General features: G+C 61.1%; 45 protein-coding genes, 1 pseudogene and 1 riboswitch (1 of these 47 running past the window's edge). Of the genes and pseudogenes, 34 read left to right on the top strand and 12 right to left on the bottom strand.

The genetic code is table 11. The features are described 5' to 3' along the window. From ASC85_RS06560 to ASC85_RS06550, 3 genes are all read left to right on the top strand, one after another. Positions 1–890, top strand: partial view of a type VI secretion system Vgr family protein gene (locus tag ASC85_RS06560; protein ID WP_057448707.1) — the end only. The gene continues 1,168 nt to the left of window position 1, outside the view; 890 of the gene's 2,058 nt are visible here — the last part of the coding sequence; the start codon falls outside the window, past its left edge; it ends in the stop codon at positions 888–890. Continuing rightward, entirely contained in the window at positions 887–1,618 is a 732-nt protein-coding gene (locus ASC85_RS06555) for a DUF4123 domain-containing protein (protein ID WP_057448706.1), read from the top strand. Before ASC85_RS06560 ends, ASC85_RS06555 begins: the two co-directional genes overlap by 4 nt. Before the next feature lie 81 nt (positions 1,619–1,699). Next, a complete protein-coding gene (locus ASC85_RS06550) occupies positions 1,700–2,539 on the top strand; it encodes a 23S rRNA (adenine(2030)-N(6))-methyltransferase RlmJ (RefSeq protein ID WP_003197086.1) in 840 nt (279 codons plus the stop codon). Positions 2,540–2,757: 218 nt separating this feature from the next. Here ASC85_RS06550 and msrA read toward each other — a convergent pair whose 3' ends face one another. From msrA to aceE, 5 genes are all read right to left on the bottom strand, one after another. Then, a complete protein-coding gene (gene msrA / locus ASC85_RS06545) occupies positions 2,758–3,405 on the bottom strand; it encodes a peptide-methionine (S)-S-oxide reductase MsrA (protein WP_057448765.1) in 648 nt (215 codons plus the stop codon). Positions 3,406–3,523: 118 nt separating this feature from the next. Beyond that, positions 3,524–6,217, bottom strand: coding sequence for a putative bifunctional diguanylate cyclase/phosphodiesterase (locus ASC85_RS06540; protein ID WP_057448705.1), 2,694 nt, complete (start codon positions 6,215–6,217; stop codon positions 3,524–3,526). Between the two features lie 182 nt (positions 6,218–6,399). Next, positions 6,400–7,791 carry an alkaline phosphatase D family protein gene (locus ASC85_RS06535; protein ID WP_057448704.1) on the bottom strand — a complete coding sequence of 464 codons (1,392 nt, stop codon included), beginning with the start codon at positions 7,789–7,791 and terminating at the stop codon, positions 6,400–6,402. 429 nt (positions 7,792–8,220) lie between these two features. After that, on the bottom strand, positions 8,221–9,855 hold the full coding sequence (gene aceF, locus ASC85_RS06530; RefSeq protein WP_057448703.1) for a dihydrolipoyllysine-residue acetyltransferase: 1,635 nt from the start codon (positions 9,853–9,855) through the stop codon (positions 8,221–8,223). Positions 9,856–9,866: 11 nt separating this feature from the next. Then, positions 9,867–12,512: a pyruvate dehydrogenase (acetyl-transferring), homodimeric type gene (aceE, locus tag ASC85_RS06525; RefSeq protein ID WP_057448702.1), complete on the bottom strand. Its 2,646-nt coding sequence runs from the start codon at positions 12,510–12,512 to the stop codon at positions 9,867–9,869. A gap of 382 nt (positions 12,513–12,894) precedes the next feature. On the opposite strand from aceE, the gene glnE reads away from it, so the two are divergent. From glnE to ASC85_RS06450, 15 genes are all read left to right on the top strand, one after another. Continuing rightward, on the top strand, positions 12,895–15,852 hold the full coding sequence (gene glnE, locus ASC85_RS06520; RefSeq protein WP_057448701.1) for a bifunctional [glutamate--ammonia ligase]-adenylyl-L-tyrosine phosphorylase/[glutamate--ammonia-ligase] adenylyltransferase: 2,958 nt from the start codon (positions 12,895–12,897) through the stop codon (positions 15,850–15,852). Positions 15,853–16,034: 182 nt separating this feature from the next. Next, positions 16,035–17,069, top strand: coding sequence for a lipopolysaccharide heptosyltransferase II (gene waaF, locus ASC85_RS06515; protein ID WP_057448700.1), 1,035 nt, complete (start codon positions 16,035–16,037; stop codon positions 17,067–17,069). Between the two features lies 1 nt (position 17,070). Next, the gene (waaC, locus tag ASC85_RS06510; RefSeq protein ID WP_057448699.1) at positions 17,071–18,129 is read left to right on the top strand and encodes a lipopolysaccharide heptosyltransferase I; all 1,059 of its coding nucleotides are present in this window, start codon (positions 17,071–17,073) and stop codon (positions 18,127–18,129) included. After that, positions 18,129–19,253: a glycosyltransferase family 4 protein gene (locus tag ASC85_RS06505; protein ID WP_057448698.1), complete on the top strand. Its 1,125-nt coding sequence runs from the start codon at positions 18,129–18,131 to the stop codon at positions 19,251–19,253. Before waaC ends, ASC85_RS06505 begins: the two co-directional genes overlap by 1 nt. After that, positions 19,250–20,056, top strand: a complete 807-nt coding sequence (gene rfaP, locus ASC85_RS06500) for a lipopolysaccharide core heptose(I) kinase RfaP (protein ID WP_057448697.1) — start codon at positions 19,250–19,252, stop codon at positions 20,054–20,056. The genes ASC85_RS06505 and rfaP overlap by 4 nt, the downstream gene beginning before the upstream one ends. Beyond that, the gene (locus ASC85_RS06495) at positions 20,056–20,790 is read left to right on the top strand and encodes a lipopolysaccharide kinase InaA family protein (protein WP_057448696.1); all 735 of its coding nucleotides are present in this window, start codon (positions 20,056–20,058) and stop codon (positions 20,788–20,790) included. Before rfaP ends, ASC85_RS06495 begins: the two co-directional genes overlap by 1 nt. Further along, positions 20,787–21,539, top strand: coding sequence for a lipopolysaccharide kinase InaA family protein (locus ASC85_RS06490; protein ID WP_057448695.1), 753 nt, complete (start codon positions 20,787–20,789; stop codon positions 21,537–21,539). The genes ASC85_RS06495 and ASC85_RS06490 overlap by 4 nt, the downstream gene beginning before the upstream one ends. Further along, positions 21,539–22,999 (top strand): lipopolysaccharide kinase InaA family protein, encoded by a 1,461-nt coding sequence (locus tag ASC85_RS06485; protein WP_057448694.1) that lies wholly within the window; start codon positions 21,539–21,541, stop codon positions 22,997–22,999. The genes ASC85_RS06490 and ASC85_RS06485 overlap by 1 nt, the downstream gene beginning before the upstream one ends. A 1,287-nt stretch (positions 23,000–24,286) precedes the next feature. Beyond that, the gene (locus ASC85_RS06480) at positions 24,287–26,044 is read left to right on the top strand and encodes a carbamoyltransferase family protein (protein WP_057448693.1); all 1,758 of its coding nucleotides are present in this window, start codon (positions 24,287–24,289) and stop codon (positions 26,042–26,044) included. Then, entirely contained in the window at positions 26,028–27,158 is a 1,131-nt protein-coding gene (locus ASC85_RS06475; RefSeq protein WP_057448692.1) for a glycosyltransferase, read from the top strand. The genes ASC85_RS06480 and ASC85_RS06475 overlap by 17 nt, the downstream gene beginning before the upstream one ends. Beyond that, a complete protein-coding gene (locus ASC85_RS06470) occupies positions 27,159–28,055 on the top strand; it encodes an antimicrobial resistance protein Mig-14 (RefSeq protein WP_057448691.1) in 897 nt (298 codons plus the stop codon). A gap of 8 nt (positions 28,056–28,063) precedes the next feature. Then, complete coding sequence (locus tag ASC85_RS06465) at positions 28,064–29,482, top strand: PIG-L deacetylase family protein (RefSeq protein WP_057448764.1); 1,419 nt, start codon at positions 28,064–28,066, stop codon at positions 29,480–29,482. Positions 29,483–29,542: 60 nt separating this feature from the next. Beyond that, on the top strand, positions 29,543–30,427 hold the full coding sequence (locus ASC85_RS06460) for a DUF6625 family protein (RefSeq protein WP_082534327.1): 885 nt from the start codon (positions 29,543–29,545) through the stop codon (positions 30,425–30,427). Further along, complete coding sequence (locus ASC85_RS06455; protein WP_057448689.1) at positions 30,424–31,578, top strand: glycosyltransferase; 1,155 nt, start codon at positions 30,424–30,426, stop codon at positions 31,576–31,578. Before ASC85_RS06460 ends, ASC85_RS06455 begins: the two co-directional genes overlap by 4 nt. Beyond that, positions 31,575–32,459, top strand: coding sequence for a glycosyltransferase (locus tag ASC85_RS06450; protein WP_057448688.1), 885 nt, complete (start codon positions 31,575–31,577; stop codon positions 32,457–32,459). The genes ASC85_RS06455 and ASC85_RS06450 overlap by 4 nt, the downstream gene beginning before the upstream one ends. Before the next feature lie 89 nt (positions 32,460–32,548). Here ASC85_RS06450 and ASC85_RS06445 read toward each other — a convergent pair whose 3' ends face one another. After that, entirely contained in the window at positions 32,549–34,405 is a 1,857-nt protein-coding gene (locus ASC85_RS06445) for a bifunctional O-antigen ligase/aminoglycoside phosphotransferase family protein (RefSeq protein WP_057448687.1), read from the bottom strand. Positions 34,406–34,559: 154 nt separating this feature from the next. Between ASC85_RS06445 and msbA the strand changes: the two genes are divergently transcribed. The 7 genes from msbA (at position 34,560) to ASC85_RS06410 (ending at position 42,042) form a co-directional block, all read left to right on the top strand. Further along, on the top strand, positions 34,560–36,362 hold the full coding sequence (gene msbA, locus ASC85_RS06440; protein WP_057448686.1) for a lipid A export permease/ATP-binding protein MsbA: 1,803 nt from the start codon (positions 34,560–34,562) through the stop codon (positions 36,360–36,362). 183 nt (positions 36,363–36,545) lie between these two features. Beyond that, complete coding sequence (locus tag ASC85_RS06435; RefSeq protein WP_057448685.1) at positions 36,546–37,250, top strand: sulfotransferase family 2 domain-containing protein; 705 nt, start codon at positions 36,546–36,548, stop codon at positions 37,248–37,250. Continuing rightward, positions 37,243–37,845 carry an adenylyl-sulfate kinase gene (cysC, locus tag ASC85_RS06430; protein WP_057448684.1) on the top strand — a complete coding sequence of 201 codons (603 nt, stop codon included), beginning with the start codon at positions 37,243–37,245 and terminating at the stop codon, positions 37,843–37,845. The genes ASC85_RS06435 and cysC overlap by 8 nt, the downstream gene beginning before the upstream one ends. Before the next feature lie 105 nt (positions 37,846–37,950). After that, positions 37,951–39,372 carry a bifunctional D-glycero-beta-D-manno-heptose-7-phosphate kinase/D-glycero-beta-D-manno-heptose 1-phosphate adenylyltransferase HldE gene (gene hldE / locus ASC85_RS06425; RefSeq protein WP_057448683.1) on the top strand — a complete coding sequence of 474 codons (1,422 nt, stop codon included), beginning with the start codon at positions 37,951–37,953 and terminating at the stop codon, positions 39,370–39,372. Between the two features lie 106 nt (positions 39,373–39,478). Next, complete coding sequence (locus ASC85_RS06420) at positions 39,479–40,453, top strand: glycosyltransferase family protein (RefSeq protein WP_057448682.1); 975 nt, start codon at positions 39,479–39,481, stop codon at positions 40,451–40,453. Positions 40,454–40,458: 5 nt separating this feature from the next. Then, complete coding sequence (locus tag ASC85_RS06415; RefSeq protein ID WP_057448681.1) at positions 40,459–41,163, top strand: hypothetical protein; 705 nt, start codon at positions 40,459–40,461, stop codon at positions 41,161–41,163. Positions 41,164–41,235: 72 nt separating this feature from the next. Next, the gene (locus ASC85_RS06410) at positions 41,236–42,042 is read left to right on the top strand and encodes a hypothetical protein (RefSeq protein WP_057448680.1); all 807 of its coding nucleotides are present in this window, start codon (positions 41,236–41,238) and stop codon (positions 42,040–42,042) included. 2 nt (positions 42,043–42,044) lie between these two features. Here the strand turns inward: ASC85_RS06410 and ASC85_RS06405 are convergent, their stop codons facing one another. The 4 genes from ASC85_RS06405 to ASC85_RS06390 form a co-directional block, all read right to left on the bottom strand. Continuing rightward, a complete protein-coding gene (locus tag ASC85_RS06405; RefSeq protein WP_003197147.1) occupies positions 42,045–43,010 on the bottom strand; it encodes a hypothetical protein in 966 nt (321 codons plus the stop codon). A 34-nt stretch (positions 43,011–43,044) separates the two neighbouring features. Continuing rightward, entirely contained in the window at positions 43,045–43,857 is an 813-nt protein-coding gene (locus ASC85_RS06400; protein WP_057448679.1) for an aldo/keto reductase, read from the bottom strand. Next, positions 43,854–45,029 (bottom strand): NAD(P)/FAD-dependent oxidoreductase, encoded by a 1,176-nt coding sequence (locus tag ASC85_RS06395; RefSeq protein WP_003197151.1) that lies wholly within the window; start codon positions 45,027–45,029, stop codon positions 43,854–43,856. Before ASC85_RS06395 ends, ASC85_RS06400 begins: the two co-directional genes overlap by 4 nt. Positions 45,030–45,220: 191 nt before the next feature. Next, complete coding sequence (locus ASC85_RS06390) at positions 45,221–45,553, bottom strand: DMT family transporter (RefSeq protein ID WP_003197153.1); 333 nt, start codon at positions 45,551–45,553, stop codon at positions 45,221–45,223. Positions 45,554–45,656: 103 nt separating this feature from the next. Here ASC85_RS06390 and ASC85_RS06385 point away from each other — a divergent pair, with 103 nt between their 5' ends. Both ASC85_RS06385 and waaA read left to right on the top strand, forming a co-directional pair. Next, positions 45,657–46,547 (top strand): LysR family transcriptional regulator, encoded by an 891-nt coding sequence (locus tag ASC85_RS06385; RefSeq protein WP_018614128.1) that lies wholly within the window; start codon positions 45,657–45,659, stop codon positions 46,545–46,547. A gap of 23 nt (positions 46,548–46,570) precedes the next feature. After that, a complete protein-coding gene (gene waaA / locus ASC85_RS06380) occupies positions 46,571–47,851 on the top strand; it encodes a lipid IV(A) 3-deoxy-D-manno-octulosonic acid transferase (protein ID WP_057448678.1) in 1,281 nt (426 codons plus the stop codon). Positions 47,852–47,969: 118 nt separating this feature from the next. Here waaA and ASC85_RS06375 read toward each other — a convergent pair whose 3' ends face one another. Then, positions 47,970–49,409 (bottom strand): TolC family outer membrane protein, encoded by a 1,440-nt coding sequence (locus ASC85_RS06375; protein WP_057448677.1) that lies wholly within the window; start codon positions 49,407–49,409, stop codon positions 47,970–47,972. 156 nt (positions 49,410–49,565) lie between these two features. Beyond that, positions 49,566–49,671: riboswitch (TPP riboswitch) on the top strand. Between the two features lie 175 nt (positions 49,672–49,846). Here ASC85_RS06375 and thiC point away from each other — a divergent pair. Both thiC and cytX read left to right on the top strand, forming a co-directional pair. Continuing rightward, complete coding sequence (thiC, locus tag ASC85_RS06370; RefSeq protein WP_057448676.1) at positions 49,847–51,736, top strand: phosphomethylpyrimidine synthase ThiC; 1,890 nt, start codon at positions 49,847–49,849, stop codon at positions 51,734–51,736. A 109-nt stretch (positions 51,737–51,845) separates the two neighbouring features. Continuing rightward, on the top strand, positions 51,846–53,126 hold the full coding sequence (gene cytX / locus ASC85_RS06365; RefSeq protein ID WP_057448675.1) for a putative hydroxymethylpyrimidine transporter CytX: 1,281 nt from the start codon (positions 51,846–51,848) through the stop codon (positions 53,124–53,126). Here cytX and ASC85_RS06360 read toward each other — a convergent pair. Next, entirely contained in the window at positions 53,095–53,841 is a 747-nt protein-coding gene (locus tag ASC85_RS06360) for a DUF3298 domain-containing protein (protein WP_057448674.1), read from the bottom strand. The genes cytX and ASC85_RS06360 overlap by 32 nt on opposite strands. Before the next feature lie 214 nt (positions 53,842–54,055). Between ASC85_RS06360 and ASC85_RS06355 the strand changes: the two genes are divergently transcribed. From ASC85_RS06355 to ASC85_RS32985, 5 genes and pseudogenes are all read left to right on the top strand, one after another. Further along, entirely contained in the window at positions 54,056–54,673 is a 618-nt protein-coding gene (locus ASC85_RS06355; RefSeq protein WP_046065568.1) for an NUDIX domain-containing protein, read from the top strand. Continuing rightward, complete coding sequence (locus ASC85_RS06350) at positions 54,664–55,116, top strand: DUF1249 domain-containing protein (RefSeq protein WP_014336275.1); 453 nt, start codon at positions 54,664–54,666, stop codon at positions 55,114–55,116. Before ASC85_RS06355 ends, ASC85_RS06350 begins: the two co-directional genes overlap by 10 nt. A 99-nt stretch (positions 55,117–55,215) precedes the next feature. Further along, complete coding sequence (cpdA, locus tag ASC85_RS06345) at positions 55,216–56,031, top strand: 3',5'-cyclic-AMP phosphodiesterase (RefSeq protein ID WP_057448673.1); 816 nt, start codon at positions 55,216–55,218, stop codon at positions 56,029–56,031. A gap of 870 nt (positions 56,032–56,901) precedes the next feature. After that, positions 56,902–57,141, top strand: a pseudogene (locus tag ASC85_RS32990) (DUF6124 family protein); the annotation flags it as partial. Between the two features lies 1 nt (position 57,142). Then, positions 57,143–57,343, top strand: a 201-nt coding sequence (locus ASC85_RS32985; RefSeq protein ID WP_236712331.1) for a DUF6124 family protein, incomplete at its 5' end; no start/stop codon positions are given. Positions 57,344–57,671: the final 328 nt, after the last annotated feature.

Raw genomic sequence — 57,671 nt, 5'->3', positions numbered from 1 at the left:
AGGTGCAACTGGTCTGGGATCGCGACGGTCAATGCGATGAGCATTCAAGCTGCTGGCTGCGCGTGGCCTCCGGTTGGGCCCACGATCGCTATGGCGCAGTGATGATTCCCCGGGTCGGGATGGAAGTCCTGGTGGGGTTCATCGATGGCGACGTGGACAAGCCGTTGGTCGTCGGGTGCCTGCCCAACGGCGCCAACCCGGTGCCGCTGGACCTGCCTGCGGACAAGACCCGCAGCGTGTTGCGCAGCCAGAGCAGCCCGGGCGGGGGAGGCTACAACGAATTGCGCATCGAGGATCGCAAGGGCGCCGAGGAGATCTACCTGCGGGCCCAGCGCAACTGGACCCAGCATGTGCTGCATGACCAGCGGGTGCAGGTCGATCACGAGCGCAGCATCGTTGTCGCCGGTACGGCACGGCACGAGCTCAAGGCCGATGAGCAGCGCCTTACCCACGGTCAGCGCCGGGCAGAAGTGCGGCAGGACGATCATCTGCTGGTGAGCGGCGAGCGGCATATTCGTGTCACCAGCCAGGTCCTGAGTGCCAGCCAGCAGTTTCATGTCAGCGCCGGCCAGCAAGTGGTCTTGGACGGGGGCGCGAGCGTGACCCTTCAGGCCGGCGGCCATTGGATCAACATCGGCGCTGGCGGGATTTCCAGCAGTGTACCCATCGAGGTCGGTGGGGCGCCGATGGCGGTCATGAGCGCGGCGTCCAGCTCTCCAGGCAGCGCCGAGAAGCTGGTCGCTGCGGTGGCGCCTGTGCTTTCCATTGCGCAGATCCTCAGCTTCCAAGGCTCGGCGCCGTTCTGCGAGGAGTGTGAGCGTTGCAGAAACGGTGCCTGCGCAGCGCCGCCGGTCTTTCACAAACCTGTCGATCTCCGGGGGCGTGCATGAACAGCGATCAATCTCCTCGCGCCTGGCTTGAGGATTACCCCTTGCAGGCCTCCGAGCAACTTTTCGCCATTTTCAGCAATGCCAGTAGCGCCGGGGCGTTGTCGGCCTGGAGGCGTTCGATGAGCTCGACAGCCAGCCCGATCTGGGCCGATACGCCATATGCCGAGTGGGAAGCGGTCATGCCCTATGTAGGGCTTGTCAGCGCAGACAGTGAGTTGCTTGATTGGATCGCCGCCACCGACGCCCTCGATTGGGGTTGGCTGGCGGTTTCGTGTGTGAGCCAGGAAAACCTTGCCGAACACTTGCGAGGGCTCACACAGGTACTGTTGCCCGATGGCAAGCCGGTCTTCCTGCGTTTTTGGGATGGGCGCTTCATGCGGTCGATCCTGCAATCGACGGAGGTTGAGGCCGGGCAACTCTTGCCGGTCATCAAGCGCTGCCTGATCAACGGGAAATCCCTTGAGGTCGTGGGGAATGCCCAGCGGCCGGCCCAGGCTTTTCCCTGGTGGCAAGTGCCCGTCGCGCTGTTGGACGCAATGGCCGAGGGCCCGACGGACTGTCTGCTGGACAACGTGCTCACTTGGCTGGGTGAGGAGCATCCGTATGTGTTCGAGCGGGTCGACGGCAGCATCCTGCGCTGCAAAATTGCCCACTTTCTTGAGCGATCGGCAGCGGTTGAGGCGAAAATGGCGCCATTGCAGGCGTATTTGCTGCGAGAGCTGGGCTGATGGTGGCCTGTCCGCTGGGCTGCGAACCCCTGACGTCCGACGCGCTTCAAGGTAAACTCGTCGCCCTTCGCAGGAGCCGCCATGAATTATCGTCACGCCTTCCACGCCGGCAATCACGCCGATGTGTTCAAACACCTGACCTTGACCCGCCTCATCGCCTTGATGTCGCGCAAGGAGCAGCCCTTCGCCTACCTTGATACCCACGCGGGCATCGGGCTGTACGACTTGCAGGGTGACCAGGCCAACCGTACCGGTGAGTACCTGGAAGGCATTGCGCGGTTGTGGGGCGAGAGCGATCTGCCGCCGCTGACCGCCGATTACATGAAGGTGCTGCACGAGATGAACCCGGATGGGCAACTGCGCTACTACCCGGGCTCGCCGGAGTTGGCGCGGCGTCTGACCCGTTCGCAGGACCGTGTGCTGCTCAATGAGAAACACCCTGAAGACGGCGTGTTGCTCAAGGACAACATGAAAGGTGACCGTCGCGTGGCGGTCCACCTGGGTGAGGGCTGGCATGTGCCGCGGGCGCTGCTGCCGGTAGCAGAGAAGCGTGCCCTGATGCTGATCGATCCGCCCTTCGAACAGCTGGACGAGATGCAGCGCTGCGCCGCCTCCCTCAAGGAGGCCATTGGCCGGATGCGCCAGACGGTGGCCGCGATCTGGTATCCGGTGAAGGACCAGCGGATGTTGCGCCGCTTCTACCAGGACCTGGCCGGCACGGGCGCGCCGAAGCTGTTGCGGGTGGAACTGCTGGTGCACCCATTGGCGACGCCCAACAGCCTGAACGGCTCCGGCCTGGCGATTGCCAATCCGCCGTGGGGGCTGGAGGAAGAGTTGCGTGAACTGCTGCCGTGGCTGTCGAAGAAGCTGGGGCAGACCCAGGGTGGGTGGCAGATGGATTGGTTGATCGCTGAGAGCTGAGTTTTGCTGGCGCCTGGAAGGGCGCTATCGCGAGCAGGCTCGCTCCCACCGGAGGTGCGGAGTGTTCACGGAACTGCAACTGCCACAGGTCCCTGTGGGAGCCAAGCTTGCTCGCGATGACGGTGGTTCAGCTGCATTGATGTTGAATGTGCCGCCGCATCGCGGGCAAGCCTTGCTCCCACAAGCTCAGCTCCCACACTGGGGCTGGGGTGTAAAAGTCAGATCGGGCAGGTCACGCCCGTACCGCCAATCCCGCAATAGCCTTCAGGGTTTTTCGCCAAGTACTGCTGGTGGTAGGCCTCGGCGAAGTAGAACGTCGGTGCTTCTTCGATTTCGGTCGTGATGGTGCCTTTGCCGGCCTTGGTCAACTCGGCCTGGAATACTTGCTCGCTGTGTTTGGCCGCCGCCAGTTGAGCCGGGTTGGTGGCATAGATCACCGAACGGTACTGGGTGCCGATGTCATTCCCCTGGCGCATGCCCTGGGTCGGGTTGTGCAGTTCCCAGAACATTTTCAGAAGCTGCTCGTAGCTGACTTTTGTCGGTTCATAGACCACCAGTACCACTTCACTGTGGCCGGTCAGGCCCGAACAGACTTCTTCATACGTCGGGTTCGGTGTGAAGCCGCCGGCGTAACCCACCGCTGTACTGACCACGCCTTCGCGCTGCCAGAACTTGCGCTCTGCACCCCAGAAGCAGCCGAGGCCGAAGATCGCGAAATCCACGTCCATGGCAAACGGGCCCAGCAGCGGCGCGTCGAGGACGAAGTGTTTTTCCGGCACGGTCATTGGCGTTTCACGGCCAGGCAGGGCTTGTTCTTGAGTAGGGAGCACGTTTTTGTTCACCAGGATTTCCGAGCGCAAGACCATCATCAGTCCTCTCAGTCAGATTGAGTTGAGCCAAATAGACCGTCAGTGTGCCCAATGCCGATTCGTTAAGAAAGCGACAACCGTGGCGAGGGGATAGACGTAGGGGTGGCTACGGCCGTCAGACGAGCGGCCCGCGGGGGTAGCGCTTGAGCTTTTCGATCAGCTCGGCGCCGGGGATCGGCCGGTCGAACAGGTAGCCCTGACCGACATCACAGCGGTGGCGCCGCAGAAACGCCAGTTGCTGGGCGGTTTCGATGCCTTCGGCCACGACCTTGAGTTTCAGGTTGTGGGCCATGGCGATCACCGCCGAGGTGATTTCCATGTCGTCCTGGTTGTCCGGGATTTCGTGGATGAAGCTGCGATCGATCTTGATGATGTCGATCGGGAATTTCTTCAGGTAGCTCAGGGACGAATAACCGGTACCGAAGTCGTCCATGGCCAGGGTCAGCCCCAGGCGCTTGAGCTGGTCGAGCTGCAAGTGGGTGTCTTCGGTGGCTTCCAGCAACAGGCCTTCGGTCAGCTCCAGTTCCAGCAGCCGGGCCGGCAGTTGTTCCTCCTTGAGGATGCTGGCGATGGAGGCGACCAGGTCCGGGTCGGAAAACTGCTTGGGTGACAGATTGATCGCCACTTGCAGGTTACCCAGGCCGGCTGCGGTCAGCTGTTTGCTCATGCGGCAAGCCTGGCGGGCGATCCATTTGCCGATGGGGATGATCAGCCCGGTTTCTTCGGCCACGCTGATGAACTGGTCCGGACGGATCATGCCCTTTTCCGGATGGTTCCAGCGCAGCAACGCCTCCATGCCCAACAGGCGACCGCTGCGCAGGCACAACTTGGGCTGGTAGAACACGTCCAGTTCGTTCTGGGTCAAGGCGCGGCGCAGGTTGTTTTCGACGAATAGCTTATAGCTGGCCTCGGCATTCAGTGCTTCGGTGAACACCTGGACCTGGTGCTTGCCGTTGGCCTTGGCCTTGTGCAGGGCGAGGCCGGCGTTGCGCATCAGGGTCTGCGGATCGCGGCCGTGCAGCGGCGCGCAGGCCAGGCCGACGGAGCCGGTCACGCTGATCAACTGGTTATCGACGAACATCGGCTTGTCGAGGGTCATCAGCAACTGACTGGCGATCTGCTGCCCGGCTTCCAGGCTCGTGTCGTCCAGCAGGACCGCGAATTCGTTACTGGCAAATCGCGCCAGGCTGCCGCTGGGGCTCAAGCTGTTGCGCAGGCGCCGGGCCAGGCTGATCAGCAGTTTGTCACCGGTCTGGTGGCCGAGGCTGTCGTTGATGCGCTTGAAGTTGTCGATGTCCACCAGCAGCAGGCTGATGGGCGAATCACTGTCCCGGGCGAAGCGTTCATCGAGGTTGCGAATGAACGCCGGACGGTTGCCCAGGTTGGTCAGGTTGTCGGTGTACGCCAGGCGCTCGATGCGCTGCTGAGCCAACTTGGTCTGGGTGATGTCTTCGTAGATGCCGATGTAGTGGGTCAGTTCGCGGTTATCGCCGTAGACCTTGGAAATCGACAACTGGCCCCAGTAGGGCTCCAGGTTCTTGCGCCGACTCTTGAACTCACCCTGCCAACTGTTGCTCTGGGCCAGCGCCGAGGGTGCGTCGAACAGCAGTTCGCTGAGGTTCTCCAGAGCCGGCAGCTCCGAGAGGCGTTGGCCGTGGACTTCCTCGGTGGTGTACTGGGTGATCGCGGTGAAGCTTGGGTTGACGTACTCCACCACACCGTCGCAATTGACCAGCAGGAACGCGTTGGCGCTCTGCTCCACGGCGCGCTGGAACAAGTGCAGGGCGCTGGTGGCGGTGCGTCGGTTGTGGTTGTTGATGACCTGGGCGAACTGGTCCGCCAGCTCGCCGGCAAAGGCGATTTCATCCGACTGCCAGGCGCGGGTGACGCCCACTTGCTCCAGGCACAGCACGCCCACCACCTGGCCGTCGATACGCACGCTGGCGTCGAGAATGGCATTGACGTCACGGGCGCGCAGGCTCTCGGCCATTTCCCGGGTGCGCGGGTCGCGCATCGCATTGTGGGCGTCAATGGCGCGGCAGGTCTGCAGCGCCTCCATGTAGTCGGGAAAGTCGTTGGCATCGATCACCGCTGGCAGGAAATACGCCTGGGACGCGCGGTTGTAGGCGGAGATCGGTACCAGTTTGCCATCCTCCAGGTTCCAGAGGCTGGCGCAGTCGATCTGGTAGATGTCGCAGGCGCTGCGGGTGATGAGTTCGGCGGCTTCGAGCAGGGAGTTGTTGGCACTGTAGCGTTGACGGGTCAGCAGCAGGATCAGGTCCTGTTGGGCGCGTACCCGGTCCAGGTGCTGGAGCTGCTCTTGCTGGGCGCGCTGGTTCAGTTCCAGGGCGATCTGCAGGCGTGAATTCTGGGTTTCCAGGTCCAGGGCCGGCATAGAGGGTTCGCCCTGCAACAAATTGTCCACCGCCAGCAGGTAACCGCGCAGCAGATGACGATTGTGTTGCTTATAGGCTTCACCCGTCTCCAGCACGTTCATCGGGCCCTTGGCGGTATGGAGCGTGTAGCGAATCTGGTAATGCGCGGCCTGGGCCAATTGTTGCTGGATGGCGTCATGCAACTGATAGCGTGCTTCAGGTTCCATCAAGCTGGCGTAGGGCGCACTGACCAGCGAGCACAGCTCTACCGCTGGCAGGCCGAAGTATCGCTCGCAGTTGGGATCGAGGAACAACAGCGCCCAGCTTGCTTCATTCAGCCGTTCGAAACGCAGCATACCGAGCCGCGAGGGCACCGGTAACTGCGTCACTACCTCGGCCGCCATACGGCTGGCGGCATCGGGTTGGCTTTTCATGGGGAAACTCGCTTCGAAAATGCTGATCGCGCCGGGCTGACGCCCTCGTTATTACGGATTGGCGCAAGGTTGCATCATTGCGGCACTGGCTGACAAGAGAGATGAAGGCCAAGTGCTATAAACCTTTTATCGGCCGACGAGAGGATTTCTCCAGTCGCCGACCGATCAGGGGGCGTGGAAGATCATTGCAGTGGGATATCGACGGTCTGCAAAGGGTTGCCGTCCCGGTCGTGGAAGGTGACTTGAAGGCTCTGGGCCGTGATATGCAGGCGGGCGAAGTTGTCCTGGCTCACCACTTTGCTGGTCAGTTCATAGCGGTACTCGCCGCTTGGGGTGCGGGCCAGGGGCCTGTGGAAAATAAAATCCGAAGCTTTTGCAAAAGGCAGCAATTTACTGTTGTAGAACGGCGAGGAAACGACGGTGTTGACCTCGAAATCAGGATCCTCGCTGTGACGCAGGCGGCTGGTCATGGAGCCGTGGACATCGCCCGAGACGAAAACCACGTTTTTGATCCGATGGCGGCGTATGGTTTCCAGCAAGCGCAGGCGTTGTTCCGGGAAGGCCTGCCAGGCGTCGCCGTCATCGTGGTTGCTGTCAGGGAAGAACATGACGCTGGTCACGACGAGTTTGACCCGGGCGGGGCTGTCGATGAGCCATTGGAGCAGGGACTGTTCCTGTTCCTCGTCGAGGATGCGCCGGTCATTCGCCGACAGGTTGCGTTGTGTCCGGCTGTCGGTGACGAACCATTGGATATCGCCGTGGGTGAAGGTGTACCAGTAGCGGGTTAACGACTTGTTCAATGTTCCGTCGCTCGACAGTTCATGGGCGGGCCCGTGGCTGGCCTGATAAAGCCCATAAGCGGCCATGGCATTGGCGTATAGAACATCGTCGTTAGCGGTTTGCCTGGCGGGCCAGTTGTCTTCGATCTCATGGTCGTCAAGGATCATGTAGGTCGGGACGCCAGACATCAGTTTCCGGATATGTGGCTGGCTAAATACCGACCGGTATCTGAAAAGAATATTCTGATAGGTTTGGTCCGGTCCGATGACATTCAGGTCATCCAGATAAACCTGGTCGCCGGTCATCAATACCGCGCTGATCGGTGGGTCGGCCTGCGCCACGATGCGGTTGATGCCGGCAAAGGTGCGGTCCCCAAGCCCCGGTAGCAACGGGGTGCCGGCGGCGATTCGCAAGTAGCGACAAGAGCCCACGATATAAGCGCGTGGTGCGTCGGTTTTACTGGCCGGCGTGCGTAAACAGTAGGTGTTCCCGGGCCATTGCAGCGGCAGTTCCTGGACGGTTTCCACGGTATGGGTCGGGCTCAGGGGGCTGAACCAGCCGGCCTGGTATTCGTAGGCGGTATCGGGTTGAAGGTCTTTCAACACGATGACATCGGACATGTCGCGGTAGGCCTTCAATTGGACAAAATGCCCTTTCGACCAGCGTGTATCGCCTTGGCGCCGGTGGCGAATACCGGCGAATACCCGGTTGTTGCCGCGATCGCCGCGCAGGAATATCCGGGTGTGGTCCGTTGTCGTGTGGCCGACAATGGGGCCAACGGTAGGTTTGAACATATTCGAATCCATTCGAAGTTTCAGTAGTGGGGGCAAACATCAAGTCGCCTTGGCGGTCTTGATGCTAAAGCCCGGCGCGCCATAAATATCGATAGGGAAGGGGGCGCAGGTTGTGGGTAATGACTAACAGGGGGTGTAGTCATTTAAAACTTGCGGGGTAGGAAAATGCCGGGGTTGCCTGACAGACCGCCATCGCGAGCAGGCTCGCTCCCACAGGGGGAGAGATGCCAGTTTAAAGTGCTGTGCAGCGCCAAAAATCTATTGTGGGAGCGAGCCTGCTCGCGATGGGGCCGGCACAGCCAACATCCATGCACCTGGCCTGAATTCCAGGCAAAAAAAGCCCCGCCAAACGGACGGGGTTGAGGTACGAGCGTGGCGCTCGGAAAACAGTGCTCCGAATGGCCCTCCGCAAGGGAGGGCCGCCCGGTGTTACAGCAGGATGGTGCGGATGTCGCCCAGCAGGTCGCTCAGGCGCTTGGTGAAGCGTGCAGCGGCGGCGCCGTTGATCACACGGTGATCGTAGGACAGCGACAGTGGCAGCATCAGCTTCGGCTGGAAGGCTTTACCGTCCCAGACAGGCTGGATGGTGGCCTTGGAAACACCCAGGATCGCCACTTCCGGCGCGTTGACGATCGGCGTGAAGCCGGTGCCGCCAATGTGCCCGAGGCTGGAGATGGTGAAGCAGGCGCCTTGCATGTCGTCGGCGGTGAGCTTCTTATTCCGGGCTTTTTCGGCCAGGGCAGCGGCTTCGGCAGCCAGTTGCAGCAGGCTCTTCTGGTCGACGTTACGGATGACCGGTACCAGCAGGCCTTCCGGGGTGTCGACGGCAAAGCCGATGTGCACGTATTTCTTGCGGATCACAGCCTTGCCGCTTGGGGCCAGGGAGGCGTTGAAGTCCGGCAGTTCCTTGAGCAGGTGCGCACAGGCCTTGAGCAGCAGGGGCAGCACGGTCAGCTTGACGCCGGCCTTTTCCGCCACGGCTTTCTGCGCGACGCGGAAAGCTTCCAGCTCGGTGATGTCGGCCTGGTCGAACTGAGTCACGTGCGGAATGTTCAGCCAGCTGCGGTGCAGGCTCGACGCGCCGATCTGCATCAGGCGAGTCATGGCCACTTCTTCGGTTTCGCCGAAGCGGCTGAAGTCCACTGCCGGGATCGGCGGAATGCCCGAGCCGCCAGTGGCGCCTTCGGCCGGTGCGTTCTTGGCCTTCTGCATCATGGCCTTGACGTAGGCTTGCACGTCTTCTTTCAGGACACGACCGTGAGGACCGCTTGGGCCGACGGCGGACAGCTCGACACCGAATTCACGGGCCAACTGACGCACCGCAGGGCCGGCGTGCACCTTGGCACCGCTTGGCGCAGGCGCGGCGGCAACCGGAGCAGCCTCGGCCTTGGCGGCTGGCGCGGCAGCCGGAGCCGGAGCGGCTTCAGCTTTGGCGGCAGGCGCAGCGGCTTGGGCGGGCGCGGCAGGTGCGGCGGCACCGGCTACTTTCAGCTTGAGGATGAAATCGCCTGTGCCCACTTCATCTTCCAGCTTGACCGCGATGCTTTCCACCACGCCGGCAGCCGGCGATGGGATTTCCATGCTGGCCTTGTCGGATTCCAGGGTGATCAGCGACTGGTCGGCTTCGACGGTGTCGCCAACCTTGACCAGCACTTCGATGATCTTGGCCTTGCCCGACGAGCCGATGTCCGGGACATGAATGTCCTGGACCGTGGCAGCGGCAGGCGCGGCAGCTGGCGCGGGAGCCGCTTCAGCAGCCGGTGCGGCGGCAGGCTTTTCAGCCGCGGCCGGGGCAGCGGCAGGGGCGGGTGCTTCAGGCGTCGCAGCGGCGCCCTCGACTTCCAGCTCCAGCAGTTCGTCGCCTTCTTTCAGGCGGTCGCCCAGCTTCACTTTCAGGCTCTTGATGACACCGGCCTTCGGCGCAGGCACTTCCATGCTGGCCTTGTCCGATTCAAGCGTCAGGATGCTCTGGTCGGCTTCGATACGGTCGCCGACCTTCACAAACAGTTCAATTACTTCACCTTCACCGCTGCCGATGTCAGGTACGCGAATGAGTTCGCTCACGAAAATTCTCCTCAGCAGTCCAGTGGGTTGCGTTTTTCTGGATCGATGCCGAACTTGACGATGGCCTCGGCCACCACCTTGGGTTCGATATCGCCACGGTCAGCCAGGGCTTCCAGGGCTGCCAACACAACGAACTTACGGTCGACTTCGAAGAAGTGACGCAGCTTCTTGCGGCTGTCGCTACGGCCGAAACCGTCGGTGCCCAGCACTTTGAATTCCTTGGATGGAACCCACTGGCGGATCTGCTCGGCGAACAGCTTCATGTAGTCGGTAGAGGCGATGACCGGACCTTTGCGGCCGTTCAGGCATTCTTCGACGTAGCTCAGCTTTGGCTTCTGGCCAGGGTGCAGGCGGTTGCTGCGCTCTACGGCCAGGCCGTCGCGACGCAGTTCGTTGAAGCTGGTGACGCTCCAGACGTCGGCGCCGACGTTGAACTCTTCACGCAGGATCTTCGCTGCCTCACGCACTTCGCGCAGGATGGTGCCCGAGCCCATCAACTGGACGTGGTGTGCCGCTTCGCGGGTGTCTTCCTCGAGCAGGTACATGCCCTTGACGATGCCTGCCTCGACACCGGCCGGCATGGCTGGCTGCTGGTAGGACTCGTTCATCACGGTGATGTAGTAGAAGACGTCCTGTTGCTCTTCGGTCATCTTCTTCATGCCGTCCTGGATGATCACCGCCAGCTCGTAGCCGTAGGTCGGATCATAGGTGCGGCAGTTCGGGATGGTCCCGGCCAGCATGTGGCTGTGGCCGTCTTCGTGCTGCAGGCCCTCACCGTTCAGCGTGGTCCGGCCCGCGGTACCTCCGATCAGGAAGCCGCGGGTACGGCTGTCGCCGGCCGCCCAGGCCAGGTCGCCGATACGCTGGAAGCCGAACATCGAGTAGAAGATGTAGAACGGCAGCATCGGCTGGTTGTGGCTGGAGTACGAAGTACCGGCGGCAATGAAGGAGCTCATGGCGCCCGCTTCGTTGATGCCTTCTTCGAGAATCTGGCCCTTCTTGTCTTCGCGGTAGAACATCACCTGGTCTTTATCGACTGGCTCGTAGAGCTGGCCGACGGACGAGTAGATGCCCAGCTGGCGGAACATGCCTTCCATACCGAAGGTACGGGCTTCGTCCGGGATGATCGGAACGATGCGCTGGCCGATTTCCTTGTCCTTGACCAGTTGCGCGAGGATCCGCACGAAGGCCATGGTGGTGGAGATTTCACGGTCGCCCGAGCCGTCCAGGATCGCCTTGAGGGTCTCCAGTGGTGGGGTCGGAACGCTGAAGCTCTTGGCGCGACGCTGCGGCACGAAACCGCCCAGTGCGGCACGGCGCTCGGCCAGGTAGCGGGCTTCGGCGCTGCCTTCTTCGGGCTTGAAGAACGGCAGGTTTTCCAGCTCGCTGTCCTTGACCGGAATGTCGAAGCGGTCGCGGAACAGCTTCAGGCTGTCGACATCGACCTTCTTGGTGTTGTGCGCGGTGTTCTTCGCTTCGCCGGCACCGGTGCCATAACCCTTGATGGTCTTGGCCAGGATGACGGTTGGCTGCTCTTTGTGGTTGACCGCTTCGTGGTACGCCGCGTAGACCTTGTACGGGTCGTGGCCGCCACGGTTGAGTTTCCAGATCTCGTCGTCGGACAAGTCGGCAACCATCGCCTTGAGTTCAGGCGTGTTGAAGAAGTGCTCACGGACGAACGCGCCGTCCTTGGCCTTGTAGTTCTGGTACTCGCCGTCGATGACTTCGTCCATGCGACGTTGCAGGATGCCGTCGACGTCCTTGGCCAGCAGTGGGTCCCAGAAACGGCCCCAGATGACTTTGTTGACGTTCCACTGGGCGCCACGGAACACGCCTTCGAGTTCCTGGATGATCTTGCCGTTGCCGCGAACCGGGCCGTCGAGGCGCTGCAGGTTGCAGTTGATGACGAAGATCAGGTTGTCCAGCTTCTCGCGGCCGGCCAGGGAGATCGCGCCCAGGGATTCCGGCTCGTCGCACTCGCCATCACCCATGAAGCACCAGACTTTCTGCTTGCCTGGCTGGATGAAGCCACGGGCTTCCAGGTACTTCATGAAGCGCGCCTGGTAGATCGCCTGGATCGGGCCCAGGCCCATGGACACGGTCGGGAACTGCCAGAACTCCGGCATCAGCCAAGGGTGCGGGTACGAAGACAGACCGTTGCCGTCCACTTCCTGACGGAAGTTGTTCATCTGGTCTTCGGAGATGCGGCCTTCCATGAACGCACGGGCGTAGACGCCTGGCGATGCGTGACCCTGGAAGTAGATCAGGTCGCCGCCGTGTTCGTCGGTCGGGGCCTGGAAGAAGTAGTTGAAGCCGATGTCATACAGCGTCGCGCTGGAGGCGAAGCTGGAGATGTGACCGCCCAGGTCAGAATCTTTCAGGTTGGTACGCATGACCATGGCCAACGCGTTCCAGCGTACCAGCGAGCGAATGCGGCGTTCCATGAACAGGTCGCCAGGCATGCGTGCTTCGTGGGTAACGGGGATCGTGTTGCGGTACGGCGTGGTGATGGCGTAGGGCAGTTGCGAACCGCTGCGGGTTGCGAGTTCGCCCATACGGGTCATCAGATAATGAGCACGGTCTTCGCCTTCTTTGTCGAGAACCGATTCCAGGGCGTCCAGCCATTCCTGGGTTTCGACGGGATCGAGGTCTTGCATGGCTTGCTCCAGGGCGGAAAGGCTACCAGAATCGGTTGCCTGAGTTTGCGACTGGCCTTGTGGGCAGACGATATAAATTCTTGGATTGCCGAAGGTTGTTTCGGCGGCGTGTAGTTTTACTACAAATCGTCGACCGTTTCAGCCTTTCGAATGTATAGACGAGTAGTAAAACTACACATGAGCGGCTTATGGCCCCTCGTTTCGTTGTGAGAATAATCGTTACTGTTGGTCTTTAGCCAACACGAACAGGTAAAAACTTGATGCCGGCTGCCAATAAAATCAGATTTTCAGCTATTTATCATCTTTGTTCGACAGTCGATCAGGTAGTGTCTTTCGAAAAAACACTACATCCAGCCTCTCCCGCGCCGATCAAGGATAGACCATGAGCCTGCCCTCGCTTGTCCAAGTACCGGCCATTCTCCAGTCATTGGTCAGTCGTGCCGAGCAGTCGTTCCGTGCGGTGGTCGCCTTGCTCGACGACGATCACGGGCTATCGGCCTGGACCCCGCAGCGCTGGGAGGCGTTCAACCGTATTGCCGCCGCCAGCGACTTTGTCATCGAGCAGAGTCTCCGTGACCCGGTGATGCTGCTGGAGCTGGTGCGCAGCGGCGAACTGGACCGCAGCCTGGCGCCCGGAGAAATGTGCGCGCAGATCGGTGCCGCCGTGCAGGCCGCCGAGACTGAAGAAGAACTGGGCCGCGTCCTGCGCCGCCAGCGCACCCGCCAGCAGGTACGGATCATCTGGCGCGACCTGACCCGCCAGGCCGACCTGGTCCAGACCTGCCGCGACCTCTCGGACATGGCCGACACCTGCATCGACCAGGCCTATCAATGGTTGTACCAGCGCCTCAGCCAGCAATTCGGCATACCCACCGGTCGGCGCAGCGGCGAGCCGCAGCAGATGGTCATCCTGGGCATGGGCAAGCTGGGTGCCGTGGAGCTGAACCTGTCGTCGGACATCGACCTGATCTTCGCCTACCCCGAGGGCGGCGAAACCGTGGGCGTCAAGCGACCGCTGGATAACCAGGAATTTTTCATCCGCGTCGGCCAGCGCCTGATCAAGGCCCTGGACCCGATGACTGTCGACGGTTTTGTGTTCCGCGTCGACATGCGCTTGCGCCCCTATGGCTCGGCCGGGGCGCTGGTGCTGAGCTTCAATGCCCTGGAACAGTATTACCAGGACCAGGGCCGCGACTGGGAACGCTACGCCATGATCAAGGCGCGCGTGGTGGCGGGTGACCAGGTGGCGGGTGCTCAATTGCTCGACATGCTGCGCCCGTTCGTCTATCGCCGTTACCTGGATTTTTCCGCCATCGAAGCGCTGCGCACCATGAAGCAACTGATCCAGCAGGAGGTGCGGCGCAAGGGCATGGCCGACAACATCAAGCTGGGCTCGGGTGGCATTCGTGAGGTGGAGTTCATTGCCCAGGCGTTCCAGTTGATCCACGGCGGTCGCGACCTGAGCTTGCAGCAGCGTCCGCTGCTCAAGGTGCTGGGGATTCTGGAAGGCCAGGGCTATCTGCCGGCCAAGGTGATCGACGAGCTGCGCCAAGGCTACGAATTCCTGCGTTATACCGAACATGCGATCCAGGCGATTGCCGACCGCCAGACCCAGATGTTGCCGGACAACCCGCAGGACCAGGCGCGCATTGCGTTCATGCTGGGTTTTGCCGACTGGTCGGCCTTTCACGAGCAATTAATGTACTGGCGCGGGCGTGTGGCCTGGCATTTCGGCCAGGTCATCGCCGACCCGGATGAAGAGGCGGGTGGCGAAAGCGAAGTGGTGGTGGGCGGCGAATGGTTGCCGTTGTGGGAAGACAGCCAGGATGAAGAGGCGGCGTGTCGTCAGTTGGAAGAGGGCGGCTTCGTCGATGCACCCAAAGCCCTCAAGGCCTTGGCCGCCCTGCGCGGCAGCCCGCAACTGCGCGCCATGCAGCGCCTGGGGCGCGAGCGCCTGGATGCTTTCATTCCACGCCTGCTGGCCCAGGCCGTGGAACATGCCGATCCGGACCTGGTGCTGGAGCGGGTGCTGCCCTTGGTCGAGGCGGTAGCCCGCCGTTCGGCCTACCTGGTGCTGTTGACGGAAAACCCCGGCGCCCTGCGTCGTTTGCTGACGTTGTGCGCGGCGAGCCCGTGGATTGCTGAACAAATCACCCGTTTCCCCTTGTTGCTCGATGAATTGCTCAACGAGGGCCGGCTGTTCAAGCCGCCCTTGGCGCCGGAGTTGGCGGCGGAGTTGCGTGAGCGTCTGACGCGCATCCCCGAGGATGACCTTGAGCAACAAATGGAGGCGCTGCGGCATTTCAAGCTGGCGCACCGCCTGCGGGTGGCCGCCTCGGAAATCGCCGGCAGCCTGCCGCTGATGAAAGTCAGCGATTACCTGACCTGGCTGGCCGAGGCGATTCTCGAACAAGTGCTGGCCCTGGCCTGGCGCCAGACGACCGCCAAGCACGGCGTGCCATTGCGCACCGATGGGAGCCTGTGCGATCCGGGCTTCATTATTGTCGGTTATGGGAAAGTCGGTGGCCTGGAGTTGGGGCATGGTTCCGATCTGGATCTGGTGTTCATCCACGATGGCGACCCACACGCGGAAACCGACGGTCCCAAACCCATCGACGGTGCACAGTTCTTCACCCGACTCGGCCAGCGGATCATTCACCTGCTGACTGCCCAGACCAACTCCGGGCAGTTGTATGAAGTGGACATGCGCCTGCGGCCATCCGGGGCGTCGGGGTTGCTGGTCAGTTCCCTCGGGGCGTTTGCCCGTTACCAGGAGAACGAAGCCTGGACCTGGGAGCATCAGGCGTTGGTACGGGCGCGGGTGCTGGTGGGCAGCCAGGACGTGGGCCAGGCGTTCGAGAAGGTCCGCGTCCAGGTGCTGGGACGCAAGCGTGACTTGCCGACGCTGCGCCAGGAGGTCAGCGAGATGCGCGCCAAGATGCGCGACAACCTTGGCAGCAAGGCCACCGCCGCCGGGACCGCGCCGAATGCCTTCGAGGCCACGGCGCCCTTCGACCTCAAGCAGGATGCCGGAGGTATCGTCGATATTGAATTTATGGTGCAATACGCGGCCCTGGCGTGGTCCGAGGAACACCCGTCGCTGGTGCGCTACACCGATAACATCCGCATTCTGGACGGGTTGCAGGAGGTTGGGCTGATGCCGGCCGAAGATGCCACGCTATTGCGCGAAGCCTACAAAGCCTACCGCTCCGCCGCTCACCGCCAGGCCTTGCAGAAAGATGCCGGGGTGATCGCAGGCGACCAGTTCGTGGATGAGCGTCGGCAGGTACTGCGGATCTGGCGGGAGTTGGGCCTGGGGAGCAAGGCTTGCCCGCGATGAAAACGCCGCGGTCTCTTGAGGACCGCAGCGCCTGGATCGCGAGCAAGCTTTGCTCCCACACAGCTCGCTCCCACCGTTGATGGGTGGGGTGTTGTAGATTAGGGCAACAGGCAACGACCTAAGCCACAGTGATTCTCGAGGCGGGGAGGCGTAGGCCTCCCCGTATCGTTTTTGGAAAGCACATGAATATTCTGATCGTTGGGCCCAGCTGGGTCGGTGACATGGTGATGGCGCAGACACTGTTCCAGAGCCTGAAACAGCGTCATCCACAGTGCGAAATCGACGTCCTGGCCCCCGAGTGGAGCCGGCCGATCCTTGAGCGCATGCCCGAGGTACGCAAGGCCTTGAGCTTCCCGCTCGGCCACGGCGTGCTGGAGCTGGCGACCCGCCGGCGCATTGGCAAATCCCTGGCCGGTCAGTACGACCAGGCGATCCTGTTGCCCAATTCGATGAAATCGGCACTGGTGCCGTTCTTCGCTGGCATCCCCAAGCGCACCGGCTGGCGAGGCGAGTTTCGCTACGGCCTGCTCAACGACGTGCGCACGCTGGACAAAGAACGTTATCCGCTGATGATCGAGCGCTTCATGGCCCTGGCCTACGAGCCTGGGGTCGAGCTGCCCAAACCGTATCCACGGCCTAGCCTGCAGATCGACCCGGTCACCCGCGAAGCGGCGCTGGCCAAGTTCGGCCTGAGCCTGGACCGTCCTGTATTGGCCCTGTGTCCGGGGGCCGAGTTCGGTGAGTCCAAGCGCTGGCCGGCCGAGCATTACGCCCAGGTTGCCGAGGCGAAGATTCGCGAAGGCTGGCAGGTCTGGCTGTTCGGCTCGAAAAAAGATCATCCGGTGGGCGAAGACATCCGTTCGCGGCTGATCCCGGGCCTTCGGGAAGAATCAGTAAACCTCAGCGGCGACACCTCCCTGGCCGAGGCCATCGATCTGTTGTCCTGCGCCGATTCGGTGGTCTCCAACGACTCCGGCCTGATGCACGTGGCCGCGGCCCTTAACCGCCCATTGGTGGCGGTCTACGGTTCCACCTCGCCGGGCTTTACGCCACCGCTGGCCGACAAGGTCGAAGTCGTGCGCCTGGGCATCGAATGCAGTCCGTGCTTCGATCGCACCTGTCGCTTCGGTCATTACAATTGCCTGCGCCAGCTCATGCCGTCGTCGGTGAGCGAGGCCCTGGAGCGTCTGCAGGGCTCACCCGTGGAGGTTCGGTAACTTGCGGGTATTGCTGATCAAGACCTCTTCGCTGGGAGATGTGGTCCACACCTTGCCGGCGCTGACCGACGCGGCGCGGGCGATTCCTGGCATCAAGTTCGATTGGGTGGTGGAAGAAGGCTTCGCCGAAATCCCCACCTGGCACCCGGCCGTGGGCAAAGTCATTCCGGTAGCGATCCGTCGCTGGCGCAAGAACCTCTGGCAAACCATCAAGAGCGGCGAATGGCGACGCTTCAAGCAGAACGTGCGCGCCGAAAAGTACGACCTGGTCATCGATGCCCAAGGCCTGCTGAAAAGCGCCTGGTTGACCCGCTACGTCAAGGCCCCGGTGGCTGGTCTGGATAAGAATTCGGCGCGTGAGCCCCTGGCGGCGCGCTTTTATTCCCGACGTCTGGCGGTGGCTCGCGGTCAGCATGCGGTCGAGCGCGTACGGCAGCTATTTGCCCTGGCGCTGGGTTATGACTTGCCGCAGACCCAGGGCAGCTATGGTCTCGACATCGACCGATTGGTGGAGTTGCCACGCCCATACCCCTACGTGGTGTTCCTGCACGGCACGACCTGGGAGTCCAAGCATTGGCCCGAACTTTACTGGCGCCAGCTCACCGAGCGCATGGGGCAGTTCGGCGTGGTGGTAAAACTGCCTTGGGGCAACCCGGCCGAGAAGGCCCGGGCCGAACGCATCGCCAACGGGTTGCGCAACGCCCTGGTGCTGCCGAAGCTGAACCTCGGCGGGATGGGCAAGGTGCTTGCCGGTGCCCAGGCCTGTGTGGCCGTGGACACCGGTCTCGGTCATCTGGCCGCGGCCCTGGACGTACCGACCATTTCGCTGCTCGGCCCGACCAATCCGGTGCTGACCGGCGCCTACGGCAAGGGCCAGATTCACCTTGCCAGTGATTTCCCTTGCGCGCCGTGCATGCAGAAACAATGCACTTACCCGCCGACCGCCGAAGATGCCCGGCGGTTTGACCTGAAACGCGAGCAGCCCCTGTGCTTCACGCGTCTTAACCCCGAGCGTGTTGCCAGCCACCTGAGCACGTTATTGGCTGAGGAGCCGCGCTGATGCAATTGGCTTTTGTCCTTTATAAGTACTTCCCCTTCGGTGGCCTGCAGCGTGACTTCATGCGCATCGCCCTGGAGTGCCAGCGACGCGGTCACCAGATCCGCGTCTACACGCTGATCTGGGAAGGCGACGTGCCGCCCGGCTTCGAAGTGCTGGTGGCGCCCGTCAAGGCGTTGTTCAACCATCGCCGCAACGAGAAGCTCAGTGCGTGGATGGAGGCCGACCTGGCCAAGCGCCCGGTGGACCGTTTGATCGGCTTCAACAAAATGCCCGGCCTGGACGTGTACTACGCCGCCGACGGCTGCTTCGAAGACAAGGCGCAGAACCTGCGCAATTCGCTGTACCGACGCTGGGGCCGCTACCGGCATTTCGCCGAGTACGAACGGGCAGTGTTCGCCAAGGACGCCAAGACCGACGTGCTGATGATTTCCGAAGTCCAGCAGCCACTGTTCATCAAGCACTACGGCACGCCGCTTGAGCGCTTTCACCTGCTGCCACCGGGCATCGCCCAGGACCGGCGGCGACCCGCCGACGCCGACGAGATCCGCGCGGCGTTCCGTGCCGAATTCGAACTGGCCGATGACGATCTGCTGCTGGTGCAGATCGGTTCCGGGTTCAAGACCAAGGGCGTGGATCGCAGCCTCAGGGCCCTGGCCGCGCTGCCCGCCGAATTGAGAAAACGCACTCGGCTGTTTGTAATCGGCCAGGACGACCCCAAGGTATTCCAACTGCAGAGCGCCGCACTGGGGCTCGGTGACAATGTGCGCTTCCTCAAGGGTCGCAGCGACATTCCGCGTTTCCTGCTGGGCGCCGACCTGTTGATCCATCCGGCGTACAACGAGAACACCGGCACCGTACTGCTCGAAGCGCTGGTGGCCGGGTTGCCGGTGCTGGTCAGCGCGGTGTGTGGGTACGCCCATTACATCGCCGAGGCCGACAGTGGCTTGGTGCTGGACGAGCCGTTCGAACAAGCGCAGCTCACCGAGTACCTGGGTCGCATGTTGAACGATGCCGATGCCCGGGTAGCCTGGAGCCGCAACGGTCTGGCCTTCGCCGAGACGGCCGACCTCTACAGCATGCCGCAGCACGCGGCCGATGTGATTTTGGCGGAGCACGCACAATGAAGTTGATGCTGGCCGAACCGTTCAAGAGCCTTTGGGCCGGGCGCGATGCGTTCGCCGAAGTCGAGGCGCTCAAGGGCGAGGTCTATCGCGAACTGGAAGCCCGGCGCACCTTGCGCACGGAGGTGGACGGTCGTGGTTTTTTCGTGAAGATCCACCGCGGCATCGGTTGGGGCGAGATCTTCAAGAACCTGTTCACCGCCAAGCTGCCGGTACTCGGCGCAGGGCAGGAATGGAAAGCGATCCAGCGTTTGCAGGAAGTCGGTGTGCCGACCATGACCGCCGTTGCATACGGCGAGAAGGGCAGCAACCCGGCAGACCAGCACTCGTTCATCGTCACCGAAGAGCTGGCGCCGACCGTCAGCCTCGAAGACTTCAGCATCGACTGGGTCAAGCAGCCGCCGCAACCGGCACTCAAGCGTGCCCTGATCGCCGAAGTGGCGCGCATGACCGGCATGATGCACCGTGCCGGGGTCAATCATCGCGACTGCTACATCTGCCACTTCCTGCTGCACACCGACAAGCCGGTGACACCTGCCGATTTCAAACTTTCGGTGATCGACCTGCACCGCGCCCAGACCCGTCCAGCCATTACCGCTCGCTGGCGCAACAAGGACCTGGCGGCGCTGTATTTCTCGGCGCTGGACATCGGCCTGACCCGCCGCGACAAGTTGCGTTTCCTCAAGGGCTATTTCCAGCAGCCACTGCGCCGGATCCTTGCCGAGGAGGCTTCGCTGCTGGCCTGGCTCGAAGGCAAGGCCAACAAGCTGTATGCCCGCAAGCAACGATACGGGGACGCGCTCTGATGTCGGGTTGGAATCTGGAGCCGGCCTACGCCGATCTGGCGCAGGATTTCGGCAGCCTCGAGGCGGTGTTCGCGTTGCAAGGGGAGCGATTGACCCGTGATCCGTTGTCAGAGGTGATCCGGGTGCAGCGCAACGGCGTGAATTACTACGTCAAGCGCTACGTCGGGGCCGGCAAAGGCTTGCGACGCTACCTGGGCAAACCCCGGGTCAAGTCCGAATGGCAGAACCTCAAGCGCTTCGCCAAATGGGGCATTCCCACCGCCGAAGTCGTGGGCTGGGGCCTGGAGCGAAGCGGCGCGACCTATGCCCGTGGCGCGCTGATTACCCGCGAACTGCCGCATACCGAAGACCTTTCGGCCTTGGCCGACCGTCGCGATCCAAGGCTGGCCGACCGCGCCTGGGTCGATGACGTGAGCCGGCAACTGGCCGGCTACACGCGAACCATGCATGACCACCGTTTCACCCATAACGACCTGAAGTGGCGCAACCTGTTGATCGATGACTGCTCGCGGCTGTTTCTGATCGACTGTCCAAACGGGGACTTCTGGCGTGGCTTCTGGCTCAAGTACCGTATTACCAAGGACCTGGCGTGCCTGGATAAAGTGGCCAAATACCATTTGTCGGCCACGCAGCGCCTGCGGTTCTACCTGCAATATCGCCAGCGCGACCGGCTCGATGCGTGCGACAAAAAACGCATCCGTCACGTGGTGAGATTTTTCGAGGGACGTGAATGACTGATTTTCTGGCCGCTGAAGACCAGGCGTTGTTGCAACGTCATGGCCTGGACAGCTTCGAGGCCTTGTGGGCACGGCAACTGGACGCGGTGGACGAGCCCAACACTTCGGGTGACGGCTGGAGCAGTGTGTTCCGGCTGGAGCTGGAGGGGCAGGGTTATTACCTCAAGCGCCAGAGCAATTACCTGACCCGGACCTTGTCCCACCCGTTTGGCGAGCCGAGTTTCTCCCGGGAATTTCGTAACATCAGCCGCTATCGCCAACTGGGCATTCCGGCCCTGCAAGCGGTGTTCTATGGCCAGCGCAAGGTGAACGGCGAGGTGCGGGCGATCCTGCTGACCCGTGCCCTGGACGGCTGGGATGACCTGGATTCACTGGTGCAGCGCTGGTCGAGCCTGACGGCGGCGCAGCGCACTACCATCCTCAACGCCTGCGGTCAGTTGGCGCGGCGCCTGCACGGCATGCATCAGGTGCACGGTTGCTTCTATCCAAAACACATCTTCCTGCAAGCCACCGCCGACGGCTATCAGGCGCAATTGATCGACCTGGAAAAGACCCGGCCGCTATTGTTCGGCCTGCGCGATCGGATCAAGGACCTGGAGCCTTTGCTGCGGCGCGCTTTTGCCTGGAGTGATGCCGATGTGCGCCAGTTACTGTCCAGTTATCTGGACCAGCCGCTCGACAGTGGGCTGGTCGACCGCTGGATGACCCGTCTGAGCGCTCGGCGCAGCCACAAGGAAGCCCGTTGATGCATTTGTCTGAATTGAAGAATGCCGGCCGCAACCCGAGCCTGCCCCTGAGCCTGGAACTGGCCGATGCCGCCGGCTCGGCGAAGTTGCAACTGCTTTCGCTGTTGCGGGTGTTGCCGGGGCAGCGTTATGTCGGCGCGGGCGTCTGGCGCGGCCGGCCGGTGTTGGCCAAATTATTGGTGGGCAACAAGGCCGCCCGGCATTTCCAGCGGGAATTGCAAGGCGTGCGCCTGCTGGCAGCGCAGGGGCTGACCACGCCGTTGTTGCTGGCCGATGGCCTGAAAGAGGGTGAAGGCGGCTGGTTGTTGTTCGAATTGCTCGAAGGCGCCGAGAGCCTGGGGGATGCCTGGAAACAGGTCGAGCACCTGCCCTTGCTGGCCGACGAGCAGACGGCGGTACTGGCCGAAGCCCTGGGCGCTATCGCGCAATTGCACAGCAAAGGCCTGTGGCAGGAAGACCTGCACCTGGACAATCTGCTGCGTCACGACGGCAAACTCTATTTGATCGACGGCGCCGGCATCCGCGCGGAAACCCCAGGGCAGCCGCTGTCGCGGCAGAAAGTCCTGGAGAACCTGGGGGTGTTTTTCGCCCAGCTTCCCAAAGCCCTCCAGCCGTTCAATGAAGAACTGTTGGTGTACTACCTGCTGGGCAACGCCGAACATGCGCTGCCAATGGAGGCGCTGCAAAAACAGATCGACAAGGTGCAAGCCTGGCGCCTGAAGGATTTCCTCGCGAAAGTCGGGCGCGAGTGCAGCCTGTTCAGCGTGCAGCGCGGGGCGTTCGGCCTGCGGGCGATCCGCCGAGATGAAGAAGCGGCCATGATACCGGTGCTGGAGCAGGCCGATGCATTGCTCGACCAGGGCCACCTGTACAAGACCGGCGGCGCGGCCAGTGTCGGCAAAGTCGAGGTGAGCGGTCGTACCTTGGTGATCAAACGCTACAACATCAAGAACTTCGCCCATTGGCTCAAGCGCTTCTGGCGCCCGAGTCGCGCCTGGCATTCCTGGCGCGAGGGCCATCGCCTGGCCTTTCTCGGCATCGCCACGCCCAAGCCCCTGGCGCTGCTGGAAAAGCGTTTCCTGTGGCTGCGCCGCGGCGCTTACCTTGTCACCGAACACCTGGCGGGGCCGGACATCATCGAGCGCTTCGGCCCTTACGTGCAAAACGGTGACGCTCCCGAGGCGGAGTTGCTGGCGCTGGATCACTTGTTCGCCGACCTCATCCGTGAACGTATCAGCCACGGCGACTTCAAGGGCCACAACCTGTTCTGGCAGCACGACCGCTGGGCGCTGATCGACCTCGACTCGATGTGCCAACACCGTACCCACGCCAGCTTCGCTCAGGCCTACGCCCGGGATCGCGCACGGTTCATGCGCAATTGGCCGCAGGACAGCGCGCTGTATCGGGTGATTGATGAGCGGGTGCCCAAAACAGTCGATAGCGCCTCGTCCACCCTATGAACCCCAAGTGAAGACCCAGCTGTTCACTTGAGGTCCCCGATGCATCCTCGCCACGGACTGCATAGACCTTAAGGTCGAGAAAGGGGGCGGATTCAGGTGTGAAATGCACTGCCGCCTTCGCGAGCAAGTTTTGCTCCCACAAATCTGACGGGTGTATGACTGGAGAACCAGGTCGGCTGACAGGCCGCTTTCGCGAGCAGGCTCGCTCCCACAATGGGACCGGAGTACGACCGGGGGAATCAGGTCGGCTGTCAGGCCGCCTCGCGAGCAAGCTTTGCTCCCACAGATCTGATGGGTATGACCGGAAGAACCAGGTCGGCTACTAGGCCGCCTCGCGGTGGGGCAGAAGCGTTTTGCTTACTTTTGACTGGGCCGGCTTCCGGGCTTTTCGAAAGTGACCCGCTGTTGGGCGGAACCCTAAGCAGCCGTTACCGAAGAAACGGATATACACCCCACCTCATCCCCACCCCATTCCATCCAAAAAAATACCATCGCAAGGCACTTCAATGTATTTCAAAAAATGTAGGAATCTTCTACTCCATGAAAATAAAAAATCCACAGTAAAAGAATAATACCCGTTCCCTGCGTCGCGCTGAGTCAATCTTTGGTAAGGACTGTTAGGTTCCCGTTGAGCGGTTTTAACGTCATAGGCGGTAAGTTGCACCCACAAATTATAGTATCCAGCTTTAATTTTTACTGTTCCGTTCCTACGATTTTGCACTTCAAGACTAATCGCCGAGCTGCCGTCTGCGGCGCCTCGTGATGACATTACTCCCCCCATCACCTGTTGTGGCTAATACAAGATCGCGTTCAATTGCATTGGTTTTTAAAGGGCTCGCCACTGTCAATGTTGACAGTGGCGACAAGCAGTTGCTTGAGTTATACAGAGTTATTGATTATTCCGTTGGGCTCTGTGTTTTTGTATGCCCAGCTCTAGCTGTCGGAATGGATCACCTGGCCGTATAGGCTGTCTTTTATTTGTCTTTTGCGGATGTTCAGATACTGCATGGGAGGCAGGCATCGCTCGTTGTCGAAAGTGCGTACAAGCGTTTACGTGCCCACAAAACACGACCGGTCGATGTGTTCAAGGTTAAAAATCTTTAGCGCCGTGAGCGTCAATGAGTGCCCGAGCGACAGTGCTCAACAAGCTCCCACTCACTGCTAGAGGTTTAAGGGCGCTTTTAAGCTATAATCCCGCCCTTTAGCTGCCCCGTGCCCCAAGTGCGCGGCACATCAATTTTTCGAGGCGCTTGTCGCCCGTATGCAGACATAAGAGGCTAGACCCCTGTGGCATTGACGATTCTTGGCCTGTCCGGCGCCCTTAGCCATGATCCTTCCGCAGCGCTGTACATTGACGGCAAGCTGATCGCGGCGGCCGAGGAAGAGCGCTTCGTACGCGATAAACATGCAAAGAACCGCATGCCCTACGAATCGGCGAAGTTCTGCCTGGAGCAGGCCGGCATCAAGCCTTCCGACGTCGATGTGGTGGCGATCCCCTTCGCCCCGATCAGCCTGTTCGGCGAGGCGCGCTGGCACTACGCCAAGCGTTACTGGTACGCCCCGGACCGGGCCCTCGACGCGATCCTGATGGGCAACCGTCGCTACAAGCGCTATCGCCGCAAGATCGTCTGGTGCCTGGAACAACTGGGCTTCGATCCGAAAAAGATCAAGATCGAGCCGGTCGAGCATCACCTGGCCCACGCCTCCAGCGCCTACCACTGCTCGGGCTTCCAGGAGAAAACCGCAATCCTGGGCATCGACGGCAAGGGCGAATACGCCACGACCTTCTTCGGCTATGGTGAAAACGGCAAGATCCACAAGATCAAGGAGTTCTTCGACCCGGACTCCCTGGGCGGCCTGTACGGCGCGATCACCGAGTTCCTGGGCTTTGAAATGCTCGATGGCGAGTTCAAGGTCATGGGCATGGCGCCCTACGGCGATGCCAGCAAGTACGATTTCTCGCGCCTGGCCTCTTTTGAAAACGGCGAGCTGGTGATCAACACCGACTACGCCAACGTGATCGGCCTGCGTCGCTATAAGGAGAAGGGCAAGGGCTTCTACTTCTCGCCGAAGCTGATCGAATGGCTCGGCCCGAAACGTGAAGGCGACATCGCCGATGAGCCGTACATTCACTACGCGGCGAGCATGCAAGCGCTGTTCGAGAAGCTCGCGCTGCAAATGATCGATCATTACCTGGGCGACGTGCTCAAGGAAACCGGCAAGCTGGCCTTCGCCGGCGGCTGCGCGTTGAACGTCAAGTTGAACCAGAAAATCATCGCCCGTGACGACGTCAAGGAGCTGTTCGTGCAACCGGCTTCCGGCGACGCCGGTACTGCCGTGGGTGCGGCGGCTTATGTGTCCCACGCCCGTGGCGTGCCAGTAGAGAAGATGGAACACGTCTACCTCGGCCCGGCCTACAGCAACGAAGACGTGATCGCTGCGTGCGCCCGTCATCCGAGCAAGCCTGCGTGGCGCAAGATCGACAACACCCCCGAGCGTATCGCCAAGATCATGGTCGACGGCAACCCGGTGGCCTGGTTCCAGGGGCGCATGGAGTTTGGCCCGCGCGCCTTGGGCGGTCGTTCGATCATCGGTTGCCCAAGCGCCAGCGGCGTGGCCGATCGGATCAACGAACAGATCAAGTTCCGCGAACGCTGGAGGCCTTTCTGCCCGTCGATGCTCGACACCGTTGCGCCGCAGATGATCAAGGTCGATCACCCGGCGCCGTTCATGACCTTCACCTTCGAAGTGGCCGAAGAATGGAAAACCCGCGTGCCGGAAGTCGTCCATGAAGACGGCACGTCCCGGGCCCAGGTGCTCAAGCGCGAATACAACCCGCGTTACTACGACATGATGAAGGCCCTGGAAGTCCTGACCGGCAACGGCGTGTCGCTGAACACCTCGCTCAATCGTCGTGGCGAACCGATGATCTGCTCGCCGACCGATGCGCTGAACATGTTCTTCGGTTCCGATCTGCAATACTTGATTATGGAAGACATCCTGGTGGTCAAAGACGGCGTGGACGCTTATGACACGCTCGGCTGAGCGACATGTGCTGCAATTCTGCCACGGTTATGACGGGCCGTTCCTGGACTGCGCCCGTCAGTACGCCAGCCTGTTCGTGGGCACTGGCTATCGCGTGACCACGGTGTTTCTCACCGGGGCGGCGGATGCGCAAGTAGCCGCCGCTTGTGCCTCGGACGAGGTGCTGTTCATGGAGTACAGCTCCAGTGCCATTCGTGGCCTGAAGCTGGGCGCCATCAGCGACCTGCGCAAGATTGCCGCCTCGCGCAATTTCAGTTTCTGCATTGCCCATCGCTTCAAGCCGATTTACATCGCCCTGCTCGGCACCCGCTTGCCGGTGATTGGCGTGCATCATGCCTTCGGTGACTATCAGCGGCGTACCCGCCGGCTGTTCGCCCAGGTTTTTCGTAAACGCCTGAGCCTGCTCGGGGTTTCCGATGCGGTGCGTGACGACATGCGCCGCTGCCTGCCGAAATGGCCGGCTGCCCGGATCCAGACCCTCTACAACCGCATCGACCTCGACGCCACGCAGGCCAGCCTGGTCTCCCGGGAGGAGGCACGGCAGACCCTGGGGCTGGATGCGCACGCCTGGATTGTCGGCAATGTCGGCCGTCTGCACCCGGACAAGGACCAGGCCACCTTGTTGCGTGGTTTTGCTACGGCATTGGCGTATCTGCCAGCCAACAGCCAGTTGGCGATTCTCGGTGAGGGACGTCGGGAGCCGGAGCTGCGGGCGTTGGCGCTGGAGCTAGGCATCGCCGACCGCGTGCTGTTGCTCGGCCAGGTGCCCGAGGCGCGCCGTTATTTCCGCGCGTTCGATGTGTTTGCCCTGAGTTCCGACCATGAGCCGTTTGGCATGGTGCTGCTCGAAGCCATGGCTGCCGGCGTACCGTTGCTGGCCACTGCTTGCGGTGGTGCCAAGGAAGTGGTCGAAGGCGTCGGTATCCTGTTTCCGCTCGGTGACGCCGAGCACATGGCCCAGGGGCTGCAACACCTGGTGGCCATGGACGATCTGCAGCGTCGCCAATGCGCCGAGCTGATGCTTGATCGCTTGCGCGAGCGCTTCTCTGATCGCGCCGTACGCGAGGCATTCTGGCGTTTGCCCCAAGTCACCGAACTGGCGCCGAGGGCCTGAATGTTCAATCGATTCCAAGGCTGGCGTGAGCGCGGCTGGACAGCCGTAGACGCGTCGATTTATGCCCAGGCCTGGCAGCGTTTTGGCGGCAGTGTGGCGACTCATCCCCTGGTGGTCGAGCGCCTGGCGGCCCTGGCCGGGATTCCCGTGCGTTATCTGGCGTTCGAGCAGAACGGTGAACTCAAGGCGGCCATACCGACCTGGGGCCGCGACCTGGCGTTGTCCAAGGACGTGCTCAAGCGCAGTGGCAAGAAGGGCTTGTTCGACCTGGGTAATGCCGAGCTGATCCTGCCGGCGGCGCCCGATGCACAAGCACCGTTGCGTCATCGTGGACGTTATCTGTCGGCCCTCAACGAGGGGCGTTTCAGTGGCTTGAAGTTGCAGCAGGAACAATTGGCCATGGCCCGCGCGCCGGAAGAGCTGTCCAAGAAGTTTCGCTACAACCAGCGCCGTGAGCTGCGCTTGCTGGAAGAGGCGGGCGGGGTCGTGCGGCCGGTCGGCGAATTTTCCAGTGCCGAGCTGGCTTCGATCTACTGCGACCTGTTCCTGCGTCGCTGGGGCTTTGCGGCCACCGGTGCCGAGCGCATGGGCGAGGTGATCGAGTTGCTGCGCGAATGGCTGATCGGTTCGGTGATCTTCCTCAACGATGCGCCGATTGCCATCCAATTGGTGTATCGCGTCGAAGCGCCCGAGTGGATCAGCGTCGAGTACATCAACGGTGGCGTCGACCCACAGACTCGCGAATTCAGCCCCGGCAGTGTGTTGAGCTTTCTCAACACCCAGAGCGCCTGGGAACATGCCCGTGCCGCCGGCAAGCCGTTGCGTTTTTCGTTCGGCCGGGCGGACCGGGAGTACAAGGACCGTTGGTGCAACCCCGTGCCGGTGTTTACCGTATGAACCCACCGATCAGTCGCAAGCAACAGTTGCTCAAGCGCCACCGTCGCAACAAGCGCGTGGGGCTGCTGCTCGCCCTCATCGCGCTGATCTCGCTGGGGGTGGCAGTGGCCTGGTGGTTGCCCCTGGTGCTGGCGGTGCTGGGCTGGATCGCCCATGAAGCGTGGTTCGCCGATCATCTGTTCTATTCGCCCAGGGATGATTACCAGTACAGCTTCCCGCCGTTCACCCAGCAACCCAAGGTGCACCTCAATGCCGGGCGGCTGCGGCTGGACGAAGGCGTGATTCTGGACGATGGTGCGACGCTGATTCTCGCGTTGCGGGTCAAGAGCACCTGGCTGGGGCGCTTCATCGATCCGGTTGTCGAATTGTTGGGCGGTGAAAGGGACCTGCAAACGTTCGAGCGCGGGGTCAACGGCCTGCGCTATCTCAATCTCAGCGAGCAGGGCGCGGCGTTGTCCCGAGGCGAACTGCGCCTGCGCGGGCGTCATTGCCGTTTGCTGGGCGAGCCGACGCTATGGTCGTTCACGCCGCCGCAAGTGCAGCGCCAGCGGGTGATGGTCATCGCTCCCCATGCCGACGATGCGGAGCTGGCCGCCTACGGCTTGTACAGCCAGGCCGACGAAGCCTGGATCGTCACGCTGACCGCCGGTGAAATCGAAGCCGAACATTATCGACAGATGGGCTTGGACCGCGTCGAAGCTGCGCGGCTCAAGGGCCGTTTGCGCGCCTGGGACAGCATTGCCGTGCCGCGTTGGGCCGGGGTGCCTGAAGCGCACTGTGTGCAGTTGGGTTACTTCTGCCTGCAACTGGCCGCCATGCAAGCGGCGCCGAGCCAACCCCAAGGTTCTCGCGAGGCTGACCTGAGCGATACCCGGCTGTTCCGTCAGTTGAACCCGTTCCTGCTGCCTGGCGATGCCGACGGCGCGCCGACCTGGAACAACCTGTTGGCGGACCTGCGCGAACTGCTGCTCAAGGCGCGTCCCGAGGTCATTGTGTTGCCGCATCCGACCCTTGATCCGCACCCCGACCATCTCTGCGCCCATCATGCCGTCCTGCAAGCCCTCGAAGGACTGGAGTGGCAGCCGACCACGTTGTTGGGCTACGCCAATCACTTGCACGACAACGATCGTTGGCCCATGGGCAATACCGGAGAAGGCGTGGCATTGCCGCCGGTCTTCGATCCAGGTCAGTTGATGCAACCCTTGAGCTTGCCTTTATCATTGGCAGCCCAGCGGGACAAGGCCATGGCCTTGGGAATGATGCATGACCTGCAACCGCCTGCGCCTTTGAAGCGCCGGTTGAGGCGGTGGATACAGTATGTCCTGACCCGTAGAGTGAGGTCTGTTTATGGCGAGAACGATTTTTTCCGTAAAGCGGTCAGGCGTCACGAACTCCTCTGGCTGCTGACGCCTGCGAAGCACAGGTAACACATAAATGACGCATTACCGCCTCCAGCGTCCTTCGTCCTTGGTGAATGTGAGCTTGCTGTGATCAATCCATGCCCGCGTATTCTTTTTATCATTCCGTATTTCGGACGCTGGCCGTTCTGGATGCCATTGTTTCTCGAAAGTTGCCGGCGTAACGCTGATATTGATTGGCTGTTGTTCAGTGACTGCGGTGTTCCGGAAAATCTTCCGCCGAACGTGACGGTCGAAAGCACCACGTTCGAGGCGTATTGCCAGCTGGTTTCCCGGCGACTGGAGATCGAATTCAGGCCGAAACAGCCCTACAAGCTGTGTGATATCAAGCCTGCCCTCGGGTACATTCATGTCGATCGTCTCGACGGCTATGACTTTTGGGCTTTTGGCGATATCGACCTGGTGTACGGTGATCTTCGGCAGTATTTCACCGCTGAACGCCTGGCCAGCCATGATGTGTTTTCCACCCATGAGCGACGTGTCGCTGGCCATTTGTGCTTGATACGCAACAGCGCCCGTGCACGTGAAGTGTTCAAGCTGATCAAACACTGGAAAGAACGTTTTACCGATGATCGGCACCACGCGCTGGACGAAGGTGCGTTCAGCCGTATTTTCCTGTGGCGCAAGAATTTTCCCGAGCCGCTGTTTACCCTGGTGGGTAAATTCAATCCATGGCGTCGACGCAGTGAGTTCACAGAAGCGTTCAGCACGCCGGGTGGATGCATAAAGTGGCATGACGGTTCGGAGAATTTCCCCCTTCGCTGGTACTGGCGTAATGGTCGCCTGACGAATGATCGGGATGGAGACCGCGTTTTCCCTTATTTTCATTTCGTCTGCTGGAAGCGCAACGAGTGGTCGGCCCTGCCCGAGCCAGATCCTGCCGGGATACAACGGCTGGCGACATCGCCTGCCTGGATGATTGATGCGGCGGGTTTGCACCAAGGAGAATTATGAGTCAGCGGTTGAAGGTGCTGCAGCTGCAGCCGGATTACAACGTTAAGCAGCATGATTTCGCCGATCTTGCGGAACAGATCGTCAAGGCCCTGCCCAGTGAACGCTACGAGGTGACAGCGGCTTTTTTGCGTGGTCGCCCAGGGCCTGGCGAAGCCGTCAGTCGGGCGGACCGTTCAGTTTATTTCGAGTTTTCCGACAAGGCGCTCAAGGGAATGCGCCTTCGTGCGATGTGGCAGTTGTACCAGTTCTGTCGCCGGGAAAAATTCGATGTTGTCGTGTGCAATCGTTTCAAACCCGTCAACATGATGTTGCAGCTCAATCGATGGTTGAAAATCCCGCTGTGCATCGGCATTTCCCACGGGTTCGGGGAATATGACCGGTTTTATCGTCGCCGCCAGACGCAGCGGCTCGTGGATCGCCACTGGCGGTTTGTCGGCGTGTCGCCGGCCGTCAAGCAGTATCTGCTGGACTGTCGTTGCGGTTTTACCGACTCCAATACCTACGCCATCACCAACGCCATTGATATCGAACAGGCTGAAGCCTTGCAGCACCCGCGTGAGCGCGCCCGTGAACTGTTGGGTATCAACCCTTCGGTGAGGCTGATTGGTGCCTTGGGTCGGTTGGTTCCGGTCAAGGGGCACACATACCTGCTGCAAGCCTTTGCCGCGCTCAAGGACAAATACCCTACGGCCCAACTGGCGATCATTGGCGCCGGACGGGAAGAGTCCCGGCTGGCGGCGCAGATCGATCAGTTGGGGCTGAGGGATCGCGCCCACCTGTTGGGTTTCAAGGAAAACGCTCTGCAATACGTGAGGGCATTCGATATCTGGACCATGCCCTCCCTGGCCGAAGGCTTGGGCCTGGCGTTGCTGGAAGGCATGAGTGGACATCTGCCGGTGATCGCTTCGGACGTACCGGCCATGTTGCCATTGATTGAGGGGGCCGGAGGCCTGGCGGTAACGCCCGCCGATGTGCCGAGCCTGATAACGGCACTCGACACCTACCTGGGGCTTTCGGACTCCGAGCTCCAGGCCTGTGGCGAGCGAGCCTATCGATACCTTGTCGAGCAGCACGACATCGAAGTATTCCGTCGGCAATACCTTGAGCTGATCGAGACCGGCCTGAATGAAGCCCAAAAGGAGCAGCCATGAGCACCGCGCAACCTGTCGTAAGCGTGATCATCGCGTCTTACAACCATGGCCGATACATTGAGGAATGCATCCTCAGTGTCCTGGGGCAGACCTATCCGAGCATAGAGCTGCTGGTCATCGATGATGGTTCCACTGATGACAGCGTCGAACGTATCCAGCGCTTGCAGGCGGTGCACGGCTTTGACTTTCGGGTCCAGCAGAACCAGGGACTGACCAATACGCTTAACGAAGCGGTCGCTCGCTGCAGTGGCAGCTTGATTGTGCCGTTTGGTTCCGACGACATTATGCTGCCCGAGCGGATTGCCGTTCAGGTGGCCTACATGGACGGCAAGCCCGAGGTCGGTATCTGTGCGGGTAATATCGAACTGATCGATGCCGACGGGAATCTTTTTCCCGAGAGTCGTCAGAACCGCGAGGTACCCTTCCGGCGACTGGATTTCGAAGACATGTTCATGGAGCGCAAGCCCTACCCGCCGGCACCGACCCTGATGATTCGTCGCGAGGCGCTGGAGAAGGTAGGTGGGTTCGATCCGCAGATTCGCCTGGAAGACCTGTTGATCGAGCTGAAAGTGACCCGGGCCGGTTATTTTATCGATGGCCTGAGTGTCTTGATGGCGCGCTATCGCAAGCACGCAACCAACTCCTACAAGAACCATCGGTTCATGACCGACAGTATTCTGCGTACCTATGCCTTGTTCAGCGATCATCCGCTTTATGACCAGGTGCGCTATAAGTTTCTCAATTCCATGTTCCTGAAAACGTCCAACCGCGACCATACGTTCGCCCGTGAATTATTGGCGCAGATTCCCTTCAGGGCCTGGAATAAAAAAACCTGGCGAGGCTTGGGTCGGCTGTTTTTCTGCCCGCTGGAAAAACACTGAAGCCCGATCACCTTTGGCGAAGAAATCCAGGCCGCTACATTCGGTATCGAAGAGCGGCCTGCGCTAAAAGCCTGGGGTTCGAGGGGGCATCATGCCCGGGCTGGGTTGCTTCCCGACAAAATACGCTTTTGCAGGTTATCAACGGCTGTTTTTGAGGCAACCGTGGCGTAGCCGTCAAGCAGCGCCTCAAGATGTTGTTCGAAAAGCCAGCCGTAATCTTCCTTATAACGCTGCATGTGGCGCAGGTTTCGCTGGCGAAGCGCGATCCTGAGGGACGACGGATAGAGATGCAGGTCGGCGACATCGATCAGGCCGAATTCACCGTTTTCCAGCACCAGCACATTGCCCAGGTGCAGTGAGCGAAAGTAAACACCTCGTTCGTGCAGTTGCGCCATGAACCTACCAAAGCCTTCGACCAGGGCGTGGCGCTGCGCGGGCGTAGAAGTATCTTGCAGCGCCTGGCGCAAGGTCATTCCTGGGAGGGGAACGTAGTGCACTGCGCTGCTGCCATCGTTCAGATGGTACACGTGGCGGATTGTCGGGCTCGGTATTCCCAGGTTTTGCAATTGTTGGCTGTGCACCGCAAAGCGCTCGGAATAAGGATTGAAGCCGCCCGAGGTGTACCAGCGGCGGGCGCGAAACAGCTTGAGAAAATCTCCCCCCTCCAGGCGCAGGACTTTTGGTCCCAGACCGTCGGATTCGATCACTTGGGCGCCTGAGGCAAGGCTGTCCAGGGCTTGCGGCGTCAGCCGTTGCACAGGCGTGACCAGCAAGCGCCTGGCGCGATAATTGATGCTCAAGGCGGCGATCAGGGCCAGGGGGATCCACAGCAGGAACCAGTGCTCCTTCGGCCGGGAAAGAATGCCACCACCTTCAGTCAGCCCTGCTGCCATGCCATATACCAGCCAGGTGGAAGCGACCACCAACAAGGGCTGGACCCGATAACGCCAACTGTTCAGCAAGCCCCAGGCCTGGAAAAAGATCCATGGAACAAAGCCAATAATCCCGACGTAGTACAGGACCCCGAGGGCAAAGTTATGAGGCTCCGCCAGCATGTAGCCGATGCCTGGATCCACCTCCAGGTCGGCGCCGAAGCCGTGACCGATCCAGGGATGCTCGGCTATCGACTGCAAGATGATCTGCCAGATCTCGAAGCGGTACGAGTCCCCGCGGGCGAAGATCATCTCGGAGAACAATACGCTTGTGACGCCGCCGCCAATGATCAGGAGACTGAACAAGGCAAGCGAACGACGATTCCAGCAAAGGATGCCTATCCAGATGGCGGCGGCGCACAATGCGACCAAGGGGGTCCGTGAGCCGGTAGCGACGACCGCGGAGAACATGATCAGGGCCGCAGGGACAGTCAGCCAGAAAATATGGCGATTTTTCCAGAGCATGCTCAGGCTTAACCAGTAGACGCAGAAAAAACCGTACAGGTGTGAGGCGAGCAGTGGATTGTCGAAGGCGCCGCCGCCAATCAGGCGCATTTGCGGCTGATATATCTGGGCAAACGCATACAAATTGTAGAGCGTGGCGATCAGGGCGACCGTTGCCGCGCAAAACAGTAGAGGGTGCAGCAGGTCGCTACGATAGCGCACCAACAGGTAACAGCCGACGAACAAGAACGCGGTATGCAATGCGGTTTTGATCAGGCGCGCGATATTTTCGGTCTCGGGTGCCCACGACGCGCTGATCAGCGCCCAGCCCGCGAACATCAAGAGGGCAACGAAAATCGGCTCGCGGATCAGCTCCTTCAACGCGCTCGGCCTCAGGCACACGGCTATGAGGGCGGGGATGCTGAACAAACCGTAGAACAATTTATGGTGCTGGCTGCGCCCCGGCAGAAAGAACAAGGCACACAGGAGCAGCAAGAAGCCAAGTGGAAGAATCCATTGGCAGATGAAGTCGAAAACTCTATTGGACGTGGCGAGGTGCTTGGATAACATGCTTAGGAATTCATTCCTGAAAATCGGTTGGCCATTCTAGGTGATGGCTTTTCGGTGTTTTGCAGACGCGTAACAATAACAGCCTTAGCGGTTTGCCAGAACACCGAAGAAGCTGTGTTAAAGTCAGCCTCCTTTTTATCGATATTCGCGTGATATGGCCGACTCCAGTCTTCCCGCAAGCCCTTCGAGCTTGAAAATCTATTTCCGCCTGCTTGGCTACGTGAAGCCCTATATCGGCTTGTTCGGGCTGAGTATCATCGGGTTCCTGATTTTCGCGTCCACCCAGCCGATGCTCGGCTACATCCTCAAGTATTTCGTCGACGGCCTCTCCAATCCGAACGCGGTGCTGTTTCCGACGGTCCCTTACCTGCGTGACCTGCAGTTGCTACAGGCCGTGCCGCTGCTGATCATCGTCATTGCTGCCTGGCAGGGACTGGGTTCGTATCTGGGCAATTACTTCTTGGCCAAGGTCTCGCTAGGGTTGGTACATGACTTACGGGTGCAGTTGTTCAACAACCTGCTGACCCTGCCCAACCGCTATTTCGACAAACACAACTCGGGCCACCTGATTTCCCGTATCACGTTTAACGTGACCATGGTGACGGGGGCGGCAACGGATGCGATCAAGGTCGTTATCCGTGAAGGCATGACCGTGATCTTCCTGTTCGCGTCACTGTTGTTCATGAACTGGCGCCTGACCCTGGTGATGGTGGCGATCCTGCCATTGATCGCGCTCATGGTCCGCACCGCGAGCAAGAAATTCCGCAAGCAAAGCAAGAAAATCCAGGTTGCGATGGGGGACGTGACCCATGTCGCCTCCGAGACCATCCAGAGTTATCGCGTCGTGCGCAGTTTCGGTGGCGAGGTCTACGAGCAGAAACGCTTCCTCCAGGCCAGCCAGGGCAATACCGACAAGCAGTTGCGCATGACTCGTACCGGTGCGATCTACACGCCGGTGTTGCAACTGGTGATTTACAGCGCCATGGCGGTGCTGATGTTCCTCGTCTTGTATTTGCGTGGAGATGCTTCGGCGGGCGACATGGTGGCCTACATTACCTTGGCCGGTTTGCTGCCCAAGCCGATTCGGCAGCTGTCGGAAGTCAGTTCCACCATCCAGAAAGGCGTGGCGGGGGCCGAAAGCATCTTTGAGCAGTTGGATGTCAAGCCGGAAACCGATACCGGTACCATCGAGCGTGATGCTGTCAGCGGGCGGTTGGACGTGCGCCATCTGAGCTTCACCTACCCGGATACCGACCGGCAGGTACTGAACGACATCAGCTTCTCTGTCGAGCCTGGGCAGATGGTTGCATTGGTGGGGCGTTCGGGCAGCGGTAAATCGACCCTGGCTAATCTGATTCCGCGTTTCTACCACCATGACGCGGGCGAGATACTGCTCGATGGTGTTGAAATCGAACAGTACAAGCTATTGAATCTGCGCCGTCATATTGCCCAGGTGACCCAGCATGTAACGTTGTTCAGCGACACGGTGGCCAACAATATCGCTTATGGCGACCTGGCCGGTGCGCCGCGAGTCGATATCGAGAAAGCGGCTCAGGACGCCTATGCCATGGACTTCATCAGGCAGCTGCCTCAAGGCCTGGACACCCAGGTCGGGGAAAACGGCGTGCTGCTCTCCGGCGGCCAACGCCAGCGCCTGGCCATTGCCAGGGCCTTGTTGAAAAACGCCCCGCTGTTGATTCTGGACGAGGCGACTTCCGCACTGGACACCGAGTCCGAACGGCACATCCAGGCTGCGCTGGACCAGGTGATGAAAGGCCGTACGACCCTGGTGATAGCCCACCGTCTTTCGACCATCGAAAAAGCCGATCTGATCCTGGTGATGGATCAGGGGCGCATTGTCGAGCGCGGGACCCATGGGGAACTCCTGGCGCAGAACGGTTATTACGCACGCCTGAATGCCATGGGGCTGGACGCTCCGGCCCAGGATATCGCCTGAATACAAGTGGAACCTGGGGGGCTGGGCCGGCTCAGCCCCCCAAAGACATTTGTAACAAGGTCGATACCCATATTGACCAATCCACCATAAATCTACGACTCGCGCTTGGTAAGGTTCTGGCCACAGGACTTTCCTGGACTCACCTCTATCATCGAGGGGGCACCCTCTCGCGCGAGTACTTGAATGCTGCAACGTTATCTCTGGAAGCTACTGCCCAAGTCGCAGCGCTCCTTTCTGTTGGGGCGCCTGTCGGTTGTCGACCGACAGGTCGTGAACAAATCGATGTCGGCCAATTGCCGTTTCCCCGAAGCTTTCGCCCAGCGCGGCTGCCTGTTCATCCATGTGCCCAAATGCGCCGGCAGCAGTATTTGCGTGGGGCTTTTCGATGGCTACAGCCCGGGCCACCTGCCGTTGTATTGGTACGAAGAGCAGTTCGCGCAGCAGTACGCCGCCAGTTTCAAGTTTGCCTTTGTTCGTGATCCGCTGGAACGTGCATATTCAGCCTATGCTTTCCTGCGGGGCAACACGTTGGGGCCACGGGATCTTGCGGCCCAGCAACTGGTTGGCCAATACCGCGACTTCGATGATTTCGTCGCGCGTTGGCTGCATCCGGAGAACATCACCCGGCAAATGCATTTCGCTGCCCAGACGGACTTCCTTACCGACTCCCTCGGCCACCTGGCGATGGACTTCATCGGTTATCAGGAATACCTCGGTCGGGACTTTCAGCGAGTATGCGAGCATCTGGGGCTGGCCGCGACGTTGCCCCATGTGAACCACACCCGGCAGCGCGTGGCGGTGCCGGTAAGGGAAATCTGCTCGGTACGGACCCGTCGGTTGGTGCGACGGGTGTACCAACGTGACTACGAGATGCTTGGTTATGAATGAAACGTCAAAGGTATCGATGCAACAGGTGCAGATTCGTCCTTGTGCGCAGGCGCTCACGCCCGAGGATCGGGCCGCCATCAAAGCCCAGCGCCCCCGCTGCATCTGGCTGACCGGGCTGTCGGGGGCGGGCAAGTCGACACTGGCCAATGCCCTGGAAGTGCAGCTCAACCAGCAGGGCTTGCACACGGCCCTGCTCGACGGCGACAACCTGCGCCAGGGGTTGTGTCGGGGCCTGGGCATGGATGCCGAGGCCCGCAAGGAAAATATCCGTCGCATTGCCGAGGTGGCGCGTTTGATGGTCGACGCCGGCCTGATCGTCATCGTTGCCGCCATCTCACCGTTTCGCGCTGACCGGGAAGCGGCCCGACAGTTGTTCCCCGAGGGCACCTTCGTGGAGGTTTATGTGAGTACCCCTTTCGACGTCTGTGCCCAGCGTGACCCGAAGGGGTTGTACCGCGAAGCCCTTGCCGGGCGGATCAAGAATTTCACCGGGCTCGACAGTCCCTACGAGGCGCCGCTTGCGCCGCAATGCCAGCTCGATACCTGCGAGGTGGAGCTGGCCCAGGCCTGTGAGCGAATATTGGCGTTACTGTAAAACTGATGGGGCGTCCCTCCGGCGCCCCGTTGCAGCCATGGACGAGCCTTGCGCCAAGCCTGTGCTAATATCCCCGCCCTGTTCATTTTGTATGTGGGATGCTCCATGAAGTTGTCCATGCCGCGATTCGATCAAGCCCCTGTATTGGTGGTCGGCGATGTCATGCTCGACCGCTATTGGCATGGCGGTACCTCACGGATTTCCCCTGAGGCGCCGGTACCGGTGGTCAAGGTCGAACACATCGAGGATCGCCCCGGTGGTGCCGCCAACGTTGCCCTGAACATCGCCGCCCTTGGCGCGCCGGCCTCCCTGGTGGGCGTGACCGGCGACGACGAGGCTGCCGACAGCCTGACCAATAGCCTCAAGGGCGCCGGCGTGCGGGCGATATTCCAGCGCATCGCGCACCAGCCGACCATCGTCAAGCTGCGGGTCATGAGCCGTCACCAGCAACTGCTGCGCATCGACTTCGAAGAACCTTTCGCCACCGATCCCCTGGCCCTCGGTGCCGAGGTCGACAACCTGCTTGAAGGCATCAAGGTGCTGGTGTTGTCGGACTATGGCAAAGGCGCGTTGAAAAACCACCAGTCGCTGATCCAGGCCGCTCGTGCCCGTGGCATTCCGGTCCTGGCCGATCCCAAGGGCAAGGATTTCTCCATCTACCGTGGTGCCAGCCTGATCACGCCGAATCTCAGTGAATTCGAAACCATCGTCGGCGGTTGTGCCGATGAGCACGAACTGGTGAGCAAAGGCGCGCAACTGATGCAAGACCTCGACCTTGGCGCCTTGTTGGTGACCCGTGGCGAGCATGGCATGACCCTGTTGCGCCCCGATCACCCTGCGTTGCACCTGCCGGCCCGTGCCCGTGAAGTGTTCGACGTGACGGGTGCTGGCGACACCGTGATTTCCACCCTGGCCGCGGCGATCGCTGCTGGCGAGGAATTGCCCCATGCGGTCGCCCTGGCGAACCTGGCGGCAGGCATTGTCGTCGGCAAGCTCGGCACGGCGGCTATCAGCGCCCCCGAGCTGCGTCGCGCCATCCAGCGCGAGGAAGGCTCCGAACGAGGCGTGCTGGGCCTGGAGCAACTGCTGCTGGCTGTTGACGACGCCCGCGCCCACAACGAACGAATCGTCTTCACCAACGGATGCTTCGACATCCTGCACGCCGGCCACGTGACCTACCTCGAGCAGGCCAGGGCCCAAGGCGATCGCCTGATCGTCGCGGTCAACGACGATGCATCCGTGAGCCGTCTCAAAGGGCCTGGGCGCCCGATCAACAGCGTCGACCGGCGCATGGCGGTCCTCGCCGGCCTGGGTGCGGTGGACTGGGTGATCAGCTTCAGCGAGGGAACGCCGGAGAACCTGCTGCGCCAGGTCAAGCCGGATGTGCTGGTCAAGGGCGGTGACTACGGGATTGATCAGGTCGTGGGCGCGGACATCGTCACGGCCTACGGCGGTACCGTGAAGGTGTTGGGGCTGGTGGAAAATAGTTCGACGACGGCTATTGTCGAGAAGATTCGCAGCCGTTGAAGGGATCATTTTGTATTCCAGCGAAGGCCTTATATGGCAAGCGTTGCCTTTGCGGCCTGAGCTTGCTCATGGGCCCAGCTCGTTTCGTTTCGTGGTTAGTTAACTTATGAAAGTCATGCTTCTGGTTATGGATGAACAGCGTGTGATCCTTGATCGATTGTATGCAGTCGTGCGAGAGAATTGCGACGACTGCACAATCTATCGCTTGAGTAAGCCGCAGCAAATGAAACTTGGCAAGTTCCTGGCCTCGGTCAATTATGAAGATTTCGATCGGGTGGTGATTTTTTCGCGGGTCAAGCGCCTGGCACCACAATTGAGCGTATTGAAGTGTATCCCGGGGCTGATCTTCCTGGAGCACGACGCTTATCAGAACTACATGCCTGAAAGTAAATATCAGGGCGTCTACTCGCGTCTGTACCGCCGTTTACCCAGTTGCCGCGCCTTGGTGTCAGGGGCTGTGGTGGCTCGCCGGATGCAAGCCGAGAGCATCGATGCGGTGTTTGTCTCCAAAGGTTATGACGAACAGATGCTGCGCAATACCGACAGTGCCCGCGATATTCCCATTGGTTTTCTCGGCAGTCTCAAGAGCACTGAATATGCTCAACGCAAAGCGCTGCTTGAATCCCTGGTACAGCGCACCGGCATGCTCGTGACACGCACCCAATCGGGGCGCGAGTATCTGGAGACACTCAACCGCATCAAGATATTTGTCAGCGCCGACCTGGGAATGGGGGAGTTCATGATCAAGAACTTCGAGGCCATGGCCTGCGGTTGCGTGTTATTGGCCTGGAGTCAGGGCGAGGAAGATCGACTGCTGGGCTTTGAGGACATGGAAAACACCGTTTTCTATCGTTCCGAGGACGAGGCCGTGCAGAAGCTCGAGCTGCTGCAGCGTGATCCGGAACTGGCCGCGCGGATCGCCCGCAATGGCCAAGCCTTCGCCGAGAGCCGCTATTCTTTTGCGCGTGTCGGGCGGGCCCTGGCCGAGGAAATCCAGCGTGAAATGCGTCCCTGGCAAGCCCCTTCGGCATTCACTCGTGGCTGGGTCAAGCTGCGTTATGGCATGAATGTGCCGGGGTAAACGACATGGCGGATCGTGTACCTCAAATCAGTGATGAGATGGCGCTCGATAGATTGCCGGGCGGTCATCAATCACTGGTGGAGGCATTGCCCCAGGCGTTGAAGGACTGTTTGGAAAGGGCGTCACGGGTGGTGCTGGTGGCGAATAATCCAGCGATCACTGCGGCCGATTTCCAGGCGCTCGATATCGGCAGTGAAGACGTGGTCGTGACTTTCAATACCTGCGTGAAGTCGGCGCTGCTCAGCCCGCGCAGCGTTAATGTGTTCGTCCATGGCTTTAACGCTCCCGACGCCTATTTTTTCGGCCTGCCTTACAACGCCGAGGTCCAGCGATTGTTCGACCAGCCCGACGCACGCTGCTTCACAATGTTGGTGGGGTGCACCGGGGATATGTCGCCGCTGTCGGGCGTGGCCTTGTTTTGGGAGCGCATTCCATTACCACCTTTGTGGAACTATCCGGTCAACAGGGAGGGTGGCAAGCGCTATGTCGGTCCTTCGACGGGCTTCAATGCACTGGTGCTGTTCGATTGGTTGCGCGGCCATGCCGGTTATACCTACCAAATCATGACCCTGGGTTTTTCCAACGAGGCGGGAAAGTTCTGGAGCGGGCACGCTTGGGAATATGAGCGGCAATGGCTGCTCGAGGCCGATGTGAGTGTTGTGCCGTTGCAACGCTGCCGTTGGTGGCAAAGGTGGTTTCGTCGCCCTTGAGTCGCATTGGCAAGTTGAGCCATTTGATGCGATGCCGCCGGGCAATTCTTTTTTACGACAAGGGCAGGACGCGTGTTGAAAGTTGCGCTGGCTTTTTTTGGTATTCCGAGAAACTCGGAAATCTGTTTTCCCTCTATTCAAGAGAATGTCCTGGCACAAATTCCTGCCGGGAGCGAAGTACAGTGTTTTTATCATCTGTACAAAATCGATGAAGTCCGCAATCCGCGTTCGGGGGAGCAAGGTGAACTGAAAGCGGATAACTATGCGCCGTTCAGCACCATGACCGGTCGCCTCGACTCTACCGAGGGGGTCCTGGAGCGCTGGGACTTCGAGCGGGTCAAGTCCTTGGGTGATACCTGGGGGGATGAGCATGCTTCGCTCAGAAACCTGATCTACCAGCTCAACTCCCTGAATGCCGTGACGGCCATGATGGAACCGTTTGATCCGGATTTCGTCGTGTTTGTGCGCCCTGACAATTTCTACCACACAGCGCTTCCGGCCTATGTGTTTGCTCACCCTGATGCACGCAGATTGAATGCCTACATCCCGGACTGGCAATGGTGGGGGGGCTTGAACGACCGTTTCGCTATTTGCGGGCGTGATGCCTACCGAGCCTATGGCAAGCGTATCGAACGTATTTTCGATTTTTGCGAGGCAACAGGCAGGAAACTGCATTCCGAGCGGTTGCTCAAATACGCATTGCAACAAGCACAGGTGAAGGTTTGCACCCTGCCGACCACGGCGTCACGGGTGCGAATCGATGGCGCCTTCGCCGAAGAGTCTTTCTCGCCCAAGCGTGGCATGGGTAAGCGCGAGAATCGCTATTTCCATCTGTTTGCACGGTGGCGAACCTATCTGGATAAGCGGCGTTCCAGTTGACGCTATTTGTGTAGCGTCCCGCGAACCATGCGCATCAGGCCCATGGCTTTTTTGTGCAAGGTGGTCAGGCCTTGGCGACGAGGCGTGTGCACTTCCAGGCCTTGTTTCACCAGCCAATCCTTCCAGCGGATGCGTTCGTCGCGAACCACCCAGCCCTCTTGACTGGCGAAGCTTTCGGCCAGGTGCAGGCCTCGGGTACTGGCCGCAATCAACTGATCACGTTTAAGCGTATAGAGCTCTCCAATCGGCTTGCCATCTTCAAGCGGCATCAGGTACAGGTCGGGCCGTTTGCGATCCAGGCGCGCGACCAACTGGTCGCCTTCCAGACGCTCATCGACGTGAAACAGGCTCAGGGACTTGGCTTCCTTGGGCACATCCAGACGCAAGTCATAAATCAGTTGCAGCGATGCTGTCGGCAGGTGCACGTAGGCCCGTGGTCGCTCGATCAGTTGCAGGTTGGCGCTGCGCACCGGGCGGGCCGAGCCTGAGAGTGGCGTCAGCCGAAACGGCAGGGCTTCGCGGTAATGCAGGGCCGTGGCGTAGGGGGCCGGCAGCCAGGTGTCGTTGAAACGCCCTCCGAGCCAGCCTTCCGGGGTTTCCAGCAGGCATTCTTCGGCGATTTCGCTGATGGCGGTGAGCAGCGGCAGGTTCAGCTCGTGGGCCGGGACGTAGCCGGAAATCAGCTTGAGCACCACATCGCCGCGATCCTGTCGGCGCTGGCGCACCAGTACCCAATAGTCGCGGTTCTGCCAATGCAGGGTCAGGCGCACGGATACGCCCAGGTTTGCCAACTCCAGGGAAAAACGCTCGGTATCGGCCACGGCTACCGGGCGGCGGCGCTGCAAGGTCTGGGCGAAATTCAGCGGCATCCCGACGCTCTGGTAAGTCAGGCCTTCGGGTGTCGCTTCGACGAACAGGGGCAGGGTCTTGAAGTTGCTGGGATTCTTTCTGATGAGCGTACGCGGCATGTCGGCTCCTTCCTTAAGGCCGCGTAGGGCGGCGTCAGTTTTTACGCAGGACCTTGGCTACGGTCGCGACGTTATGGGCGAGGTGCAGCGGATTGATGGTGCCGACAATAGCACTGGCGACACCAGGATGCTCAAACAACAGTTCGAAGCTGGCGCGAACCGGGTCTACCCCGGGGCTCAGGCAGACGTGACCGCTGGCCAGGGCCTTTTTAACCAGGATCGCTTTGCCGTGTTCGCTGGCGTAGTCAATGACAGCCTTTTCGTTCTGTTCGTTCAGATTGTAGGTGACCATCGCGCAATCGCCTTGCTCCAGGGCTTTCAAACCACCGTCGACGGTCTTGCCGGAAAAACCGAAGCCGCCGATCTTGCCCTCGCGCTTGAGCGCCGCCAGGGTCGGGTAGACCTCGCTGTCGTTGAGGATCGCCAGGTCGTTGCCATCCGAATGTACCAGGACCAGGTCGATATAGTCGGTTTCCAGGCGCTTGAGGCTGCGTTCCACCGAAAACCGGGTATGGGCGGCACTGAAGTCGTGGCGCGACTGGCCGTCGCTGAATTCTTCGCCGACCTTGCTGACAATCACCCAGTCCTGGCGTTGGCCGCGCAGCAGCGGGCCGAGGCGCTCTTCGCTGCGGCCATAGGCCGGCGCGGTGTCGATCAGGTTGATACCCAGGTCGCGCGCCAGTTTGAGCAACAGGCGCGCTTCGTCGTCATCGGGGATCCGAAAGCCGTTGGGGTATTTGACGCCTTGGTCTCGGCCGAGCTTGACGGTGCCCAGGCCCAGGGGGGAGACCCGCGGGCCGTCATGGCCCAGGGGGCGATAGAGGTCATGCAGGGTCGGTTGGCTCATGGCAGCAGTTGCTCCCAGGCAGGGACGCCCATCGGCGGCTTCGGCAGGTCCGGCAGTGGGGCCGGGTGGCTTGGCTGGATGCCATCGCGTTGCAGGGCATTGACCACCCGATCGGCGAAGTCCGGGGCCAGGGCCAATTTAGTCGGCCAGCCCACCAGCAGGCGATCCTGTTCGGCGAGGAAGGCGTTGTCCGGGCGGGTCAGGCCCGACTGCAACGGTTCGGCGCGGTCCACCCGCAGCGTGGCCCATTGCGCGGTGCTCAGGTCAATCCAAGGCAGCAATTGGCCGAGTTCTTTCTGGGCGGCGGCGATCTGCGCGGCAGGCTCGCGGGTCACGCCATCGCCTTCGGCCAGATCGCCACCCACGTACCAGACCCATTGGCCATCGGCCGCCGGATGAGTGGTCACGGTGACGCGCGGCTTCGGTCCGCCGCCCAGGCAATGGGCGTAGAGTGGCTTGAGGCTGGGGCCCTTGACCAGGACCATGTGCAGCGGCCGGCGCTGCATGGCTGGCTGGTCCAGGCCCAGGGCGCTGAGCAGGTCAGCGGTGCCGCCCCCGGCGCTGAGGACAATGCGTTGCGCGCGAATCTCGCGGCCGTCGACCTTGAGTCCGATCAGTTCGCCACCTTCGCGCAGCGGTTCGATGTGTTGCCCGGCCAGCAAGCTGTCGCCGGCCAGTTCCGCCAGGCGCGCGATCACGCTCGGCACGTCCACCACCAGTTCGGCCAGGCGATAGACCTTGCCCTTGAAGCGCTTGTCTTGCAGGGCCGGTGGCAACTGGTCGCCCTTGACCTGATCGACCCGCCCGCGCACGGCCTTGCTGGCAAAGAAACTGGTGAGGTTGCCGGCCAGGGTGCCGGGGGACCAGAGGTAATGGGCGTCGGACAGCATGCGCACGCCGGACAGGTCCAGCTCACCTTCACCTTTCAGGGCTTCGCGCCAGCGACGCGGCATGTCGGCGATGGCTTCCGAGGCACCGGTCAGGGCGCCGTGCAAGGCGTACTTGGCGCCACCATGGATAATGCCCTGGGATTTGACACTCTGCCCGCCGCCGAGGCTGGCGCTTTCCACCAGCACGGTCGAAAAACCCTGGCGACGCAGGCGTGCATTCAGCCAGAGGCCGGCGACGCCTGCGCCGACAATCAGAATGTCGGTGGAAATAACGGATGGCATGAGCGACCTCAGTGTTCAAGACGAGGGCGCAGTATACAGACTCGATGCAGAGGGAATTTGTTGACGATCAACCTGTGGGAGCAAAGCTTGCTCGCGATGCAGGCAACTCGATTTCTTTAAGACCGCAGAGCCGTCATCGCGGGCAAGCCTTGCTCCCACACAAGCCTTGTTCCCATAGTTTCTGACTCTTGTTAGTGCCCGGCAGTCTTGGAGAAGAGTTGGATCACGACAACCCCGAGAACAATCAACGCCATCCCCAGCATTGCCGGCACGTCCAGTTTCTGCCCGTAGATGAACAGCGCCGCGACACTGACCATGACGATCCCCAGTCCGGCCCAGACCGCATAGGCCACGCCCACCGGTACGGTGCGCACCACCAGCGTCAGCATCCAGAACGCGGTGCCGTAGCCGACGATGACCAGCAGCAAAGGCAGGGGTGTGCTCAGGCCCTTGATCGCTTTCATCGAAACGGTGGCGATCACTTCGGCACAGATGGCGATGGCCAGGTAGTAGTAGGCGTTCATAGGCGGTTCCTCTTCGACGGTTGCGTCTTTCGATGGGGCCATTCTAGAGATGGGGCAGATGCGGTAAAGTCATTACCTATCTGTAATAGAGATAGGTTGAGCCATGAACGTACAGTGGAACCTGGAGCAATTGCGGCTATTTGTCGGGGTCGCCGAGAAACGTTCGTTTTCAGCTGTGGCCCGGGATCAGCGCAAGGCTCAATCGGCCATCAGCAGTGCGATTGCGTTGCTGGAGGACGACTTGGGGGTAAGCCTGTTCGAGCGCAGCAGCGGTCGTCAGCCCAGGCTCACCGACGCTGGCGAAGCGTTGCTTGAAGAGGCCAGGGAAGTGCTGCGTCAGTGCGAGCGTCTCAATGGCCGGGCCCTGGCCCTGATGCGCGGGCAGGAGGCGTCGCTGCGCCTGGCCCAGGACGAAGCCATGCCCTATCAGCCGGTCATCGACAGCCTGGCGGCCCTGGCCGAGCAATTCCCCACCCTTGAAGTGCAACTGGCCAGCGCCGCCCAAGGCGATGTGGCGCGCAAATTGGTGGAGCGCCGCGCCGACCTCGGCTTGCTGTTCTATCACGACCAGATCCCCGAGGCGCTGGAGCGCCGGGTGCTGGGCAGCGTCGAGATGGTGACGGTGTGCGGCAGGGGCCACCCGCTGGCGAACCATGACTATGTGACCTGCCGGGAAATGGCCCGGCATCGCCAGTTGTTGATGGCGACCCAGTCCAGTGTCTATCCCGGCAGTGAGCAGGCCAGCCCGCAGGTCTGGCGGGCCGACAGTTTCTATGTGCTGGCCGAATGGCTGAGGAGTGGCCTGGGCTGGGCCTGGTTGCCACGGCATGTGGTGCAATACCCGGCGTACCTGGGTGACATGGTTGAACTCAGCAGCGAATGGACCCCGCCGGCCCTGGTGGTGGAACTGGTCTGGCGTCGCGATGAACCCCTGGGCCCGGCCGCGCGTTGGCTGGCGGAACGTTTTGCCGTGCAGTTGCAGGCGATTGGCTGAAAAAGCCGATAAACTCCGCCGCCATGAACAGAACTCTCTATAGCGCGTTGTTTTACCTGGGGCTGCCACTGGTAGCGATTCGGCTGTGGTTGCGGGCCCGCAAGGCGCCGGCTTATGCCCGGCGCATTGGCGAGCGGTTCTCCTGGGGGCTGCCGGTCATGGTGCCGGGGGGCATCTGGGTCCACGCGGTGTCGGTGGGCGAGAGCATCGCCGCCGCGCCAATGATCCGCGCCTTGCTGCAACGTTATCCACAGCTGCCGATCACCGTCACGTGCATGACGCCCACCGGTTCGGAGCGGATCCGGGCGTTGTTCGCCAGCGAGCCGCGCATCCAGCATTGCTATTTGCCTTACGACTTGCCTTGCGCCGCCAAGCGTTTTCTCGACCGGGTTCGCCCGTCCCTGGCGGTGATCATGGAAACCGAGCTGTGGCCCAACCACATTCACCAGTGTGCCAAGCGCGGCATTCCCGTGGCCCTGGCCAACGCGCGGCTGTCGGAGCGTTCGGCACGGGGTTATGCACGTTTTCCCAGGCTCACTCGGCCGATGCTCGCCGAAATGAACCTGTTCGCCGTCCAGACCGAAGCCGAAGCCGAGCGTTTTCGCCAGTTGGGCGCCCGGGCGGAAACCGTCGAGGTCACCGGCTCGATCAAGTTCGACCTGACCATCGACCCGCAACTGCTCGAGGACGCCAGTGCCTTGCGTCGCCAGTGGCAGGCTACCGAGCGCCCGGTGTGGATCGCCGCCAGTACCCATGAGGGCGAGGATGAAGTGGTGTTGGCCGCCCATCGTCGGTTGCTCGAGAGTTATCCCGATGCGTTGCTGATCCTGGTGCCGCGTCATCCCGAGCGCTTCGACGCAGTGCACCAACTGTGTGTAAGCGAAGGGTTGGCCACGGTGCGGCGCTCCAGCGGGCAGCCCGTGACCGCGCAGGCTTCGGTGTTGCTTGGTGACACCATGGGTGAACTGCTGTTTCTCTATGCGTTGGCCGATAGCGCGTTTGTCGGTGGCAGCCTGGTGCCCAACGGTGGGCACAACCTGCTCGAGCCGGCGGCGTTGGCGAAACCGGTGCTCAGCGGGCCGCACTTGTTCAACTTCCTCGAAATCGCCGCGCAACTGCGCGCTGCCGGTGCGCTGGCGGAAGTGGACGATGCCGAAAGCCTGGCCCTGGCGGTGCAGCGTCTGTTCGAACTGCCTCGCGATGCCCAGCGCATGGCCGAGGCGGGGCTTGCGGTGATGCGCACCAATCAGGGCGCGTTGCAGCGGTTGCTGGATGGGTTGGGGCGGTTGCTCGCCGGACAGTGATCGTTCCCACGCTCTGCGTGGGAATGCCTCCACGGACGCTCTGCGTTCGGCTTTGGAGGGGCCGCGGAGCGTCCCGGGCTGCATTCCCACGCAGAGCGTGGGAACGATCGGCACTTAATTATTGCGTCGGCCGTGAGCGCAATTGCTCCGCTGCTGCCTGGGCCAGGTCCGGCGGCAGGAAGTCGCGGTCGGGGTTGTAGTCGGGCTTGAGGTAGCGCGACAGGTCCTGCAAGTCCGCCGGGCTCAACGTCCCGGCCGCCTGCTTGAGACGCAGGTTGTCGAGGATGTAGTCGTAGCGGGCGTTGTTGTAGTTGCGTACCGAGGTGTACAGCTGACGCTGGGCATCGAGCACATCGACGATGTTGCGGGTACCCACCTGGTAGCCGATTTCCGTGGCTTCCACCGCGCTCTGGTTGGAGATGATCGACTGGCGCCGGGCCTGGACCTGTTCCACGTCGGTGTTTACCGCGCGGTGCAGGTTGCGGGTGTTTTCCACTACCTGCCGGCGCAGGCCTTCGCGTTGCTGCTCGGTCTGGGTGAGCTGCGAGTAGGACTCACGCACTTGGGAGCTGGTCAGTCCGCCGCTGTAGATCGGGATGCTCAGTTGCAGGCCGATGGTGCGTTGCTCGGCATCGCCGCCATAACGCTGGCCTGTGGGGTTCGGGTTGGTGAAACCGAGGCCGTCGTTGTCGCCTTTTTTGTACTGGGCTATCGCATCGAGGGTCGGCGCATGGCCAGCCTTGCGTTGGCGCAGGGTGTCCTCGGCGGCATCGACGGCGTAGTTGCTGGCCAGCAGGTTCAGGTTCTGCTTGGCCGCCGTGTCGACCCAGGCTTTGGCATCGTTCGGCGTCGGCGGCAGGATCGGCAGGGTGTGGACGATGCCCTGGAGCGAGTTGTACTGGCGGTTGGTCAGGGTGATCAAGGCTTCGAAGGCATCGTCGACCTGGCGCTGGGCGAGGATCCGGTTGGCCCGTGCTGTGTCGTAGCTGGCCTGGGATTGCAGCACGTCGGTTTTGTCCGACAGGCCTACGTCGAAGCGTTCGTTGGATTGGTCGAGCTGGCGCTTGAACGCGGCCTCCTCGGCCTTGGTCGAGGCCAGGTTGTCCTGGCTGCGCAGCACGTTGAAGTAGCTCTCGGCGCTTTGCAGGATCATGTTCTGTTCAGTGGCCGACAGTTGCAGCGACGCTTGTTCGTCGACGGACTTTGCCGCCTGGAGCTGGAACCAGCGGTCGGCGCGGAAAATCGGCTGGGACAGCGTCGCCTGGTAAACCGTGGAACTGCGGTTGGCGGTCATCGCCGGCTGGTCAAGCTCAGTACGCGTGTTGTTCAGATCGGCGCCGGCCGAAAGGTTGGGCAACAACCCGGCGCGAGCCTGGGGCACCACTTCCTTCTGGGCGCCATACTGGGCGCGGGCAGCGGCCAGGTCGGCGTTGTTGTCCACCGCTTCCTGATACACGCTCACCAGATCGGTTTTGGTGGTCAAGGGCGCTTCGGCGGCCCAGGCCATTGCGTTGGACGCACAAGAGACGGCCAGGGCCAGTGAAAGTTTGCGCAGCATGAGGCTATCCCTAGTTCGCAAATGAGTGCGCATAAGTGGCGCGCGGCGTAGCGAGTGTAGTTGCGCCTGCGCGCGGCAACAATCCTGTATATGCGCCATTCATCACGCCTTTTGCCCTGGCGATGGCGTTCTCTCGTGGTTGTGTCTAGACTGGCCGGGTTCTTGTCGGGGTGCCTTGCTATGAGGCTGAGATCGAATAATTTCGGATCCCGTTGAACCTGATCAGGTTAGCGCCTGCGTAGGGAACAAGATTTCTCGTCACCCGGCGAGTCCTCTTGTGCTTCGTCCGGGATGTTGTTCGACCATCGACTTTCGATTTTCGAACATGCTCGAGCAGCAAGCACAGCGTCCGCACTTTCGTGCAGGGACGCGTCCATTCGTTACAGGTTCGCTCCGACAAAAATCCACTGCCTGGATGTGTGTCTGGAGAGCCCGTGATGACGACAAAATCAAAAAACGCGACCAACCTGAGTGAATCGGCCCAGGTCGATCAGCAATCGGTTCAGCCCTTTACCCGCTCGCAAAAAATCTATGTCCAGGGCAGCCGCCCGGATATCCGCGTGCCCATGCGCGAAATCAGCCTCGACGTGACCCCCACCGACTTCGGCGGCGAAATCAACGCGCCGGTCGTGGTGTACGACACCTCGGGCCCCTACACCGACCCGAACGTGATCATCGACGTGCGCAAAGGCCTGGCCGACGTGCGCTCTTCGTGGATCGAAGCCCGTGGCGACACCGAGCGCCTGGCGGGCCTGAGCTCCAACTTCGGCCAGGAACGCCTGGCCGACCCCGAGCTGACCAAGCTGCGCTTTGCCCACGTGAACAACCCGCGTCGCGCCAAGCCGGGTGCCAACGTCAGCCAGATGCACTACGCGCGCAAAGGCATCATCACCGCCGAGATGGAATACGTCGCCATCCGCGAAAACATGAAGCTGGAAGTCGCCCGCGCCGCTGGCCTGCTGGACCAGCAACACGCCGGCCACAGCTTCGGCGCCAGCGTGCCGAAAGTCATCACCCCGGAATTCGTGCGTGACGAAATCGCCCGTGGTCGCGCGATCATCCCGGCCAACATCAACCACACCGAACTGGAACCGATGATCATCGGCCGTAACTTCCTGGTGAAGATCAACGGCAACATCGGCAACAGTGCGCTGGGTTCGTCCATCGAAGAAGAAGTGGCGAAACTGACCTGGGGCATCCGCTGGGGTTCGGACACGGTCATGGACCTGTCCACCGGCAAGCACATCCATGAAACCCGCGAGTGGATCATCCGCAACTCGCCGGTACCGATCGGCACGGTGCCGATCTACCAGGCCCTGGAAAAAGTCGGCGGCGTGGCTGAAGACCTGACCTGGGAGCTGTTTCGCGACACGCTGATCGAACAGGCCGAGCAGGGCGTCGACTACTTCACCATCCACGCCGGCGTGTTGCTGCGCTATGTGCCGATGACCGCCAAGCGCGTCACCGGTATCGTCAGTCGTGGCGGTTCGATCATGGCCAAGTGGTGCCTGGCGCACCACAAAGAGAACTTCCTCTACACCCACTTCGAAGACATCTGCGAAATCATGAAGGCCTACGACGTCAGCTTCTCGCTGGGCGATGGCCTGCGTCCGGGCTCGATTGCCGACGCCAACGACGAAGCGCAGTTCGGTGAGCTGGAAACCCTCGGCGAGCTGACCAAGATTGCCTGGAAGCACGACGTGCAATGCATGATCGAAGGCCCCGGCCACGTGCCGATGCAGTTGATCAAAGAGAACATGGACAAGCAGCTCGAGTGCTGCGACGAGGCGCCGTTCTACACCCTCGGCCCGCTGACCACCGACATTGCGCCGGGCTACGACCACATCACCTCCGGCATCGGTGCGGCGATGATCGGCTGGTTCGGTTGCGCCATGCTCTGCTACGTCACGCCGAAGGAACACCTCGGCTTGCCGAACAAGGATGACGTGAAGACCGGGATCATCACCTACAAAATCGCCGCCCACGCAGCCGACCTTGCCAAGGGCCACCCGGGCGCGCAGATCCGTGACAACGCCTTGAGCAAGGCGCGTTTCGAGTTCCGTTGGGAAGACCAGTTCAACCTCGGCCTGGACCCGGACACCGCCCGCTCGTACCACGACGAAACCCTGCCGAAGGACTCGGCCAAGGTGGCGCATTTCTGCTCGATGTGCGGGCCGAAATTCTGCTCGATGAAAATCACCCAGGAAGTGCGCGAGTACGCGGCCAACCAGCGCATTGAAGCGGTGGATGTCGACGTTGCCCAGGGCCTGGCGGAGCAGGCTGAGCGGTTCAAGAAGGAAGGTAGTCAGCTTTATAAGAAAGTTTAAGCGGCAAGCGGCAAGCTGCAAGTTAGAAGCAAAAGCGCGATCTGCTTTTTCTTGAAGCTTGCAGCTTGCAACTTATAGCTTGCAGCCCTCTCCCACCGAGATCCTTCTCTTGAACACTTATTCTCCCGACATCGCGGTCCCCACCGACAAACGCGTCTTCGGCGCTCGCGATCTGTTTTCCCTGTGGTTCTCCCTGGGTATCGGCCTGATGGTCTTGCAGGTCGGCGCCTTGCTCGCGCCGGGCCTGGGCTTGAGTGGTTCGTTGCTGGCGATTTTCCTCGGCACGCTGGTGGGCGTCCTGCTGCTGGCGGCCGTCGGCGTGATCGGCAGCGACACCGGCCTGTCGGCCATGGCCGCGCTGAAGCTCAGCCTCGGCGGCAAGGGCGCGAGCGTGCCGGCGGTGTTGAACCTGCTGCAGCTGATCGGCTGGGGTTCGTTCGAAATCATCGTCATGCGTGATGCCGCCAGCCTGCTCGGTGCCCGAGCCTTCAGCGAAGGCAGCCTGGGCTCCAATCCACTGCTGTGGACACTGTTCTTCGGTGCCCTGGCGACTCTGCTCGCGGTCAGTGGGCCGTTGACGTTCGTGCGCAAGGTCCTGCGCAAGTGGGGTATCTGGCTGCTGCTGGCGGCGTGTATCTGGCTGACCTGGAACCTGTTCGCCAAGGCTGATCTGGTCGCGCTGTGGGCCCAGGCGGGCGACGGCTCGATGCCGTTGGCGGTGGGATTCGATATCGCCATTGCGATGCCGCTGTCCTGGCTGCCGCTGATCGCTGACTACTCGCGTTTCGGCAAGCGCGCCAAGAATGTCTTCGGCGGTACTGCCGTGGGATTCTTCATCGGTAACTTCTGGCTGATGAGCCTGGGTGTGGCCTACACCTTGGCGTTCGCGCCAAGCGGTGAAGTCAACGCGTTGCTACTAGCCTTGGCGGGCGCCGGGCTGGGCATTCCGTTGCTGCTGATTCTGCTGGATGAGTCGGAAAACGCCTTCGCCGATATTCACTCGGCGGCGGTTTCCAGTGGCATGTTGTCGGGGCTGAAGGTCGAGCACCTGGCCTTGGCGATCGGCGTGCTCTGCACCCTGATCGCCTGCTTCGCACCGTTGGCGCAATACCAGAACTTCCTGTTGCTGATCGGCTCGGTGTTCGCACCGCTGTTCGGCGTGGTGCTGGTGGATCACTTCATCCTGCGCAAACGCAGCAGCCAAGTGGTGTCAGCCGCGTTGCGCTGGCCGGCCCTGTTGGCCTGGTTGGGTGGGGTGAGCACTTATCACTTGCTGGCCAACTTCTATCCGGACATCGGAGCAACCCTGCCTTCGCTGATTCTGGCAGGGTTGCTGCAACTGTTGCTGGGCCGGGCTTTCAGCTACGGCCGGGGAACAGCTCGGGCTTGAGGATGCCATTGAGGCGTGGGTAGGCGATCTTCAATTCGATGTGGCCCAGGGCGTATGGCGCGATGGTGCTCACTTCGTACTTGAGGATCACCCCGCCGTAGGTCAGCGCCACGTGTGGGGTTTTCTGGAAGGACCACTGTTTCAGGAACTCGGGTTCCTGATCCAGCTTGGTGCTGATCAGCCAACTGTTGTGGGCGACCTGGGCGGCTTTCCAGAAGGCTTCTTCCTGGCCCGGCAGCAGCATGTCCGACAGTGTCAGCACCTTGTGTTGCTGGCGCGAATAGTTGATGAAGCCGCGACCCGGCGTGCCGTGGGCGCCGCCGGTGTCCAGGTAGCTGGACAATTCGATGATCACCAGGCCGTCATGTTGCTCACGTACCTTGGCCTGCAAATAACTGCTGTTGCGGGGGGCGGCGTTGCGCAGGAACTGCTCGCGATAGGCGGCAAGCGTCGGCGCCGCCGGGGCGTCCGGCGCGGGGCGGGTCATTTGCAGCAGGCGTTTTTCAACGATGCCGTCCAGGGCCGGCTCGGCGGGAAAGTGCAGGGTATCGATGTTCACCAACGGGCAGTCGGCACTGGCGCAACCTTGTTGCAGCTGTTCCGACGCGTCGCGGGTGGTTTCCAGCGGTGCGCGGTAATTGGGTTGGAACAGGCTTTGGCAAGCGCCCAGGGTCAGGGCAATGGCGGCCACGGAGGCAGTTTTGAAAAGCGACATGGGCGTCCTTCATGGAACAGGGAAAGGCGAAAAGTTACCCGCTTCGACTGCCAGCAGGACAATCAGTTCGCCACTAAGCTCATTAGAGTTCTTTCATCTTCTGCCGTCCATCCCGATGAGTGGAAAGGGGCTGCATCAAAGGGTACGGGCGCGTTAGGATGGCGCGAAGCCGAGGTTGGAACCTCGTATTGATCCACTGCACACGAGGATTGTCATGACCGATTTCGCCAACGCCACACCGAACGCCGTGGAAATCGTCAAGCGCGAGAGCTGCTTCCAGGGTTTCTACAAGCTCGACCGTGTGCATCTGCGCCATGAGTTGTTTGCCGGTGGCATGAGTCGTGAAATCAGCCGTGAATTGTTCGTGCGCCATGACGCGGTCTGCGTGCTGCCTTACGACCCGCAACGCGATGAAGTGGTGCTCATCGAGCAGTTTCGCGTCGGCGCCATGGGCAAGACCGGCAATCCCTGGCTGGTGGAACTGGTGGCCGGCCTGATCGACAAGGACGAGCAACCGGAAGAAGTTGCTCATCGTGAAGCGCAGGAGGAAGCTGGGCTTGCCTTCGCTGCGCTTTGGCCGATGACCAAGTATTTTCCATCTCCGGGCGGCAGCGATGAATTCGTTCATTTGTACCTGGGGCGTTGCGACAGCAAGGGGGCGGGCGGGCTGCATGGCCTGGCGGAAGAGGCGGAAGATATCCGCGTCAAAGTCTGGTCTTTCGAAGATGCCCTGCAAGCTGTGCGCGACGGACAAATCTGCAATGCACCGAGCATCATCGCCCTGCAATGGCTGGCCTTGAACCGCGAGGAAGTGAGGGGGCTATGGTCCTGAACAAGCTGCGCGATCGCTATCGCGTCGATCTGGTGGGGTTGCAGGCCGCCTGCGAGGCCAACTACGCCCGCCTGATGCGCTTGTTGCCGGACATGCGCAACGATCCGGCGCCACGGCGCATCGCCGTGACCCATGGCGACCAGATGCTGGGCGTGCTGGCTCTGGAAGTGCTGCAGGCCTGTCCCTACACCACCACGCTGCAAGTGCGCCAGGAGCACAGCCTGCCCTGGCTGCCGGTGCCGCAGCTGGAGGTCCAGGTCTATCACGATGCGCGCATGGCCGAAGTCGTCAGCGCCGAACATGCACGACGCTTTCGCGGCATCTATCCTTACCCCAATGCCTCAATGCACCAGCCGGATGAAAAAGCCCAGTTGAACCTGTTCCTGGGCGAGTGGCTGAGTCATTGCCTGGCGCTGGGCCACGAGTTCGAAGTCGTTCGGTAGTTGTGAACCGGTTCCGGTTCGCGGGTTTCCCCTTTCGATCATCCCCCAGCATAATTGCGGCTTCATGCAACGGCGTGACTGCGCCTGGGAGAGAGCGATTTGCCGAGCGTATCCAGCTTGACCACTGCCGATGCGGCGTTGCTGGTCCAACTGTCTGACAGCCATTTGTTCGCCGAGGCCGATGCCTCGCTGCTGGGCATGAATACCCGCGACAGTTTGCGTGCGGTCATCGATTTGGTGCTCAAGCAGCAGCCGGACATTGACCTGATGCTCGCCACCGGGGATCTGTCCCAGGACGGCACGCTGGAGTCCTACGCGGCGTTTCGGCAATTGACTGCGCGAATCGATGCGCCGGCGCGGTGGATTCCGGGTAACCATGATGAGCCGCAGGTGATGCTTGAGGCGGCGGTCAAGAGCACGTTGCTCGATCCGGTGGTGGACATTGGCAACTGGCGCGTGACGATGCTCGATTCCGCCGTGCCTGGTTCGGTGCCGGGGTTTTTGGCCGAGGAGCAGTTGATTCTGTTGGCCAATGCCTTGAGCGAGGCGCCGGAGCGGCATCATCTGGTGTGTCTGCATCATCATCCGGTGTCGATTGGGTGTGCGTGGATGGAGTCGATCGGGTTGCGTAATCCGGAGGCGCTGTTTGCGGTGCTGGATCGGTTTCCCCAGGTGCGGGCGGTCTTGTGGGGGCATGTGCATCAGGAGGTTGACCGGACGCGCGAGGGGGTTCGTTTGTTGGCTTCGCCTTCGACCTGTATTCAGTTTGAGCCGGGGAGTGAGGATTTTGCGGTGGGCTCGCAGGCGCCTGGGTATCGGTGGTTGCGGTTGTTGCCGGATGGGCGGTTGGAGACGGGGGTTGAGCGGGTGGTTGGGTTTGCTTTCACCCCGGACTATGGCTCCAACGGGTATTGAGGACGAGGCGGCGTGATAGCTGGCCTATTTCTCACTGCTGTACTCCGATCCAATTGTGGGAGCGAGCTTGCTCGCGATGTCGGCTTGACTGAGTACATATCCATTGCTGCGGTAACGGCTGCTTCGGGTTCCGCCCTGACGGCGGCTCACTTTTTTTCAAACGCCAAAAAAAGTAAGCAAAAAAGGCTTGCCCCACCACTCGGTGCCTCGCCGAAGGGCCATCCATGGCCCAGCGCGGCTATCCCGGCATCCATGCCGGGATGCCCACTCCACAATGCCTGCGTTCGGCCATCGTGGTTAACGGGGCCTCAAGATCAAAAGCCAAGCCGAGGCGGCCTTAAAGCCGACCTGGCTCTCCTAGTCGTACACCTGTCAGGTCTGTGGGAGCAAAGCTTGCTCGCGAGGCGGCCTTATAGCCGACCAGACTCTCTCGCTCGTACACCCGTCAGATCTGTGGGATCGGCAGTGGTCGCAAATTCCTAGGTCACACTGACCCAATGTGGGAGCGAGCCTGCTCGCGAAGGCGGCGGCACATACAACATGGATGCAAGCAGACCCACCGCTATCGCGAGCAAGCTCGGCTCCCACAGGGATCGGCGGTGGACACGGATCTTATAAACGACCCAAAACCTGTGTGGGAGCGAGCTTGCTCGCGATGGCGGCCTGACAGCCGACCAGGATTGTGGGAATGGTCGGACAATCCTCCGGGCTGCAGCAGATTTTTCCGACGAGCTCTGGCGGTTGCTGGGTGGGAAGGGCTGTCGCTAACCTTTTCCCGTCGCTGAAAGTTCAGCGGCCGGGCCTGGAAACCCGAAAGTAGAAGGGCGTTATTTCAATCCTAGTGGAGCGCCAACATGTCTGAAGATAACTCTGGGCCAACAAAAAACGATTCCATTTCCCGAAGCCAGCCAGATTCCCCCGATCCTCGATGAAGCCGCCAAGCGCGCCATCGACCATTATCTTGACCCCAAACCTCAAGCCAAAAAGAAAAAGCCCTCAGGCCAGCTGTTCACCGTCGTGGACGGTGTCGACACCGAAAGCCTGCTGGCCAACCTCAGCGAAACTTTGGCCTCAGCCGATGCCATGGTCAGCGACCTTGCCTTCGACCTGNACCGTCGTGGACGGTGTCGACACCGAAAGCCTGCTGGCCAACCTCAGCGAAACTTTGGCCTCAGCCGATGCCATGGTCAGCGACCTTGCCTTCGACCTGAAAGGCTCGCGACGCCATGTTGCCCTTGGCATTCAGCAACTGATCGAGCTGGGCGCTTTATTGGCGAATCGGATGCTGGACAACGTCAATACACAATCCTGACCACACCGCGCGCAGAGGCGAGCAAGATCGCTCCCACAATTGGACCGGAGTACGACCGGGAGAACCAGGTCGGTTGTCAGGCCGCCTCGCGAGCAAGCTTTGCTCCCACAGATCTGACGGGCGTACTACCGGGAGAGCCAGGTCGGCTACTAGGCCGCCTCGTGGTGGACGTTGATCTCGGCGCCCCGTTAACCACGCTGGCCGAACGCAGGTATTGCGTAGTGGGCATCCCGGCATGGATGCCGGGTTAGCCGCGCTGGGCCCAGAGTGTGTAAAAACACCGAAGCCAACCCTTGCTATGATTCCCCCAGGATTTCATCGCAAGGGC

Origin of the sequence: Pseudomonas sp. Root401, from assembly GCF_001425105.1 — a bacterium.
GTDB lineage: Bacteria > Pseudomonadota > Gammaproteobacteria > Pseudomonadales > Pseudomonadaceae > Aquipseudomonas > Aquipseudomonas brassicacearum.
This window is presented reverse-complemented; position numbering and strand designations above follow the sequence as displayed.

Coding starts and splice junctions, on each gene's coding strand:
- waaF (WP_057448700.1), top strand. CDS start 16,035: ATGAATATTCTGATCGTTGGGCCCAGCTGGGTCGGTGACATGGTGATG.
- hldE (WP_057448683.1), top strand. CDS start 37,951: ATGAAGTTGTCCATGCCGCGATTCGATCAAGCCCCTGTATTGGTGGTC.
- msbA (WP_057448686.1), top strand. CDS start 34,560: ATGGCCGACTCCAGTCTTCCCGCAAGCCCTTCGAGCTTGAAAATCTAT.
- ASC85_RS06505 (WP_057448698.1), top strand. CDS start 18,129: ATGCAATTGGCTTTTGTCCTTTATAAGTACTTCCCCTTCGGTGGCCTG.
- ASC85_RS06470 (WP_057448691.1), top strand. CDS start 27,159: ATGTTCAATCGATTCCAAGGCTGGCGTGAGCGCGGCTGGACAGCCGTA.
- ASC85_RS06540 (WP_057448705.1), bottom strand. CDS start 6,217: ATGAAAAGCCAACCCGATGCCGCCAGCCGTATGGCGGCCGAGGTAGTG.
- ASC85_RS06355 (WP_046065568.1), top strand. CDS start 54,056: ATGACCGATTTCGCCAACGCCACACCGAACGCCGTGGAAATCGTCAAG.
- ASC85_RS06385 (WP_018614128.1), top strand. CDS start 45,657: ATGAACGTACAGTGGAACCTGGAGCAATTGCGGCTATTTGTCGGGGTC.
- waaA (WP_057448678.1), top strand. CDS start 46,571: ATGAACAGAACTCTCTATAGCGCGTTGTTTTACCTGGGGCTGCCACTG.
- ASC85_RS06375 (WP_057448677.1), bottom strand. CDS start 49,409: ATGCTGCGCAAACTTTCACTGGCCCTGGCCGTCTCTTGTGCGTCCAAC.
- aceE (WP_057448702.1), bottom strand. CDS start 12,512: ATGCAAGACCTCGATCCCGTCGAAACCCAGGAATGGCTGGACGCCCTG.
- cysC (WP_057448684.1), top strand. CDS start 37,243: ATGAATGAAACGTCAAAGGTATCGATGCAACAGGTGCAGATTCGTCCT.
- ASC85_RS06360 (WP_057448674.1), bottom strand. CDS start 53,841: ATGTCGCTTTTCAAAACTGCCTCCGTGGCCGCCATTGCCCTGACCCTG.
- ASC85_RS06415 (WP_057448681.1), top strand. CDS start 40,459: ATGGCGGATCGTGTACCTCAAATCAGTGATGAGATGGCGCTCGATAGA.
- ASC85_RS06400 (WP_057448679.1), bottom strand. CDS start 43,857: ATGAGCCAACCGACCCTGCATGACCTCTATCGCCCCCTGGGCCATGAC.
- ASC85_RS06350 (WP_014336275.1), top strand. CDS start 54,664: ATGGTCCTGAACAAGCTGCGCGATCGCTATCGCGTCGATCTGGTGGGG.
- ASC85_RS06550 (WP_003197086.1), top strand. CDS start 1,700: ATGAATTATCGTCACGCCTTCCACGCCGGCAATCACGCCGATGTGTTC.
- ASC85_RS06435 (WP_057448685.1), top strand. CDS start 36,546: ATGCTGCAACGTTATCTCTGGAAGCTACTGCCCAAGTCGCAGCGCTCC.
- ASC85_RS06555 (WP_057448706.1), top strand. CDS start 887: ATGAACAGCGATCAATCTCCTCGCGCCTGGCTTGAGGATTACCCCTTG.
- ASC85_RS06485 (WP_057448694.1), top strand. CDS start 21,539: ATGCATTTGTCTGAATTGAAGAATGCCGGCCGCAACCCGAGCCTGCCC.
- ASC85_RS06405 (WP_003197147.1), bottom strand. CDS start 43,010: ATGCCGCGTACGCTCATCAGAAAGAATCCCAGCAACTTCAAGACCCTG.
- ASC85_RS06535 (WP_057448704.1), bottom strand. CDS start 7,791: ATGTTCAAACCTACCGTTGGCCCCATTGTCGGCCACACGACAACGGAC.
- ASC85_RS06475 (WP_057448692.1), top strand. CDS start 26,028: ATGACACGCTCGGCTGAGCGACATGTGCTGCAATTCTGCCACGGTTAT.
- ASC85_RS06395 (WP_003197151.1), bottom strand. CDS start 45,029: ATGCCATCCGTTATTTCCACCGACATTCTGATTGTCGGCGCAGGCGTC.
- glnE (WP_057448701.1), top strand. CDS start 12,895: ATGAGCCTGCCCTCGCTTGTCCAAGTACCGGCCATTCTCCAGTCATTG.
- rfaP (WP_057448697.1), top strand. CDS start 19,250: ATGAAGTTGATGCTGGCCGAACCGTTCAAGAGCCTTTGGGCCGGGCGC.
- thiC (WP_057448676.1), top strand. CDS start 49,847: ATGACGACAAAATCAAAAAACGCGACCAACCTGAGTGAATCGGCCCAG.
- ASC85_RS06490 (WP_057448695.1), top strand. CDS start 20,787: ATGACTGATTTTCTGGCCGCTGAAGACCAGGCGTTGTTGCAACGTCAT.
- ASC85_RS06455 (WP_057448689.1), top strand. CDS start 30,424: ATGAGTCAGCGGTTGAAGGTGCTGCAGCTGCAGCCGGATTACAACGTT.
- ASC85_RS06450 (WP_057448688.1), top strand. CDS start 31,575: ATGAGCACCGCGCAACCTGTCGTAAGCGTGATCATCGCGTCTTACAAC.
- msrA (WP_057448765.1), bottom strand. CDS start 3,405: ATGGTCTTGCGCTCGGAAATCCTGGTGAACAAAAACGTGCTCCCTACT.
- ASC85_RS06420 (WP_057448682.1), top strand. CDS start 39,479: ATGAAAGTCATGCTTCTGGTTATGGATGAACAGCGTGTGATCCTTGAT.
- ASC85_RS06390 (WP_003197153.1), bottom strand. CDS start 45,553: ATGAACGCCTACTACTACCTGGCCATCGCCATCTGTGCCGAAGTGATC.
- ASC85_RS06495 (WP_057448696.1), top strand. CDS start 20,056: ATGTCGGGTTGGAATCTGGAGCCGGCCTACGCCGATCTGGCGCAGGAT.
- ASC85_RS06445 (WP_057448687.1), bottom strand. CDS start 34,405: ATGTTATCCAAGCACCTCGCCACGTCCAATAGAGTTTTCGACTTCATC.